Annotated in this window: 49 protein-coding genes, 8 tRNA genes and 1 riboswitch; of the genes, 38 read left to right on the top strand and 19 right to left on the bottom strand. The window is 40.2% G+C overall.

Annotated elements, in window-relative coordinates; translation table 11 throughout:
* The first annotated feature begins 11 nt into the window (after window positions 1–11).
* The 8 genes from ACIQCE_RS11945 (at window position 12) to ACIQCE_RS11910 (ending at window position 718) form a co-directional block, all read left to right on the top strand.
* Window positions 12–88: transfer RNA gene (locus ACIQCE_RS11945), tRNA-Asp, on the top strand.
* 16 nt (window positions 89–104) lie between these two features.
* Window positions 105–177, top strand: a tRNA-Phe gene (locus tag ACIQCE_RS11940).
* A 27-nt stretch (window positions 178–204) separates the two neighbouring features.
* Window positions 205–280 (top strand) — tRNA-His (locus ACIQCE_RS11935).
* Window positions 281–290: 10 nt separating this feature from the next.
* Window positions 291–364: transfer RNA gene (locus tag ACIQCE_RS11930), tRNA-Gly, on the top strand.
* Window positions 365–380: 16 nt separating this feature from the next.
* Window positions 381–457, top strand: a tRNA-Ile gene (locus ACIQCE_RS11925).
* 6 nt (window positions 458–463) lie between these two features.
* Window positions 464–538, top strand: a tRNA-Asn gene (locus tag ACIQCE_RS11920).
* Window positions 539–542: 4 nt separating this feature from the next.
* Window positions 543–633: transfer RNA gene (locus tag ACIQCE_RS11915), tRNA-Ser, on the top strand.
* A gap of 13 nt (window positions 634–646) precedes the next feature.
* Window positions 647–718, top strand: a tRNA-Glu gene (locus tag ACIQCE_RS11910).
* Between the two features lie 74 nt (window positions 719–792).
* On the opposite strand, the gene ACIQCE_RS11905 is transcribed toward ACIQCE_RS11910, so the two are convergent.
* The 3 genes from ACIQCE_RS11905 to ACIQCE_RS11895 all read right to left on the bottom strand — a co-directional run bounded on the left by ACIQCE_RS11905 (window position 793) and on the right by ACIQCE_RS11895 (window position 3,147).
* A complete protein-coding gene (locus ACIQCE_RS11905; RefSeq protein ID WP_353854832.1) occupies window positions 793–1,269 on the bottom strand; it encodes a TspO/MBR family protein in 477 nt (158 codons plus the stop codon).
* A gap of 87 nt (window positions 1,270–1,356) precedes the next feature.
* On the bottom strand, window positions 1,357–2,091 hold the full coding sequence (locus ACIQCE_RS11900) for a TraR/DksA C4-type zinc finger protein (protein ID WP_400495186.1): 735 nt from the start codon (window positions 2,089–2,091) through the stop codon (window positions 1,357–1,359).
* Between the two features lie 117 nt (window positions 2,092–2,208).
* Window positions 2,209–3,147 carry a 1,4-dihydroxy-2-naphthoate polyprenyltransferase gene (locus tag ACIQCE_RS11895; RefSeq protein ID WP_400495180.1) on the bottom strand — a complete coding sequence of 313 codons (939 nt, stop codon included), beginning with the start codon at window positions 3,145–3,147 and terminating at the stop codon, window positions 2,209–2,211.
* Between the two features lie 380 nt (window positions 3,148–3,527).
* On the opposite strand from ACIQCE_RS11895, the gene ACIQCE_RS11890 reads away from it, so the two are divergent.
* The 6 genes from ACIQCE_RS11890 (at window position 3,528) to menC (ending at window position 10,968) form a co-directional block, all read left to right on the top strand.
* On the top strand, window positions 3,528–4,946 hold the full coding sequence (locus ACIQCE_RS11890; protein ID WP_400495179.1) for an isochorismate synthase: 1,419 nt from the start codon (window positions 3,528–3,530) through the stop codon (window positions 4,944–4,946).
* Window positions 4,939–6,681 (top strand): 2-succinyl-5-enolpyruvyl-6-hydroxy-3-cyclohexene-1-carboxylic-acid synthase, encoded by a 1,743-nt coding sequence (gene menD / locus ACIQCE_RS11885; protein ID WP_400495178.1) that lies wholly within the window; start codon window positions 4,939–4,941, stop codon window positions 6,679–6,681. The genes ACIQCE_RS11890 and menD overlap by 8 nt, the downstream gene beginning before the upstream one ends.
* On the top strand, window positions 6,666–7,487 hold the full coding sequence (menH, locus tag ACIQCE_RS11880; protein ID WP_400495177.1) for a 2-succinyl-6-hydroxy-2,4-cyclohexadiene-1-carboxylate synthase: 822 nt from the start codon (window positions 6,666–6,668) through the stop codon (window positions 7,485–7,487). The genes menD and menH overlap by 16 nt, the downstream gene beginning before the upstream one ends.
* Window positions 7,488–7,507: 20 nt before the next feature.
* Entirely contained in the window at window positions 7,508–8,326 is an 819-nt protein-coding gene (gene menB / locus ACIQCE_RS11875; protein WP_400495176.1) for a 1,4-dihydroxy-2-naphthoyl-CoA synthase, read from the top strand.
* A 73-nt stretch (window positions 8,327–8,399) separates the two neighbouring features.
* Entirely contained in the window at window positions 8,400–9,857 is a 1,458-nt protein-coding gene (locus ACIQCE_RS11870) for an o-succinylbenzoate--CoA ligase (RefSeq protein ID WP_400495175.1), read from the top strand.
* Window positions 9,844–10,968, top strand: a complete 1,125-nt coding sequence (menC, locus tag ACIQCE_RS11865; protein ID WP_400495174.1) for an o-succinylbenzoate synthase — start codon at window positions 9,844–9,846, stop codon at window positions 10,966–10,968. Before ACIQCE_RS11870 ends, menC begins: the two co-directional genes overlap by 14 nt.
* 107 nt (window positions 10,969–11,075) lie before the next feature.
* Here menC and ACIQCE_RS11860 read toward each other — a convergent pair whose 3' ends face one another.
* The 4 genes from ACIQCE_RS11860 to ACIQCE_RS11845 form a co-directional block, all read right to left on the bottom strand.
* Window positions 11,076–11,267: a hypothetical protein gene (locus ACIQCE_RS11860; protein WP_400495173.1), complete on the bottom strand. Its 192-nt coding sequence runs from the start codon at window positions 11,265–11,267 to the stop codon at window positions 11,076–11,078.
* 22 nt (window positions 11,268–11,289) lie between these two features.
* The gene (locus ACIQCE_RS11855) at window positions 11,290–11,448 is read right to left on the bottom strand and encodes a DUF1540 domain-containing protein (RefSeq protein WP_353854842.1); all 159 of its coding nucleotides are present in this window, start codon (window positions 11,446–11,448) and stop codon (window positions 11,290–11,292) included.
* Between the two features lie 68 nt (window positions 11,449–11,516).
* Window positions 11,517–12,563 (bottom strand): cytochrome d ubiquinol oxidase subunit II, encoded by a 1,047-nt coding sequence (locus ACIQCE_RS11850; RefSeq protein ID WP_400495185.1) that lies wholly within the window; start codon window positions 12,561–12,563, stop codon window positions 11,517–11,519.
* A 22-nt stretch (window positions 12,564–12,585) separates the two neighbouring features.
* Window positions 12,586–13,917, bottom strand: coding sequence for a cytochrome ubiquinol oxidase subunit I (locus ACIQCE_RS11845; protein WP_400495172.1), 1,332 nt, complete (start codon window positions 13,915–13,917; stop codon window positions 12,586–12,588).
* A 174-nt stretch (window positions 13,918–14,091) separates the two neighbouring features.
* Between ACIQCE_RS11845 and ACIQCE_RS11840 the strand changes: the two genes are divergently transcribed.
* Window positions 14,092–14,334, top strand: coding sequence for a type B 50S ribosomal protein L31 (locus ACIQCE_RS11840; protein WP_353854844.1), 243 nt, complete (start codon window positions 14,092–14,094; stop codon window positions 14,332–14,334).
* A 77-nt stretch (window positions 14,335–14,411) separates the two neighbouring features.
* Here ACIQCE_RS11840 and ACIQCE_RS11835 read toward each other — a convergent pair whose 3' ends face one another.
* Entirely contained in the window at window positions 14,412–15,359 is a 948-nt protein-coding gene (locus ACIQCE_RS11835; RefSeq protein ID WP_400495171.1) for a metal ABC transporter solute-binding protein, Zn/Mn family, read from the bottom strand.
* A 212-nt stretch (window positions 15,360–15,571) separates the two neighbouring features.
* On the opposite strand from ACIQCE_RS11835, the gene ACIQCE_RS11830 reads away from it, so the two are divergent.
* The gene (locus ACIQCE_RS11830; protein WP_353854846.1) at window positions 15,572–16,135 is read left to right on the top strand and encodes a beta-class carbonic anhydrase; all 564 of its coding nucleotides are present in this window, start codon (window positions 15,572–15,574) and stop codon (window positions 16,133–16,135) included.
* A 7-nt stretch (window positions 16,136–16,142) separates the two neighbouring features.
* On the opposite strand, the gene yidD is transcribed toward ACIQCE_RS11830, so the two are convergent.
* Window positions 16,143–16,367 (bottom strand): membrane protein insertion efficiency factor YidD, encoded by a 225-nt coding sequence (gene yidD, locus ACIQCE_RS11825; RefSeq protein ID WP_400495170.1) that lies wholly within the window; start codon window positions 16,365–16,367, stop codon window positions 16,143–16,145.
* Between the two features lie 126 nt (window positions 16,368–16,493).
* Here yidD and ACIQCE_RS11820 point away from each other — a divergent pair, with 126 nt between their 5' ends.
* Together ACIQCE_RS11820 and ACIQCE_RS11815 are read left to right on the top strand one after the other, a co-directional pair.
* Window positions 16,494–16,967 (top strand): S-ribosylhomocysteine lyase, encoded by a 474-nt coding sequence (locus tag ACIQCE_RS11820; protein WP_353854848.1) that lies wholly within the window; start codon window positions 16,494–16,496, stop codon window positions 16,965–16,967.
* A 113-nt stretch (window positions 16,968–17,080) separates the two neighbouring features.
* Window positions 17,081–17,518, top strand: a complete 438-nt coding sequence (locus tag ACIQCE_RS11815) for a FixH family protein (RefSeq protein WP_400495169.1) — start codon at window positions 17,081–17,083, stop codon at window positions 17,516–17,518.
* 8 nt (window positions 17,519–17,526) lie between these two features.
* Here the strand turns inward: ACIQCE_RS11815 and ytzI are convergent, their stop codons facing one another.
* A complete protein-coding gene (ytzI, locus tag ACIQCE_RS11810) occupies window positions 17,527–17,673 on the bottom strand; it encodes a YtzI protein (RefSeq protein WP_400495168.1) in 147 nt (48 codons plus the stop codon).
* 130 nt (window positions 17,674–17,803) lie between these two features.
* On the opposite strand from ytzI, the gene ACIQCE_RS11805 reads away from it, so the two are divergent.
* The 4 genes from ACIQCE_RS11805 to ACIQCE_RS11790 all read left to right on the top strand — a co-directional run bounded on the left by ACIQCE_RS11805 (window position 17,804) and on the right by ACIQCE_RS11790 (window position 19,441).
* Entirely contained in the window at window positions 17,804–18,241 is a 438-nt protein-coding gene (locus ACIQCE_RS11805) for a Dps family protein (protein WP_353854851.1), read from the top strand.
* Window positions 18,242–18,366: 125 nt separating this feature from the next.
* On the top strand, window positions 18,367–18,558 hold the full coding sequence (locus ACIQCE_RS11800) for a hypothetical protein (RefSeq protein ID WP_400495167.1): 192 nt from the start codon (window positions 18,367–18,369) through the stop codon (window positions 18,556–18,558).
* 126 nt (window positions 18,559–18,684) lie between these two features.
* Complete coding sequence (locus ACIQCE_RS11795; protein ID WP_400495166.1) at window positions 18,685–19,089, top strand: phage holin family protein; 405 nt, start codon at window positions 18,685–18,687, stop codon at window positions 19,087–19,089.
* A 43-nt stretch (window positions 19,090–19,132) separates the two neighbouring features.
* On the top strand, window positions 19,133–19,441 hold the full coding sequence (locus tag ACIQCE_RS11790; RefSeq protein WP_353854854.1) for a hydrolase: 309 nt from the start codon (window positions 19,133–19,135) through the stop codon (window positions 19,439–19,441).
* Between the two features lie 168 nt (window positions 19,442–19,609).
* Here ACIQCE_RS11790 and ACIQCE_RS11785 read toward each other — a convergent pair whose 3' ends face one another.
* Window positions 19,610–20,401, bottom strand: coding sequence for an AIM24 family protein (locus tag ACIQCE_RS11785; protein WP_400495184.1), 792 nt, complete (start codon window positions 20,399–20,401; stop codon window positions 19,610–19,612).
* A gap of 461 nt (window positions 20,402–20,862) precedes the next feature.
* Between ACIQCE_RS11785 and ytkD the strand changes: the two genes are divergently transcribed.
* Window positions 20,863–21,339: an RNA deprotection pyrophosphohydrolase gene (gene ytkD / locus ACIQCE_RS11780; RefSeq protein WP_400495165.1), complete on the top strand. Its 477-nt coding sequence runs from the start codon at window positions 20,863–20,865 to the stop codon at window positions 21,337–21,339.
* Window positions 21,340–21,541: 202 nt separating this feature from the next.
* On the opposite strand, the gene ACIQCE_RS11775 is transcribed toward ytkD, so the two are convergent.
* The 3 genes from ACIQCE_RS11775 to ACIQCE_RS11765 are packed head-to-tail and all read right to left on the bottom strand — an operon-like array spanning window position 21,542 to window position 24,111.
* Window positions 21,542–22,288 carry an ABC transporter permease gene (locus ACIQCE_RS11775; RefSeq protein ID WP_400495183.1) on the bottom strand — a complete coding sequence of 249 codons (747 nt, stop codon included), beginning with the start codon at window positions 22,286–22,288 and terminating at the stop codon, window positions 21,542–21,544.
* Window positions 22,289–22,322: 34 nt separating this feature from the next.
* The gene (locus ACIQCE_RS11770; RefSeq protein WP_353854858.1) at window positions 22,323–23,093 is read right to left on the bottom strand and encodes an ABC transporter ATP-binding protein; all 771 of its coding nucleotides are present in this window, start codon (window positions 23,091–23,093) and stop codon (window positions 22,323–22,325) included.
* 16 nt (window positions 23,094–23,109) lie between these two features.
* Entirely contained in the window at window positions 23,110–24,111 is a 1,002-nt protein-coding gene (locus ACIQCE_RS11765; RefSeq protein ID WP_400495164.1) for an ABC transporter substrate-binding protein, read from the bottom strand.
* Between the two features lie 172 nt (window positions 24,112–24,283).
* Between ACIQCE_RS11765 and ACIQCE_RS11760 the strand changes: the two genes are divergently transcribed.
* Genes ACIQCE_RS11760 through ACIQCE_RS11735 form a run of 6 tightly spaced genes read left to right on the top strand, consistent with a single transcriptional unit; the run spans window position 24,284 to window position 29,423 of the window.
* On the top strand, window positions 24,284–25,012 hold the full coding sequence (locus tag ACIQCE_RS11760; protein WP_400495163.1) for a carotenoid biosynthesis protein: 729 nt from the start codon (window positions 24,284–24,286) through the stop codon (window positions 25,010–25,012).
* Complete coding sequence (locus tag ACIQCE_RS11755; protein ID WP_400495162.1) at window positions 24,981–25,727, top strand: lysophospholipid acyltransferase family protein; 747 nt, start codon at window positions 24,981–24,983, stop codon at window positions 25,725–25,727. Before ACIQCE_RS11760 ends, ACIQCE_RS11755 begins: the two co-directional genes overlap by 32 nt.
* Window positions 25,712–26,842, top strand: a complete 1,131-nt coding sequence (locus tag ACIQCE_RS11750; protein WP_400495161.1) for a glycosyltransferase family 2 protein — start codon at window positions 25,712–25,714, stop codon at window positions 26,840–26,842. The genes ACIQCE_RS11755 and ACIQCE_RS11750 overlap by 16 nt, the downstream gene beginning before the upstream one ends.
* On the top strand, window positions 26,839–28,320 hold the full coding sequence (locus tag ACIQCE_RS11745; RefSeq protein ID WP_400495160.1) for a phytoene desaturase family protein: 1,482 nt from the start codon (window positions 26,839–26,841) through the stop codon (window positions 28,318–28,320). The genes ACIQCE_RS11750 and ACIQCE_RS11745 overlap by 4 nt, the downstream gene beginning before the upstream one ends.
* 26 nt (window positions 28,321–28,346) lie before the next feature.
* Window positions 28,347–29,141, top strand: a complete 795-nt coding sequence (locus ACIQCE_RS11740; protein WP_400495159.1) for an alpha/beta hydrolase family protein — start codon at window positions 28,347–28,349, stop codon at window positions 29,139–29,141.
* 39 nt (window positions 29,142–29,180) lie between these two features.
* The gene (locus ACIQCE_RS11735) at window positions 29,181–29,423 is read left to right on the top strand and encodes a DUF2584 domain-containing protein (RefSeq protein ID WP_400495158.1); all 243 of its coding nucleotides are present in this window, start codon (window positions 29,181–29,183) and stop codon (window positions 29,421–29,423) included.
* Between the two features lie 32 nt (window positions 29,424–29,455).
* On the opposite strand, the gene pckA is transcribed toward ACIQCE_RS11735, so the two are convergent.
* Complete coding sequence (pckA, locus tag ACIQCE_RS11730) at window positions 29,456–31,042, bottom strand: phosphoenolpyruvate carboxykinase (ATP) (RefSeq protein ID WP_400495157.1); 1,587 nt, start codon at window positions 31,040–31,042, stop codon at window positions 29,456–29,458.
* Window positions 31,043–31,255: 213 nt separating this feature from the next.
* Window positions 31,256–31,390: riboswitch (SAM riboswitch) on the top strand.
* A gap of 192 nt (window positions 31,391–31,582) precedes the next feature.
* Between pckA and metK the strand changes: the two genes are divergently transcribed.
* Window positions 31,583–32,785, top strand: coding sequence for a methionine adenosyltransferase (gene metK / locus ACIQCE_RS11725; RefSeq protein WP_353854867.1), 1,203 nt, complete (start codon window positions 31,583–31,585; stop codon window positions 32,783–32,785).
* A 147-nt stretch (window positions 32,786–32,932) separates the two neighbouring features.
* On the top strand, window positions 32,933–34,834 hold the full coding sequence (gene asnB / locus ACIQCE_RS11720) for an asparagine synthase (glutamine-hydrolyzing) (RefSeq protein WP_400495156.1): 1,902 nt from the start codon (window positions 32,933–32,935) through the stop codon (window positions 34,832–34,834).
* A gap of 137 nt (window positions 34,835–34,971) precedes the next feature.
* Here asnB and ACIQCE_RS11715 read toward each other — a convergent pair whose 3' ends face one another.
* Window positions 34,972–35,487 (bottom strand): gamma carbonic anhydrase, encoded by a 516-nt coding sequence (locus tag ACIQCE_RS11715; protein ID WP_400495155.1) that lies wholly within the window; start codon window positions 35,485–35,487, stop codon window positions 34,972–34,974.
* Window positions 35,488–35,532: 45 nt separating this feature from the next.
* On the opposite strand from ACIQCE_RS11715, the gene ACIQCE_RS11710 reads away from it, so the two are divergent.
* Both ACIQCE_RS11710 and ACIQCE_RS11705 read left to right on the top strand, forming a co-directional pair.
* Window positions 35,533–36,318 carry an alpha/beta hydrolase gene (locus ACIQCE_RS11710; RefSeq protein ID WP_400495154.1) on the top strand — a complete coding sequence of 262 codons (786 nt, stop codon included), beginning with the start codon at window positions 35,533–35,535 and terminating at the stop codon, window positions 36,316–36,318.
* Window positions 36,319–36,342: 24 nt separating this feature from the next.
* Complete coding sequence (locus ACIQCE_RS11705) at window positions 36,343–37,422, top strand: tetraprenyl-beta-curcumene synthase family protein (protein WP_400495153.1); 1,080 nt, start codon at window positions 36,343–36,345, stop codon at window positions 37,420–37,422.
* A 16-nt stretch (window positions 37,423–37,438) separates the two neighbouring features.
* Here the strand turns inward: ACIQCE_RS11705 and mnmM are convergent, their stop codons facing one another.
* A complete protein-coding gene (mnmM, locus tag ACIQCE_RS11700; protein WP_400495152.1) occupies window positions 37,439–38,014 on the bottom strand; it encodes a tRNA 5-(aminomethyl)-2-thiouridylate-methyltransferase MnmM in 576 nt (191 codons plus the stop codon).
* On the bottom strand, window positions 38,011–38,976 hold the full coding sequence (mnmL, locus tag ACIQCE_RS11695) for a tRNA modification radical SAM protein MnmL/YtqA (protein WP_400495151.1): 966 nt from the start codon (window positions 38,974–38,976) through the stop codon (window positions 38,011–38,013). The genes mnmM and mnmL overlap by 4 nt, the downstream gene beginning before the upstream one ends.
* Before the next feature lie 152 nt (window positions 38,977–39,128).
* On the opposite strand from mnmL, the gene ACIQCE_RS11690 reads away from it, so the two are divergent.
* The 5 genes from ACIQCE_RS11690 (at window position 39,129) to ACIQCE_RS11670 (ending at window position 41,983) form a co-directional block, all read left to right on the top strand.
* Window positions 39,129–39,404 carry a YtzC family protein gene (locus ACIQCE_RS11690; RefSeq protein WP_400495150.1) on the top strand — a complete coding sequence of 92 codons (276 nt, stop codon included), beginning with the start codon at window positions 39,129–39,131 and terminating at the stop codon, window positions 39,402–39,404.
* A gap of 141 nt (window positions 39,405–39,545) precedes the next feature.
* The gene (locus ACIQCE_RS11685) at window positions 39,546–39,725 is read left to right on the top strand and encodes a hypothetical protein (protein ID WP_400495149.1); all 180 of its coding nucleotides are present in this window, start codon (window positions 39,546–39,548) and stop codon (window positions 39,723–39,725) included.
* A gap of 17 nt (window positions 39,726–39,742) precedes the next feature.
* The gene (locus tag ACIQCE_RS11680; RefSeq protein ID WP_400495148.1) at window positions 39,743–40,135 is read left to right on the top strand and encodes a GntR family transcriptional regulator; all 393 of its coding nucleotides are present in this window, start codon (window positions 39,743–39,745) and stop codon (window positions 40,133–40,135) included.
* Window positions 40,128–41,006, top strand: a complete 879-nt coding sequence (locus tag ACIQCE_RS11675) for an ATP-binding cassette domain-containing protein (RefSeq protein ID WP_400495147.1) — start codon at window positions 40,128–40,130, stop codon at window positions 41,004–41,006. The genes ACIQCE_RS11680 and ACIQCE_RS11675 overlap by 8 nt, the downstream gene beginning before the upstream one ends.
* The gene (locus ACIQCE_RS11670) at window positions 41,000–41,983 is read left to right on the top strand and encodes an ABC transporter permease subunit (RefSeq protein WP_400495146.1); all 984 of its coding nucleotides are present in this window, start codon (window positions 41,000–41,002) and stop codon (window positions 41,981–41,983) included. Before ACIQCE_RS11675 ends, ACIQCE_RS11670 begins: the two co-directional genes overlap by 7 nt.
* A 161-nt stretch (window positions 41,984–42,144) precedes the next feature.
* Here the strand turns inward: ACIQCE_RS11670 and ACIQCE_RS11665 are convergent, their stop codons facing one another.
* The gene (locus ACIQCE_RS11665; protein WP_400495145.1) at window positions 42,145–42,849 is read right to left on the bottom strand and encodes a coiled-coil domain-containing protein; all 705 of its coding nucleotides are present in this window, start codon (window positions 42,847–42,849) and stop codon (window positions 42,145–42,147) included.
* Window positions 42,850–43,039 lie beyond the last annotated feature (190 nt).

The raw sequence follows: 43,039 nt of genomic DNA, 5'->3' as shown, positions 1-43,039 counted from the left end.
GATGTTAAAATGGTCCGGTAGTTCAGTTGGTTAGAATGCCTGCCTGTCACGCAGGAGGTCGCGGGTTCGAGTCCCGTCCGGACCGCCATTTTTAAAATGATATTGGCTCGGTAGCTCAGTTGGTAGAGCAACGGACTGAAAATCCGTGTGTCGGCGGTTCGATTCCGTCCCGAGCCACTTTTACAAACAAATAATTGAGGTATGGCGGTTGTGGCGAAGTGGTTAACGCACCAGATTGTGGCTCTGGCATTCGTGGGTTCGATTCCCATCAATCGCCCCATACAATTGATGCGGGTGTAGTTTAGTGGTAAAACCTCAGCCTTCCAAGCTGATGTCGTGGGTTCGATTCCCATCACCCGCTCCATTTGTATATCGTTCATGGGCCTGTAGCTCAGCTGGTTAGAGCGCACGCCTGATAAGCGTGAGGTCGGTGGTTCGAGTCCACTCAGGCCCACCATGATTTTCCGCAGTAGCTCAGTGGTAGAGCTATCGGCTGTTAACCGATCGGTCGTAGGTTCGAATCCTACCTGCGGAGCCATAATGGAGAAGTACTCAAGTGGCTGAAGAGGCGCCCCTGCTAAGGGTGTAGGTCGCGCAAGCGGCGCGAGGGTTCAAATCCCTCCTTCTCCGCCATTGTTTATTGTATGGTCCGTTGGTCAAGTGGTTAAGACACCGCCCTTTCACGGCGGTAACACGGGTTCGAATCCCGTACGGGTCATATTTAAAGAGGTCTAAAAAGATCTCTTTTTTTATTTTCATAAAAACGAAAGGCCGCAATCATAGCGGCCTTTTTTACATATTCATTGAATAGATCGTATAAGACAAGTAAGTCGCAAAGAATCCCCATAAGACGTAAGGAATAAGTAAAATAGGAACCACTTTACTTAGTTTACTTGAGACCACTACAAGTGCGAGTGCTGTAAGTGCAACAAGTAGGCAGTCGATGGTAGCGGCAAACAGATTCTTTTGTGTAAATTGAAAAAAACTAAAGGCTTGATTGAATACGTAGTTTAAAATAAAGAAAATCCAAAATGGCAGCGTGATTTTTTGAAATCCATACTTCCCGTATATGATCGCAGCGGACAAAGAAATGAGTCCGAATAAGACGGCCCAAACGGCGCCAATCACACCTCCTCCAGGTGTCCATTCTGGTTTATTTAATGCGTCATACCATTCTCGGTCAATGGGGAACAAGAAACCTGCAATAGAAAATAGCGCGTATGTAATAAAGAAGACGATAATCGCCCAAATGATACTTTTTCTAGCCATCAAGAATCTCCTCCAATTCAAATTCATTTTTTTAATGATTTCCCAGTTTTTACAGTATATAAACATAAAGCCCCCAATATGAGGGGACTATTTATTTTCTTCTGTATAAGATTCTTTTTCGTATGGTTTTAAATCACCAAAAACCGTCATGACTCCTTCTTCATCTAATGCGTCTTCATAGGCTTCGTGTGCTTTATTCGGATAAATCTTGCTAGCTTTTCCATATATGTCTGCTGCGGCAAAACTTTCATAGTCTTCCACACTAACTTCGTCTTCTGATCGTGTATACACATCATCATAGGTCAGTGGAGGGAATTCCATATCTGACGGTGTTTCGGAGTTACCATAACGTTCTAGGTCTTGATAAGCATCTTCTCCATCGTAGGCAGCGCTTTCTTCACTTTCAAATTGTCCAGAAGGCGGACTTAATAAATTTTCTTCAATGGGACGGTTTTGCGAGACCTCCTGTTCTTTTGAATGTTCCATGCATGTCACAGCGGCTGGAAGGGCTTCTAATCGTTCAGTAGGAATAGGTGATTTGCACACCTTACAAAAACCATATGAGCCATCAGCTATTGCTTGGAGTGCTTCATTGATGTCTGACACATGTTCATGTACCAAGCTGTTTAAAGCCATATCTTTCCCGCGTTCGAACAGTTCTGTACCTTGATCTCCAGGATGGTTGTCATAGGCTGAGAGTTCTCCTACTGCATCGTAAGGAAATGATACTTTCTGTTCATTGTCATGGCTCTTTGCTTCAATTTCCTGCTTTTCATCAAGAAGGCGCTGCTTCCAATGATTTAATTCTTCTTTAGACAACAAAGCGATCATCCTTTCATATCCATCATACTTGTTAGTATGAGCATTTTTTTTTGTAAGACTTGTTCCAAATTGAAGCAATTCATGATAAAAAACGCCTGCGGCTGCAGACGTTTTAAATTACGTGAGATAGTATTGTAAAATCAATGCAATGGTTAACAGGAATCCGAAGAATGTGTTTGTTTGAGCTGTTGATTTCATTGCATTCATAAGTTCTATTGGCTTTTCTTTTTGTTTAAATTCTTTAATGGCAGTGTAAGCTTTTGGCACGCTCAGTAAAACAAGAAGACTCCAAAGCCCGACTAAATCCGTGAAGATATAAACAAATATTAAAACATATGATACCGAAAACATAGTAAGTAAGATGTTCACAGCGTTTTTTCGTCCAGCAAGTATGGCAAGAGTTCTTCGCCCATTTTTTTTATCACCATCTAAATCACGAATATTGTTAGACAGTAAAATGGCACTAACTAAAATGGAGATGGGCAAAGAAATGAGTACTGCTTTTGAAGTTAGTGTACCTGTTTGGATATAGAAGCTAATGAGAATAATCCCTAATCCCATAAAAACACCTGAAACGAGCTCTCCAAATGGTGTGTAAGCAATTGGTACAGGTCCGCCGGTATAAAAATAGCCTGCTGCCATACAGATAAGTCCTATTAGTGCAATCCACCAGCTAGACATCATACAAATATAAACCCCAAGTAATAAAGAAACAGCAAATAGTGCATAAGCGAGTCCGAGTACGGTTTTTGGTTTGACGCCATTTCTGACAATGGCTCCGCCAATGCCGACGGATTTTTCATTGTCTAACCCGCGAACATAGTCAAAGTACTCATTAAACATGTTGGTTGCAATTTGAATAAACATAGAAGCAAAAAGCATAGCTAAGAACAACCAAACATGGATATGACCACTCGGAAGGGCTAGTACAGTCCCTAGAGTGACGGGTATAAAAGCCGCTGTTAATGTATGCGGTCGTAGTAAATTCCACCAAATCCGCCAGTTCTTATCAGGCTTGATAGGTGAAAGTTGATCTGATATCGATTGATACTGCATAAAATAGACTCCTTTAAATAAAAAAATACGTACACGTCCAAATTCCAGTTTAGCAAAGTTCAAAAAGGTGTCAATATATTGATACGATGAAAACCTGAAAAAGATGCTAGACAATCGTTACCATATGGATAGAAGCCTTGAATTCAGAAGGCTTGCCTTTGCATTATCCTTTAGATGTTCTTGTTTCAACAAGCAAGAGCGAAAAAATCTCGAAAGCGTGATATAATAAGGATTCGAGGTTTAAACGCTTTTTTTTACTAAGTTCATTTGTTAAGGTTTATAATAGAAAAGCAGGTCATTCGACATATTCGAATGTTCATGTATTTTTTTACATCAAGGATTAGTTTTACGTTATTTCATGGATTTTGGAGGAATGTATCATGGTGACAACAGTGCAAAGTACTTTCCGGCAGGAAGCGCTTGCGACATTAGAAGAAGCGAATAACGTCAACCATGCTGTTTTGATAAGCTACTCCAGAAGAGTTGACGATCTGGATCCTCTTGTCTTTTTCCAAAGTGGGGAAGCTGATTTCTTAGGCGAGCGGTTTTTTTGGTCTGATCCAGAAAGCGAAATGATTTTTTCTGGACTTGGCAGAGCGGCCGTCATTAAATCATCTGAGCAAGGAAAAGAACGATTCGATACAGTCCATCATGAATGGGAACAATTGAAGCAGCACATGTTCCATATTCATGATGAGAAAGAGTTAAAGCAAGCGGCTGTCGGTCCGCTTCTATTTGGTGGCTTTTCATTTGATCCGTATGAAGAAAAAGCGCGTCACTGGGAAGCATTTGGCGAGGCTCATTTTTTTGTGCCATCCATGATGCTGACTGTTTCAAAAGAAGGGACGTTTCTTACAATCAATGAGTGGAAGCAGGTAAATGGGAACGTCCATCAGCTCCTTCAAGATTTAGAGGAGAAATTGTCCCGTTTTGACGCATTGCCAACACCACCTCTTGGACAAGCTGCTCTAGTTCATATGGAGGAGCTTGATGTCAAGGAATGGATGAAGGCAATCAATGATGCGACAGCGCGCATCCGTGCAAATGAATATGAAAAGGTTGTTTTAGCAAGAGAGGTCTTGCTTCATTATAAAGATCAAATTGAACTTGCACCATTATTAGCAGAATTATTAAAGCATCAAACAACTAGTTACGTATTTGCCATTGAGCAAGGAAGACAAGCATTTGTCGGTGCGACACCAGAACGTTTGGTGAAAAAAAACGGGGGAGAAGTGCTTTCTTCCTGTCTAGCGGGTTCAATTGTTCGAGGAAAAAATGAATTAGAAGATCAAGCATTAGGTTATGAGCTGCTTCACGATGAGAAAAATTTAATTGAACACCAAATCGTCGTGAATATGATTGAACAGGCATTTGAAACTAACTGTCATCAGGTGCACAAGCCAAATCAGCCAAGCCTGTATAAAACAAAAAACATTCAGCATTTATTTACGCCGATTGTTGGTGAAATCAAAAGTAGTTGTTCCCTCTTTTCCTTAATAGAGCAACTTCATCCAACGCCTGCATTAGGCGGATATCCGAAGGAGAAAGCCGTTGAAGTGATTCGTGAAATTGAGCCACTTAAACGTGGGTGGTATGCGGCACCGGTTGGCTGGATTGATTCTCAAGATAATGGTGAATTTGCTGTTGCCATTCGATCGGGTCTGATTGAAGAAGATCACGTGCGTTTATTTGCGGGATGCGGGATTGTAGAGGACTCACTTGCAGAGCAGGAGTACGAAGAGACACAAGTGAAATTAAGACCAATGTTATCTGCTCTTGGAGGTCGTTCTATTGAATAATCAGATTATGACAAAATATATTGGCAGACTGATGGATGAATTTGTACAAGGCGGCATTAGTGAGGCGGTAATCTGTCCTGGTTCACGGTCTACGCCTCTTGCTATGCTGGCTCTTGCACATCCAGAGATCAACCCCCACGTGTTAGTAGATGAAAGATCTGCTGCATTTTATGCGCTTGGGCTTGCGAAAGCGAAACAAAAACCTGTCCTGCTTATTTGTACTTCAGGAACGGCAGCTGCTAACTTTTATCCAGCAGTTGTAGAGGCACATTATTCACGTGTACCACTAATTGTGTTAACTGCTGATCGACCGCACGAATTGAGGGATGTTGGTGCACCTCAAGCGATTGATCAGCAATTCTTATTCGGCAAGTTTGTTAAATGGTTCACAGACTTAGCACTGCCTGAAGGAAGTCATACGATGCTGAGGTATGTTCAGACAGTTGCTGCTAGAGCGGCATATACGGCGGTGCAGGAACCAAAAGGACCTGTTCAAGTTAATGTGCCGTTAAGAGAACCTTTGCTTCCAGATATGTCAATCGACCCTTTTTATAGAGAAAAGACAGAGACAAAAAAAGTATTAGCAGCAGGTCAAGCTCTACCAAACGATCAGGTGATGACAGAGTTAAAAGCGTTAATTGATCAATCCACAAGAGGGCTTATCGTTTGTGGTGAACTCCATGAACAGGAAGATCAAGAGGCTGTGTTAAGTCTTGCTAGAGCATTCCATTATCCGATTCTAGCTGATCCGCTTTCTAACTTACGAAATGGGGCGGCACATCAGGCGTATATCATTGATGCCTATGACTCTTTGCTAAAAGATGAAGAATTGCAAAAACACCTTTTGCCAGATATTGTGATTCGTTTTGGACCTATGCCTGTTTCAAAGCCACTTTTCAAATGGTTAGAAAAGCATGATGAGGTGAAGCAAATTGTTGTGGATGCAGCTGGAGGTTTTCGAGATCCGAGTTTAACTGCAACATATATCATTCAAAGTCATGTTTCCTATTTTGTAGACAACGTGCGGAATGGAGCGGGTAAGCATGAGGATACAACCTATTTAAACAGTTGGCAGTTTGTCAATTCTTCTTTTCGAGCTCATTTGGCTCATTATTCTGATGAAGATCTAACATTTGAAGGAAATGTGTATCGTCAACTTCAGCATCTTGTGCCAAAAGACAGTGTCCTTTTTATCGGAAATAGTATGCCGATTCGTGATGTTGATACTTTTTTTGAGGCGCAGACTAAGCCTTTTCGTTTGATGGCAAACCGAGGGGCAAATGGAATTGATGGCGTGGTGTCAACGGCACTTGGAACGTATGCGGCTCTTAAACAGCCCATCACATTGGTGATTGGAGATTTGTCCTTTTATCATGATCTCAATGGACTTTTGGCAGCTAAGCTGATGAATATCCCGCTGACCGTTGTCTTATTAAATAACGATGGCGGAGGAATTTTTTCCTTCTTGCCTCAGGCTTCTAATGAACCTTATTATGAAAAACTCTTCGGAACACCGACAGGGTTGAATTTTGAGTATGCATCTAAGTTATATGGGGGAACCTATTCGAAGCCAACGACTAAGCAGGAATTTCACGATCTGTACTTGGCACATATAAAAGAGCCAGGACTTCATTTGATTGAGATTGAAACAGACAGACATTCACGTGTAGTCAAGCACCGTCAGATGATGGATGATATTATAGGAGAAGTGAAAAAAGAATGGCTTCACTCATAATACGGATGCATGATGGTGTAGAGTATGAGGTACTGGATCAGAATCAATCGGTTAAGGATGTCACGTTATGTTTACATGGCTTCACAGGAAGTGCAGCATCTTGGGGCTTCATTGATTCCTATATGAAGAATACAAGATTGGTTAAGGTGAGTTTACTGGGACATGGCCATACTGATTCACCTCAAAATGTAAAAAGATATGCGATGTCACAGCAATTAGCTGACCTTGCTGACATTTTAGATCATTTAAAGATTCACAAAGTGAACATTCTCGGATATTCTATGGGAGGGCGTATTGCTTTATCCTTTGCTTACCATTATCCAGAACGTGTTGATAAATTAATCCTTGAGAGTACATCTCCAGGGCTTCATTCTTTCAAAGAGCGAATGGCAAGACTAAAGCACGATCATCAGCTTGCTAAGAAGATAAGAAATGAAGGTTTAACTGCGTTTGTGGACTTTTGGGAGAATATTCCGCTGTTTGCATCGCAAAAATCTTTGCCTGCTGACAAACTGGCTCAACTAAGGGAAGGAAGGCTAAAAGCTAATCCACTCGGGTTAGCTCGCAGTCTTGAAGGTATTGGGACAGGTTCACAGCCGTCAATGTGGCGAGCAATGAAGGATATCAGCAAGCCTGTCCTGTTGATTTGCGGAACGCTTGATCAGAAGTTTTGTCAAATAGCAAAACGTATGCATCAAGCGCTTGAATTTAGTCAAGTCGTAATGGTAGAACATGCTGGGCATACGGTTCATGTGGAACAACCACATTTTTTTGGTAGAATAGTAAGTGAGTTTATTTTTCAATAAGATTATAGGAGGAAATATTGATGGCTATTGAATGGCAAACAGAGCGTCAGTATGACGAAATTTTATACGAAACGTATAATGGGATTGCAAAGATCACCATTAATCGTCCACATGTACATAACGCTTTTACACCAAAAACAGTCACTGAGTTAATTGATGCATTTTCACGTGCTCGTGACAATTCAGACATCGGCGTTATCGTACTAACAGGTGCTGGAGAAAAAGCCTTCTGTTCTGGTGGAGACCAAAAAGTACGTGGGCATGGTGGTTATGTAGGAGACGACCAAATTCCACGTTTGAATGTTCTGGACTTACAGCGTTTAATTCGTGTCATTCCGAAACCTGTTATTGCAATGGTCGCAGGATATGCAATTGGTGGCGGACATGTCCTTCATGTCGTTTGTGACCTCACAATTGCGGCAGACAATGCGATTTTTGGACAAACAGGTCCGAAAGTCGGCAGCTTTGATGCTGGTTATGGTTCAGGCTATCTTGCACGTATTGTTGGTCATAAGAAAGCGAGAGAAATTTGGTACTTATGTCGTCAATACAATGCACAAGAAGCGCTTGATATGGGACTTGTCAACACAGTTGTACCATTAGATCAGCTAGAAGAAGAAACTGTTAAATGGTGTGAGGAAATGCTAGAAAAAAGCCCAACTGCTTTACGTTTCTTGAAGGCTGCATTTAATGCAGATACTGATGGATTAGCTGGTATTCAGCAATTTGCAGGGGATGCGACACTTCTTTATTATACAACAGATGAGGCAAAAGAAGGACGCGATTCCTTTAAGGAAAAACGGAAGCCAGACTTCGGTCAATTCCCGCGTTTCCCTTGATTCAATGATATAAAAGAAAACAGCTTAGTGCATCAAACTGAGCTGTTTTCTTTTATGAAAAGGAGGTGTCATAATGAAGCAACCGAACTGGCTGTTGCAGCGTGCATATTTAACGCCGGACCGGATCGCATTGATTTATCAAGACAAAAAGTGGACGTTTCGTGAATTAGCCTTTGAAGTAGAGCAACTTTCAAGTAGGCTAGCGAGTGTACCACTCAAAAAAGGGGATACTGTTGCCCTTTTAATGAACAATCATCCGCAAATGGTCATGCTGGTTCATGCCTGTTTTTTATTAGGGTTAAAAATCGTGCTATTGAACAATAAATTGACGAAAGCGGAAAGGCAATATCAGCTTGAAAATGCACAGGCAGCCGTCTTATTAACAGAAACTGTTTTTGCGAAGACACATGAGGGTGATTTACCTGTTTATACACTCGATTCTTTACCAGAAACCAATTCAGATCATGTCGATCAAATGGTCAAAACCTTTGATTTAGAAGAAACAGCAACGATTATGTATACGTCTGGAACGACAGGAAGACCTAAAGGGGTAGAGCAAACGTTTGGTAATCATTTTCATAGTGCTGTATCCTCTGCGCTTAATTTAGGTCTCAGAGAAGATGATCGCTGGCTAATCGCTTTACCACTTTTTCATATTAGTGGACTATCTGCTTTGTTTAAATCCGTCATATACGGCATGACCGTCATTTTGCATAAGAAATTTGATGTGGATGAAATAAAGGATTCAATTGCACAGCATCGTGTGACAATGATTTCAGTCGTTCAAACGATGTTATCACGTTTATTAAGTACAACAGATGAGTGTCCGTCTTCTTTGCGTTGTCTTTTGTTAGGTGGAGGACCTGCGCCTTTACCGGTGCTGCAAGAGAGCAAAAAGAAGGGATTTCCTGTGTTTCAATCATACGGTATGACGGAAACCTGTTCGCAAATAGTGACACTAGCTCCCGAATTTAGTGTAGAAAAACTTGGTTCAGCGGGAAAACCTCTTTTTGGCTGTGAGCTAAAAATTCAAAATGGTGAGCGTCCTTGTCGTCCTTTTGAACATGGTGAGATTATGGTCAAAGGGGCAAATGTGATGAAGGGGTATCTTCATCGAAAAGAAGCAACGGATGCGTCCTTTGAACAAGGATGGCTCAAAACAGGTGATATTGGGTATGTGGATGATGAAGGGTTTCTATTTGTCCTTGACCGCCGTTCAGATTTAATCATCTCTGGTGGAGAAAATATTTATCCTGCTGAAATCGAAGCCGTTCTTTTAACACATCCGCATGTAAAGGAAGCCGGAGTGACAGGTATAGATGATGAAAAATGGGGAGAGGTACCTGCGGCCTTTCTTGTGACAGATCAGGAGATTCCTACTGACGAGCTCTATGCTTTATGTCAATCGCAACTAGCAAAGTATAAATGGCCAACAGTTTTTCACTTTGTGGACGAGCTGCCAAGAAATGCGTCGAATAAATTGCAAAGGCACAGACTCAAGTCAAAGGGGTTTTTAGATGATTCAAATTGAACGAGTGATCTTATATCATGTCAAGATGAAGCTCAAGCAGCCATTTAAAACAAGTTTAGGGACAATAAAAGAACGTGAATTTATTATTGTTGAGGTAAAGGATCAAACGGGTTTAACTGGATGGGGAGAGGTGTCTGCGTTTTCTTCGCCTTGGTACACGGAAGAAACGATTGAGACATGCTATCACATGTTGAGGGCTTTCTTTATCCCAAACGTACTAACACGATCATTTACGCATCCTTCAGAGATCCCAGACAGCTTATATCATTTTAAGGGCAATAAAATGGCAAAAGCCGGTATTGAAGCGGCTGTATGGGATATTTATGCAAAGCGTGAGAAAAAGTCCTTACGTGAGGTATTAGGCGGCACAAGAAAGAAAATTCCATCTGGCGTTGTGGTCAGTTTAGGACCGATTGACGATATGCTCGCACAAATTCAGCAATATGTAGAAGAAGGATACCAGCGTGTAAAAGTAAAGATTAAGCCGGGACAGGATATCGGACTTCTTCAAAAAATAAGAGAGCGTTTTCCAGATCTCCCATTAATGGCAGATGCGAACTCTGCTTATGAGCTTAAGGATATTAGCAAACTTAAGCAGCTTGATGACTTTCGTTTATTAATGATAGAACAGCCATTATCTGCAGATGATATTGTGGATCATCGTCATTTACAAAAACATTTGAAAACAGCCATTTGTTTGGATGAAAGTATTTGTTCATTAGACGATGCCCGAAAAGCCATCGAACTAGGTAGCTGTAAAGTGATTAATGTGAAGCCTTCACGAGTTGGGGGGCTTACAGAAGCCCTAAAGATTCATACCTTTTGCAAAGAACTTCAGATTCCTTTATGGTGTGGTGGAATGATTGAATCGGGGATATCACGTGCGCAGAATGTGGCACTCGCTTCGCTTCCGCAATTCACTATCCCAGGTGACATATCGGCTTCATCTAAATATTGGGAACAGGATATCATTTTTCCTGAAATCAAAGTTGAAAATGGCTTTATCGAGGTGCCGACTACACCTGGAATGGGCGTTGAAGTTGATTACAAGGCGCTTCGTTCTTTTTCAGATAAAATAGATGTTTTTACAAAAAATGATTTTATGAAATAATAAATAAAAATTGCCCTTTTGCATCAAAAATAAAAAATATGTATAGTGATGATAAGTTTTTCCTTCCCGTAAGATCAAAAAAAGAAAGAGCGGATATCCGCCCTTTCTTACTCTTCTATCAGCTCGCTGTCATATGCAAGCTGTCCGATATACTGATGCATCTCATTTGGCATGTCAGTAACATGACCATATTCGTAAGCCCATAGATTTAAAAAGGAGTGAGCGGCCTGATAAAATGTTCCTTCGTCAGCGTCATGAATTTCATCAAAAAAAGTATGAAGTATCCGTTCTTTGTTCAAGTGAAGCGCCTCCTTTAATATCTTAAAGGTCTTGAGGTTTAAACGTTTTGCAGTCAGTTTCTTCACTTTTCTCAGCCGTATTACCTGTGTGGCTAACGACATAGATTGCATCTGCACCACAGCGATTTCCATCATTCCAATAGGTACAGTTGTTTACTTCACAAAGAATTTTTTGACTCATACAGATGACCTCCTTCTGAGTATGACTTGCATGTTTAATGTAACCAAAATGTGCTGAGATCATTCTTGTTAATCTTCCTGGCGAATATAGCGTTTGTCCTTCATAAACAATTTCCAGAAGTAATAGAAACCAGGAAATAAAATGATAAAACCTACGATATACGTAATAAATAGGGCTCTAAACGTAACAGGATCCGTAAATCCAGACATAATGGTGATATCTGGGTATGTCATATAAGGCAAATGAGCACGTCCATATACATAACTTGCTAGGAAATATTGGATGGTTATTGCGACGACAGCCAAACGTGGTTTTCCTCTTCGATGCTTAAACCGAGAATTTGGTAAAAAAAGTGCCAAGCCTGCAAGCAAAAACATGAGTAGAGAAACAAGCAAGGTTGGTAAGTGATGCATCATTTTTGTGAAAAGCCAATTGGCTTCACTTCGTAGTGTCAGCATGATGAAAAAGGCCATCATGAGAGATAGAGGACCGGTAAAGAGAGCACCTCTCCTGTAAATGCTATAGGCTTCATCTTCATCAGCGACATTAGAGAAATCAGCTAAGAGCAATGAAGAAAGAAAAAGCGTGCTGAAAATTGCAAAACCTATAAAAGAATAAACATTCGCACTTGTAAATACCCGTCCGAGATCTAATGAGTAAACTTGATTTTCCTTAAAGATAAATCCACCATGTGTAATAGGAAGAACCATAATTAAAATGGACGGAATGATAAAGCCGCTAATTCCCGAAATATACGTTACCGCTTTGCGATATTTTTTAGGAAGCGAATGAGAAAAAACGAGAAACCCACTTCTTAGCGCAAGAAGCAATAAAATGATGCTGCCTGGTATTAATAAAACGGTGCCAAGCACAAAAGTGGCGCCTGGAAAAAGGCTAAACAATGCCACTACAATTGCCACAATAAAGACATTTGTCACTTCCCATGTTGGAGAGAGATACTTATTGGCGATATTTGCTGCCTTTGTTTGTTCTCTATTCATATAAATCATCGACCAAAAACCTGCACCAAAATCCATTGATGCCATCACTGCATAGATAAATACGAATCCCCATAAGATGGTGATTGCAATGAGCGCATCAGTTGTTACATACATTTGCATCAAGATCGCTCCCTTTTTAAGATTCTGTTAGTCGTAGATCTTCTTCAACCGAATGTTTTCGAAAGTAGTACGTAAGCACAATAACGGTTGCTATGCCTAAGATGAGGTACACAATGGTAAACAAGATAAATAGTGTGCCTATAGAACCGGAGGATGTGACAACCTCTGAGGTTTTGAGCATACGGTAAATCACCCAAGGCTGACGGCCCGTACATGCAAATATCCAGCCAAATTCAATGGCTAAGAGACTAAGTGGGCCACCAAACAAGTAAAGAAAAAGCAGCCATTTCGGATAATGTTCACGTTTTAACATTTTACGGTAAAACAAGGCTAACACGGCAAAAAGAATAAGCACTGCTCCAATGATGACCATTCCGTTAAATAATGTGTGAATAAACAAAGGAGGCCATTCGTCCCTAGGAAAATCATTCAATCCTTTTACCACAGTATCAAAACTGTTTCCTGCTAAGAAACTGAGTGCCCATGGAATTTCTATCGCTCCTTTAATTTCCTGCGTATTGGCATCTGTAAACCCGCCAATTGCAAGAGGCGCATGTGATTGTGTTTCAAATAAACCTTCTGCACCTGCTAATTTTTCAGGCTGATATTCATACAGGAGCTGAGCGGATTCGTGACCGTTTAGAGCTGTTAGAAAAGAGAAGAGACCACCCACGATTAGCCCGAGAAAAAGGGCTTTCCGATGAAAGGTATAAAGCTTCTCGTTTTTTCTTGTTTTTAGCATTTTAAAAGCAGCCACTGAAGCAATGACAAAAGCACCCGTCGTAAAAGCAGATAGCACGACGTGTGTAGCGGTCACAACAAAACTTGGATTGAAAAATGCCTTCCAAGGTTCTATATCAGTGATTTCTCCATTGATCATCTTGAACCCAGCAGGTGTTCCTTCAAAGGCATGTACGTTCGTAATGAGAATCGCTGAAGCAGCAGCTCCAATCACAACAAAAATGACAGTGATAATCCGCATGGCTGGTGATAAACGATCGGCTGCGTACACATAAATAGACATAAATAACGCTTCAATAAAAAAAGCATAAATTTCTATTTGAAATGGGAGGGACATAACTTTTCCAATGACCTCCATAAAGCCCGGCCATAGAAGGGCGAGCTGAGTACCGGCAATTGTACCGGTTGGGATAGCTACCCCTAAAAGAACAGCCTGTGCTTTTGTCCAACGTTTTGCCATGATGGAATAATGAGGATCTTTTGTTTTTTGAAAAATGAGTTCAGCTAACAAAATCATTAACGGGATGCCGACGCCAAGGGAGGCATAAACAATATGAAAGCCCATTGTTGTTCCAAAAAGGCTTCTAGCTAAAACGAGATCAGTCAATATCTTCTCCGCCTTTCTTATTACATCTCTTTTTCATGTGCTTATTATTCTCCACCAGATTTAGATTATTCTTCCTGAATCAGAAAGCTTGTTTTTTGACATGTTATTAAAAAGGGAGTAAAATTACTACATAAAACGTAATTATTACGTTTTAAAAAGAAAGGAGATTTCATATTGAAAAGAAATATTCATCCAACATCACATGAAGTTGTATTTATGGACGTAAATAGCGGCTACCGCTTCTTAAGCAGATCCACCAAGACGTCAAATGAGACGGTAGAGTGGGAAGACGGAAAGACATATCCTGTCATTAAAGTGGAAACAAGTTCTGATACGCACCCTTTTTATACAGGGCGCCAGAAGTTTGGAGAAAAAGGCGGTAGAGCCGAACAGTTTAAGAAAAAATATCAGATGTAAGAAAAGAAGCGCACCACAAGTTCGGTGTGCTTCTTTATTAGATGAAAAGACCCCCGCTGTGCGCAGAAGTTTAAAATTTAATCGTTTAATGCTGTTTTTAAAGTGTTTAAATTTTGTTTCATTAAGCTGATGTAGCTTTCACCATTTTTCGCATCGTCTTCGGTAATGGATTCAAGGTTTTTGAGTGTGAGGCTTTTTGCGCCAATTTCACTACGAATCGTATCTGAGACTTTACTGCTGACGTTATTTTCGAAAATCACATATTTAATGTGATGCTTTTCCGCTTGCTTTACAATGTTTTCGAGCTGTTTTTGGGAAGGCTCTTCAGAAGCTGATAGACCTAGTACACTGATTTGCTCAATACCATAGCGCTTTTCCCAATAACCGTAAGCAGCATGAGAGACAAGAATTTCTTTATGTTTGGCTTTTGACAAAGTGGTTTTGAATTCTTGATCTAATGCTTGTAATTCTTTTTTTAGTTTTTCATAGTTTTTTGTGTATTCGTCTTTATGATCTGGGTCTAACGAAACGAGTGTGTTTTTAATATTTTTAGCCATTTGCTCGGCATGTACTGGATCTAACCATGCATGCGGATCTTTATCGCCGTGATCATGATCTTCGTCATCATCATGTGCATGTTCTTCTTTTGTAGATAATAGTTTGATTCCTTCAGCAGCTTTGACGGTTTTCACGCCTTGATCTTTTAACGTAGCGGCTGTTTTGTCAGCGAATGCTTCAGCGCCTGTGCCGCTATAAATAAAGGCATCTCCTTCAGCCATTTCGACCATCGTTTTAGAGCTCGGTTCAAAGCTGTGTGCATCTGCATTGGCAGGGTAAACGCTTTGAGCATGGACGTGAGAGCCACCAATTTTTTCAGTAAAATCTTGAATTGGAAAGATGGTTGTGTAAATGTTTAATGTCCCGTCTGCTTTTCCTTTGGAAGCGTGAGTCCCCGCACTGCTTGAGCAAGCGGTTAGGCCGATCATTAAAAGTACAGTTGTTAAAATAAAAAAGATTTTTTTCATGTTGAAAATGTCTCCTCTCAATCTATCAGATAGAAATGATTACGATTTAATGTCCGGAGTTATTGTATCGTAATAATTACGATTTGAAAAGAGGAAAATAAAAATTTCTCATTAAGCAGAGGTTTTTTCTAAAAAAAATCGCAAAACGTGACGAAATTTCAAACATTGTGCTATATTTATTTTTAAAAAAAGCAAAAGGAATGAATCAACTTATGAAACTTTTAGATGAAATCCTGGAATATAATCAACAATTTATTGAAGAGAAGAAATACGAGGAGTTCACGACAACGAAGTTTCCTCAGAAAAAAGCCGTCATTCTATCATGCATGGATACGCGACTTGTTGAACTATTGCCACGTGCAATGAATATGAAAAATGGAGATATCAAAATTGTTAAAAGTGCTGGTGCTCTTGTATCTCACCCATTTGGCAGTATTATGCGAAGCATTTTAGTGGCAGTCTATGAACTAAATGCTGACGAAGTATATGTTATCGGGCATCACGATTGCGGGATGAGTAAAATTGATAGCAAAACGCTTTTAGATAAAGCCATTGAGCGCGGTATTCCAGAAAAACGAATTGAAGTGTTAGAGTACTCAGGAATTGATTTTAAACAGTGGCTCAAAAGCTTTAGCTCAGTAGAAGAGAGTGTCAAGGACAGTGTGTCCGTTGTAAAAAATCACCCGCTTCTTCCAACTGATGTGCCTGTTCATGGGCTAGTGATTGATCCTGGCACAGGCAAGCTTGACTTAGTTGTAAACGGATATGAAGAATGAAACTAATTTATTTTTTCTTTTTAGGCGGAACAGGGTCTACTCCGCCGGGATGGAGTGGATGGCATTTTAAGATCCGTTTCATTGTGAGCCAGCCGCCCTTTAAAGCGCCATGAGTTTTAATGGCCTCCAGACCATAGTTTGAGCAGGTTGGATAAAACCGGCAGCTAGGCGGTGTTATCGGAGAAATAAACTTTTGATAAAAACGGATGATGCCGATAAAAATTTGTTTCATGCTGGTTCCTCCTTGTCTGTTCTTCACAGTATAAGAAAAAATGACAAGGAAGGAAAGTTTATAAACTAACCTCCTTGGAGAAATATGTTATAATATAGAAAATCGCAATTATAGGAGTGGTGATTAATGCCTTCAGTAGAAAGCTTTGAACTTGACCATAATGCAGTAAAAGCTCCATACGTTCGTCATTGCGGCGTTCATAAGGTTGGGTCAGATGGTGAAGTGAATAAATTTGATATTCGTTTCTGTCAGCCGAATAAGCAAGCCATGAAACCTGATACCATTCATACATTAGAGCATTTACTTGCTTTTAACATTAGAACACATGCAGCGAAGTATGATCATTTTGATATTATTGATATTTCTCCTATGGGTTGTCAAACAGGCTATTACTTAGTGGTGAGCGGCGCTCCAACACCAAAAGAGATTGTTGAACTACTTGATGCAACATTCAAGGAAGCTGTTGAAGTAACAGAAATTCCTGCTGCAAACGAAGAGCAATGTGGTCAGGCAAAGCTTCATGACCTTGAAGGTGCAAAACGGATGATGCGTTTCTGGCTTTCTCAGGATCAAGAAGAGCTATTAAAAGTATTCGGATAACATGAGTGAACCGGACATTGTCCGGTTTTTTTTATGGGAATAGAACATATGGTGCCGAAATAGGGGATATTTGTTAAAATGGACATGTGAGTCAAAAAAAGGAGGGAACACGGATGCGAAAAATGGTGGGAATCATCCTTATGCTATTGTTGCTTAATGCATGTGGAAACTCCGCAGTGAGCAATGACAAAGGGGAAGTACCTAAAATGTTAGAAGTAAAACTAACGGGACCAGAGCAGGTTGAGAAAAATGAAAGCGTTACAGTAAAAGCAACTGTCACATATGGTAATACGCCTGTTGACGATGCAGATGATGTTCAGTTTGAAGTGTGGAGAGATGGCGACAAGGAAAAAAGCCAGATGATTCATCCGAAGAAAGAGAGTCATGGTGTGTATAAATTACATACAAGCTTCAAACAAGAAGGTCTTTATATGATACAAGTCCACGTGACAGCTAAACAGCAACATCATATGCCGAAAACAAAAATCAATGTAGGTCAGGTTGAAAAAAACAGTCCATCTACTGAAGATGAGACAACTTCACATCATTGAAAGTGATTTTATTTTGGGTGAGGACGATGGTTTGGTTCGGTCTCTTGAGGTGAATCGATTTTATGCTTATATTCATAAGCTTTCGATGTTGTCCACAGTGATAAAAATAAAACAATTGAGATAATGATAAAGCTGATAATCCCAAGTAACAGCATCTAACTCCCTCCTTATTTCCATATTAACATATATTTCATACAGTCAAAATAATATTTAACGGTAGGTTTCAGTATAATAAAAAACGGGTATTCTCATACTAATCGTTCAACTACATAAGGAGGAATCAACATGTCAGAGAAATTATTAAACGTCGTCAACAAACAAGTAGCAGATTGGACTGTGCTTTATGTGAAGTTACATAACTATCATTGGTATGTCAAAGGAAAAGAATTCTTTACACTCCATGAAAAATTCGAGGAATTATATACTGAAGCGGCAACATATATTGATGATTTGGCGGAGCGTATGCTTGCGTTAAATGGAAAACCTGTTGCTACAATGAAAGCGTGCTTAGAAATTTCTAGCATTCAAGAAGCTGAAGGTAACGAATCACCTGAGCAAATGGTGAAAAATCTATATAATGACTTCTCAAATGTTGCAGAGGAGTTAAAGCAAGGGATGGAGTTAGCCGCAGAGGTTGGTGATGATACAACTGGTGATATGTTTCTCGCGATTCATCAATCCATTGAAAAGCATAACTGGATGTTAAAAGCATATTTAGGATAGGCAACATATGCAAAGAATGTCGATCACAAAAAGATCGGCGTTCTTTTTTTATTGTATTTGTGACAGACAGCCCATTGAAATCACGTGGCTTTGAGCCGAAGAGATAAGAGAAGGGAGGGGAGAAAATGTCCTCAATTTCAGGGATGATGAGTCAGCAAGTGGCCAGCATTCAAAAAACGCTCAACATGAGTTTGCTTAATTCACAGCTTGCTACAAACACTGCGCAAGCAATGGTGATGCTGGATCAAGTGCAGCAGCAACCACATGCTGTCCAACCTAAAAACTCAGATGCTACATTGATTGATGTCAGGATTTAACGAAGAAAAAGTCACCTTTCACGAGGTGGCTTTTTTGCCTTTATTTTGAGTCGTCCAAGCTATTTAAAAGAAGTGGCATATACTATTTACGTAAAGAGTTCCACTATGAAAGGATGTTGATGCCAAGTGAACAAGGATTCGGACATCTTTTCGTTGTTTACAGTCAGTTTGTCAGCAATGGGCTTTCTGTTTGGTGGAGCAGGATATTTACTTATGATGCTAGTGACACTTATGGGTATTGAATTAATTTGTTCAAGCCTAAGAGAGTTTGTGATGGGTCAGCTAACAATGAAACGGCTTTTCACGCGGCTTGTTCGAAAGATCGTGACGCTCTCTTTAATTTCAATGGCACATTTCTTTGATGTCATGTTACAGACAAGCGGGACAATCAAAGATTTAGCGATTATTTTTTATATCACTTATGAATCTTATCAAATTGTATCGACAGCATGTGCACTAGGAATTCCAATTCCACAGTTATTTATGGATGTTTTAGAAATGATTAAAAATAAATTGCGCAAAAAGCCGTAATTTGTTCAAATCTGGTCATACTAAAGGAAAAAGGATGAATCAGATGGCTAGACATACGTACTATGTATCCGTTCAAGACGGGTCCATATCACAGCACAGAGATGCGGCTGCTTGGCAGTTTCAAATACAAGCAGATGATGATCAAATTTTGCAGTTGAGAGAATATTTTGAAGAACAATATATGTCAGATTGGAAAGGCTTCTTTCGGGCGCATGTTCCATTTCTTGAGTATCATTATGACAGTCCAAATGATGAGATGGACAGAAAAAGAAAAGAGATCTATTCCATGATCTATGAGCTTGGCAATGAAGAGACAAAGAATTTTATTGAAACAAATGGTTTAATGAATTGAAAAAAGCGTGTACCCTCGCATTTGGTTGTCAGGTCTTGAATGTTGGTGCTCACTTTCCTAGACTTCAATGGGATTTTTTGAACACTAAAAAGAAGACAAAGGGCTGAAATCATGTTTATTTTAGCCCTTTGTCAACAATTTGGGGTATGTGGATTTTCCTACATGCTTTTATTTACGTTGTTGTAAGAAGCCGCCGATAAGGTCTGAGATGCCGCCCCTGTTCTCTTGTTGCGTCTGAATTGAATTGCTCATTTCATGTGATGAGCTTTGGGGTTGAGGTTGGTAGTGATGATCATCAATTCCAACCCGTACACCGGATTTTCTCTCAAATGGCTGAATCATGACAATTTGACCCGGCTCTTGAAATTCAAATAAATACGACTCGCCAGAAGTTTGTCCAATGAAGGTTTTCCAGTTCACATCTAATTTGACTTTCGGTGCTTTGCCTGTCCATGCAACAATGGCATCAGGGTCTACTCGGCATGGTGCTTTTATAATAAGCGGATTCCCAGTGGTTTTAATCGCTACTTGTGCCCCATAGTCCTGATAGGAGAGCTTTGAGGTGAACAGTCCTTTTTGAGATAAAATACCGACCCCTACTGGCGTCACTCCATAGTGGCATTGCTCAGTAAATGCAAGCAAATCCTCACTTTCCACACAGACATATTGCCAAGGACCGCTGGGCTCGAGATTGATCACTGTTACGTGCTCACTTGAATCAGCCAAATAGCAAGTACCTTGTCCACTTACTTCCATCATTTCAAGGTTTTCGCCTGTTAATTTCCTGCTTATATGGTTAACTACTTGACTGACCATATTACCTTTGTTGGTTCCCAGTAATCGTTTGCGATATTGGAAGGTTCCTTGGTCTGCAATCATAGCCCCTTTTTTGGCAAAAAAGATGCCGCTGCCTTCTGCTTGTAAGGTCAGTTCCTCTATTGTATTGAAATGAAATCCCATATGTGCCTGCTCCTTTTCTGCTTCAAAATGTGAATCCATACAAGTGGCATAAATCCTTTCAATTCTTTGTTGTCCCTTGTCCAATGGCGGTGACTCTCCATTCATGAAGATCTCGTGGCAAATGATGGACGTGCAATAAGAATAATTCTCTGTTACTGATGTGATCATTGAGTTGAAATGCGTACATATGCATTTTACTTCATGAGAGACAGCTTCTTTTTTAGATGATCTTGATTTTTTCTTGTTTTGACCTATTTGTTCCTTATGCAGCTTCCTAAAGTTCTACGATTAAAAATGGATAGATATGGAGATGATAAAGACGTTTTAACAAGATACCTAATTGAAGATACAGACGAAATTGCCCCGCTCGTTTGTTTCACTTTTGATAAAAATTCTTCAGAGAAATGTGATCTATGGTATGATGTTTTACAAGAACAAAGGCAGGATATGAGGGATTTGACATGCATGTATTTAAAGACTATTACCATAATACGGTCAAGCTCTCTTTTGAAGAGAGGCCTTTTTCAAGTCATCCTAAGCATGTATGGGCCATTTGCCGTTACCAAGGGAAATGGTTGCTGACTGAACATGAGGATCGAGGCTTTGAGTTTCCAGGAGGTAAAGTGGAGCCGAATGAAGAAGCTGACGAAGCCGCTATACGGGAGATTCATGAAGAGACGGGTGCTGTTGTTCGTGAATTAACGTATATTGGTCAATATCAAGTGCTTGGCAAAGAGAAGGTCATTGTCAAGAATATATATTTCGCTGATATTGAAAGGCTGGAGCAGCAAGACACGTATTATGAAACGAAAGGACCCGTTCTTTTCACTGACTTACCAAGATCAATCGCAAAAAATAAAAATTTCAGCTTTATTATGAAGGATGATGTATTGAAGAAGAGTCTGGAATATTTAGAACATAACGGTTTTATTCCTTAAAAAATCCCGTTTTTGAGACAGGGATTAAAATACCTTTATGAAACAGCCAGTTGTCGAAACTCTTTCGGTGACTGGTTGTTTCATTTGAACAGCCTCTTCTTTTATGCTTGCATCTTCATACAAAAAACACCTTCAAATTGTATTCAGGTATTCTATACCCGATTTTCAACTTAAAGGTGTTTTTTTATTGCTTCAGATTGTTTTATTTTTGAAGAAAGCGGCGCTCGAGCCATTCGACCAGTTGGTACATAATGGTGGCAAATATGGCGATGATGAAAAGACTTAAAAACACAAGTGTAAAGTTAAAGACTTGGAATCCGTAAATGATCATGTAACCTAGACCTTTAGAGGAAACTAAAAATTCTCCCACGATCACACCGACCCATGAAAGTCCAACATTGACTTTAATGGCGGAGATCATCGTTGGAATACTTGCAGGCAACATAACCTCCTGAAAGACCACTCTTTTATTCGCACCAAATGTTTTCATGACTTTCAAATAATTTTCATCCACTTCTTGAAAGGCTGTGTAAATGACGATGGTTGTAATAATGACACTGATGATCGCTCCCATTGCCACAATGCTGATCATGCCAGGACCAAGTGCAACAATTAAGATAGGAGCGAGAGCGACTTTTGGCATGGCGTTTAAAATGACTAAATAAGGATCAAGGACATTAGCCAGTCGGGTTGACCACCATAAAGCGGCAGCAAGAAGAATACCGCAAAAAGTGCCAAGAAGAAATCCTAGGACTGTTTCAAACAAAGTAATACTCATGTGATTGATTAATGATCCATCTGATATTTTTTGTAAAAACAACTGGCAGACGGAAGATGGTGAACTAAAGATCAGCGGATCAATGAGCCTTACACGGCTGGCAAGCTCCCAAAGTGAAAAGAAGCTAACAAAAATGATGAGCTGATATAGGCGTGTGATTCGTTTATCCATGCGATGCTTTTTTCGATACGCTTCATGTAAAAGGTCACTGTGCTTCAACTGATTTCAGCTCCTTCCAAATGGTTTGAAAGAGCTTTTGAAAGTTTGAAGACTGTCTGGCTTCAAACGGAGAGAGGGCTCTCAGGTCTTCAGGAACTGTGAAAATCCGCTGGATAGAGCCGGGGTGCTTTGAAAATAAGTATATCCGATCACTCATGGCAATGGCTTCTCCAATATCATGGGTGACGAGTACCGCGGTTTTTTGATAGTTTTTTAATGTGTGAAAAACGAGGTCTTCTAAAGTCAGTTTGGTTTGATAGTCTAGTGCTGAGAATGGCTCATCTAGTAAGAGGAGTCCGGGATCAACTGCAAGCGTTCGTGCAAGTGCTGCACGTTGTCTCATTCCTCCTGACAGCTCCTTTGGGTATTTCGACTCCACATGATGCAGTCCAAGTTTTGGCAATAAACTAAGTGCTGTCTCGATGGCTTCATGTGAATCTTGTTTGGCAATTTTTAAACCGAGAATGACGTTTTCTTTGATGGTTTTCCAAGGGAATAAATAATCTTGCTGGAGCATATAGCCGATTTGGTGCTCCTTTTGATTGGGTTCCTTCCCTTCGATCAAAATTCGGCCTTCAGAGGGGGGAGTAATCCCTGCGATAATAGACAGCAACGTTGTTTTTCCACAGCCGCTAGGGCCGATAAATGAGATGAATTCACCTTGTGCGATGTCCATATTGATGTGCTGAATGGCCGTTGTTTTTTCTTTTAAAGAGTAATACGTATGGGTCACATGGTCAATTTGAAGGAAAGACATGTGCTACCTCCTTATATTATTTGTTGTCTGTGACCTTCTTCGCAATGGATGGATCTACAAGCTGTTTGTATGGAATATATTGTGGCAATTCGCCGCTCGCCTTCATGATTTCTTGTAATTTGTTCCACTCTTTTTCATTCAAAAGGGGATTTGTGGCATATGACTGTTGCTGCTTGTAGCGTTTGATGGCTGTCGTTAAAATATCAAGTTCCGTATCAGGGAAATGGGATTGAATTGTCTTGGCAATTTCTTCAGGACTCTTTGTTTCTACCCATTGTTGGGCTTTGTAAATGGCACGAGTAAAGGCTTCTGCCGTCTCTTTGTTTTCTTCTAAGTAACTCTTTTTAGCCATGAAGGTGGTATACGGTACTTTGCCAGAAGCTTCTCCAAAGGAGGCGATAATGTAGCCTTTGCCCTCTTTTTCAATTAAGGAGGCAGCCGGCTCAAATAACTGAACAAAGTCACCAGTTCCAGAGGAAAAGGCACCGGAAATATTTGCGAAGTCAATATTTTGAATCATGCGTACATCCTTTTTTGTATCAATGCCTTCCTTTTTTAGGACATATTCACCGACCATTTGTGGCATGCCGCCTTTCCGTTGTCCTAGAAATTCTTTCCCTTTCAACATATCCCAAGAGAAGTGAGTGACTTTTTCTTTTGAGACAAGAAATGTGCCATCTGTTTGTGTGAGCTGTGCAAAGTTGATGACAGAGTCTTTTGATCCTTGTGACTCAACATAAATTGAGGACTCAGATCCGGTTAGGGCAATATTGGCGCCTCCAGATAAGAGTGCGGTCATGGTTTTGTCGCCACCCCATGTGGTTTTAACCACAACATCGAGCTGTTCTTCCTGAAAGAATTCTTTTGATAATGCCACGTAAAGGGGTGCATAAAACACTGAATGAGTGACCTCGGCTACTTGTACGGTTTGCTCTTGTTCTTTTTGACAGGCGACAAATGGAATAAAGAGCAGGACTATGAATATGAATGCGAGTCTCACTTTGATGGAACGATTCAAGAGTAATTCGCCTCCTTTTTTCTAGATCACTAATTAAAGTATGTCAAAAAGGAGTTTTGGTGAGTGCCTAGATGAAGAAGGAAGCGCATTTAATATTTATAGAACGTGTCTTTTTTTCTATACTGGAAGCATGATTGCTTTTCTTGCATTTGGTAGAAAAAGGAGCGGTTTGGTGTATAGAGTTAGTTGGATGTTTGTCGGCTGGTATATTATTGGTCTTTTATTAATGGTGTTTTTTGAAGTCCCTGCATGGCTCCAGTTTGCCAACGGTATATTTCTTGTTTTGTACGCATGTTGCGTCATGGAGATAGGCCGGAACATTTATGGGCGTTGGAGAATTGTCGTAAAAAAAGCAGCCATTGTTGGGCTTCTGACGTTTACGGTTGAATGGGTAGGGGTCAAAACAGGATTTCCGTTTGGTGCCTATGATTACTATCCGACCTTAGGTTTTCTTGTAGCAGGGGTTCCATTAACGATTGCCTTTGCATGGGTAGGGGTTTTTCTTAATAGTCTTTTTTTATCTAGACAAGATGCGAAATGGAAACGAGCCATTGAAACGGGCATTTGGATTGTGCTACTTGATCTCATATTAGACCCAGTTGCCGCTGAGCGGAAATTTTGGATTTGGTATGATGGTGGCGGTTTTTTTGGTATTCCTTTTGAGAATTTTGTTAGCTGGGGTATGATTGGGGCAAGTCTCTCTTTTATTTTTCCGCTTGTATCTATTGATCGAAAGGCACTGCACTGGACGAGTCGCATTTATCAGGCGATGGTGCTTTTTTTCGGTCTTCTAGCATTAAAGAGCGACTTAGATGTGATTTTTTATCTAGCGCTTGTCATTGTCATTTTGTGTGAAGGAAGGGTTCAATTTGAAAGAAAGCGACAAAAGCCGTTCGTTTAGACGAGTCTTTTATATATATATCAAACGATACTTACTAAACAAGCATTTCCGCTGTCTGATGTTGAAAGGAAGGATTGATCCGAAGGAGAAGCTTCCTGTTCTTTATATTGCAAATCACAGCTCGTGGTGGGATGGACTGATCATTTTTCTTTTAACGGAAAAAGTTTCTAATCTAGATCATTATATGATGATGGAGGAGAAGCAGTTAAAGCAGTATCAATTTTTCCGTAAACTTGGTGCGTTTCCAGTTCATAAGGAGGAGCTTAAAAGTGTCAAACAAGCATTGATGACGGCAAAAGACAAAATGGAGACTGGTGCTGCTGTATGGCTTTTTCCACAAGGAAAAATCATGCATCAAGATGCGAGACCGCTTGAACTGGAAGGCGGGGCTTCTTTTTTAGTGAGACAATTTGATAAGGTCGTGGTAAAGCCTGTGACCTTGCATTATACGTTTAATCAATTTCAAAAACCGACGGTATCAGTCGTGTTCGGAGAAGATGCAATTTTATCTGGAGAGTCACTTCGGAAAAAGGAAGTGACTCATATGTTGTCAAATTTGCTTGAAAACCAGTTAAATACGCATCAAGCACATGTCATTGCTGATCCGGACTTTTCATCGAACAAAGAATTTGTGCAGATGACGAGAACAAGTCTTTCAACAAGTGATGTGTTTGATTCCTTTAAAAAGTGGGTGAAAACATGGCGATCTTCTTAATCGTGATTTGTGTTTTTCTTCTCTGTCAATTCATCTTCACGATATGGAATGTAAAGCAGTTTCCTACCTTGGAGCCAGTTTCTTCTCCTTCTTCTGATGAGAATATACCATTGTCGATTCTCATCCCAGCAAGAAACGAGGAAAAACGGATTGAAGCCTGTCTTCAATCTATCGTTAATCAGCGTGTTTTGCCGAAGGAGCTCATTGTGCTTGATGATCATTCAACGGATCAGACAAGAGCCATCGTAGAACGTTACGCAAAAACGTATCCATGGATTTATGTGAAATCGGGTAAAACATTACCGCAGGGGTGGCTTGGTAAATCATATGCGTGTTTTCAGTTAGCTGAGGAGGCGTCGTCTAATTGGTTGCTATTTTTAGATGCAGATGTGAGGTTAAAGACGGGAGCAGTTGAGGCAGTATACAAGCAGTTGTGCATTCAAAAAACGGGGATGCTTTCAGGCTTCCCAGAGCAAAAAACAGGCACTTTTCTTGAGCATCTGGTGGTCCCAATGATGATGTTTACGATTGGTTGTCATCTACCGGTTAAGTGGGTAAGCACATCCAACAATCCTCATTTTGCAGCAGCTCATGGCGGTTTTATTGCTATTGAAAAGGACTGTTATCTTGCAGTTGGCGGTCATGAAGCGATTAAAGATTCGCTTGTAGATGATATGGCACTTGCAAGACGCGTGAAGCAAATGGGGTATCCGTTTACGCTTGCCAGTATCCATCCATTTGTTTATATGAGAATGTATGAAAATGGACAGGAAGTATGGGAAGGCTACCGCAAAAACATATTTCCTGGTGTGAATCGGAATATTGCTTTATTAAGTGGTGTCTTTTGCTTATACACCATACTTTATTTGGCTCCAGTCATTTGTCTGCTGATCGCACTGGTCCAAGTGGATTTTACGAACATCTGTTTAGCCATTCTTTGCTACGGACTAGGTGTATCAATAAAAGCTACGATTGATATAGAGAATGGCAGGACGTCCGCTATGGCTTTTTTATTACCACTTAGCATTCTGACATTGATCGCCATTGGCATTGCCTCTATAAAGATCGGGCTGAAAAAAGAAGGATATGTATGGAAGGGAAGAAGATATGAATGAAAAAAGTCATCATCATTGGTGGAGGTCTAGGCGGATTATCGGCTGCAATTCGCCTGCAGTCAAGTGGGTTTCAAGTCACCATTCTTGAAAAAGAAGCAGCTCTTGGCGGGAAGTTACAGCGCCACAAAGGAGAAGGATACTCTTTTGATTTGGGGCCAAGTACCATCACGATGAAGGCGTATTTTGAAGAGGTATTCACAGCCTGTCATAGACGAATGGAAGATTATGTGACATTTTATCCCATTTACCCGCTTGCAAAAAACTTTTTTTCAGATGGTCATACTGTCGAGCTTACGCCGCATATAGAGCAGATGGAAACACAAATTGCCCAATTTAGTCCAGAGGATGCAAAGCAATATCGCGCATTTTTACGTGAATCAAAGAGGTTGTTTCAATTAGCAGAGGATCAGTTTTTAAATCGTTTGTTATTGACATGGAAGGATAAGACGGATATGAAGTTGATGAAAGCATTTCTTGCTGTTAAACCTTTTACATCCGTTCAGCGGCTGCTGCGTCAATATTTTCGTCATCCCCATACACTGGCTATGTTTGGGCGTTATGCAACATATATTGGTTCATCACCATATGAAGCACCAGCGATTTTTAATATGATGGCGTATTTAGAAGGGGAAAAGGGCATTTATGGGGTGAAGGGCGGTACATATCGATTAGTTGAAGCTTTTGAAACATTGGCGAAGGAATTAGGTGTACAGATTCATGTAAACGAGCAAGTGAAAACAATTCATGTAACAGATCGGCGTATCCAGGGAGTTGAGACGGGGCAAAAAATGTATGAAGCAGATCAAGTCATTGCGGGAGCAGATGCGCTCACCGTATACCGGCAGCTAATCGCTGAAAAAGATCGTCCGAGTTATCTTAATCAAAAACTGTCGAAAATAGAGCCATCTTTATCTGGCTTTGTCCTCTTACTTGGTGTGCCTAGAGTATATGAACAGCTTTCTCATCATAATGTGTTCTTCCCTGAGAATTATGAGCAGGAATTCAAGGATATCTTCCAGCGAAAGCAATTGCCGAGTGATCCGACGCTTTACATTTGCTATTCAGGCCATTCTGAACCGGATTTGAGCGGGGGAACAGATAGAAGTAACTTTTTTGTATTGGCAAATGCGCCTTATGTGACAAAAGAGCAAGATTGGGACATGCTAAAGGAGACATATCGTCAGCATATCAAAACAAAATTAAAGGAAAAAGGTTTTTTTGATATTGAAGAGCTTGTAGAGTATGAGGCTGTTCAAACGCCGCTTGACTTGCAGCAGAAAACCGGCGCTTATCAAGGAGCCATTTACGGCATGTCCTCAAATTCTTTTAAGCAAGCGTTCTTTCGAATCAATAATAAATCAAAGGATATTGAAGGGCTTTGGTTTGTAGGAGGGACAAGTCATCCTGGAGGCGGGACCCCGATTGTTACAAAATCAGGACAGCTAGTCGCAGAAGCGATTACGAGACAATACGAGTAACGAAGAATGAAAAGGAGAGACAACGAGTGATTGTGGCAAAAAGAAGGTTTCCTTCACCCCATCCGAATATTCACTTATACTCAGTGACGTATAAGGCAGATGGACTCCGGATAAAAGGGCTACTCGCAGAACCAACAGAAGATGGCACTTATGATGGCTTTCTCTATTTAAGAGGCGGCATTAAAAATGTCGGGATGGTCAGGCCAGGGAGAATCGTGCAATTTGCAGCGCAAGGCTTTGTTGTGTTTGCTCCTTTTTATCGCGGAAATCAGGGGGGCGAAGGCAACGAAGATTTTGCAGGAGAGGACAGGCAAGATGCTTTTGCTGCATTTCAGCTTTTGAAGCATCATCCTAAGGTGAAAAAAGACCGTATCCATATTTTTGGCTTTTCTCGTGGCGGTATGATGGGGATTTGGACGGCTGTTGAAATGAAGGAGAAGGCCGCATCCTTTGTTTCATGGGGAGGCGTGAGTGATATGAAGCTCACTTATGAAGAACGTGTTGATATGAGAAGAATGATGAAGCGTGTGATTGGCGGTCCGCCTCATAAAGTACCAGAGGAATACGAGGTGAGAACCCCCCTGAATGTCGTGGATCAAATCGAAGCACCTGTTTTAATTATTCATGGAGAACAGGATCAGAATGTTTCGATTGAGCATGCGTATTTATTGGAGGAAGCATTACGTAAGCATGGAAAGTCTGTGGAGACATGGTATTTCCATGGATACAATCATTATTTCCCCCCGCAACATAATCGAGAGATTGTCAGACGGCTGTCAACATGGATGCACAGCCGAAAAAGCGGAAATATGGTAAAATAAATGCTAGAAAGAAATATAGAAAGTAGGGGGATTTTCGTTATGGGAATGCCTATTGAATTTAATACAATGATTGTCACAAAAGGAAAAGAGACAAGAATTGAAGAGAATGTGTTTGAGCTCATGAAGGAAGGGTACCGCATTTATCCGTTAAACATTCCGCTTGAGGTGCGGAAAACGAAAGCCGGAGAAAAAACAGGAACAGCTCATGTTGAAAAACTAGAACTGACAGATAATGTAACAAAGGTGACTTACCGCCTTATTTCATTACATTCAACGAATTAAAAAAGCTGAGGATTCCCTCAGCTTTCGTCTGTTTAAACGAGTGGTCCGCCTTTTGCTTCAATATCACTTGTTGCATGGCTGAATTTTTTGAAGTTCTTTTTAAATTCATTGGCAAGGAAACGTGCTTTTTCTTGATATGCTTCAGGGTCTGCCCATGTTTTGGCTGGTTGAAGTACTTCATCTGGCACGCCAGGAATATGAAGCGGAATGTGCAATCCAAAAATGTCATCAGTGACCATTTCTGCATGGTCAAGGTCGCCTTCAATGGCTGCTTGAACCATCGCTCTTGTGTGTGCAAGGTTCATTCGTTTGCCCGACCCATAGCCGCCACCAGTCCAACCTGTATTCACAAGGAATACTTTTGCACCATGCTCATCAATTTTTTTGCCGAGCATTTCTGCATATACGTGAGCTGGAAGTGGTAAAAATGGTGAACCGAAGCAAGTTGAGAACGTTGTTTCTGGTGAAGTCACACCACGTTCCGTTCCTGCTAGTTTACTAGTATAACCGCTTAAGAAATGATACATTGCTTGTTCTTTTGTTAGCCGGCTGATTGGAGGCAAGACGCCAAATGCATCAGCCGTTAAAAAGACAATAGCGGATGGATGACCTGCGATACTTGGTTTGACGATATTATCAATCATTTCGATTGGATAAGCAGCACGTGTATTTTCAGTAAAGAACGTGTTATCATAATCAGCTTCGCGCGTTTCTTCATCGAGCACAACATTTTCAAGGACTGAACCGAAGCGGATTGCCTTGTGAATTTGTGGTTCTTTTTCTTCACTTAAGTTCACACATTTTGCATAACACCCGCCTTCGATATTAAAGACACCTGTTCCAGACCAGCCATGCTCATCGTCACCGATCAACTTGCGGCTTGCACTTGCGGAAAGGGTGGTTTTCCCAGTACCAGAAAGACCAAAGAATAATGCAACATCACCTTCTTGACCAACGTTTGCTGAGCAGTGCATGGAAAGAATATCTTGTTCAGGAAGCAGATAGTTCATCACAGAGAAAATCGATTTCTTCATTTCACCCGCATATTCAGTTCCACCAATTAGAATCGTCCGTTTTTCAAAAGAGACGATAATAAAGGTTTCAGAGTTTGTTCCATCTCTTTCAGGGTCTGCTTTAAAGTGAGGTGCAGATAAGATGGTAAAAGGCTTCTCATTTGATGATGGTGTAGAACCGTCCGGTCTGATAAAAAGTTGTTTTGCAAATAGGTTATGCCATGCAAATTCGTTTACAACTGTAATCGGCATGCGGTATCGTTTGTCAGCGCCGGCAAACCCTTCAAATACAAATAGTTCATCACGTTCTCTTAAGTATGACACAACCTTTGTATATAAACGATCAAATGCGTCCTTGGAGATAGGCTGGTTCACATGACCCCAATCGATTTTATGCTCAGAGCTTTCTTCTTTTACGATAAATTTATCTTTAGGAGAACGTCCAGTATACGCACCTGTTGTGGCTCGGACAGCTCCTGTTGATGTTAAAACGCCTTCATTGCGTGCCAAAATCTTTTCAACAAGCTTCGGAACAGATAAATTTTGATGCGTATTTTCTAATGAGAGCAATGACTGCAAATCTTCTTTTAAATCCACTGAGTTCATAAAAAACCCTTCCTTTACCGTTGAATTTGTTTGTTTTGATTAGTATAACACATTGATAATAATAGTCTATACTATTTAGATATTTTTGTGTGTGTTTTTTCATTTCTGCCATGAAAATATGCTTTTTGGTCAAGCTAATAAAGAGGAGAGATAATTCTTTAGAAGCATTGACAGCATAGAAGGGTTAAGATAAGATATTTTATTGAACGGATACTCTTATCCCGAGTTGGTGGAGGGACAGGCCCGATGAAGCCCAGCAACCGGTTTCTTATAACAAAGGCATGAACATGCTGAGAAACCAAGGTGCTAACCTGATGCAAGGTACAAGAACACCTTGAGCGATAAGAGTGAAAGGCATGCAGATATCAGACCCTTTCCTCGCATTGAAGGAAATGGTTTTTTTATTTTTGGGATATCATATGTACAAATTGCCAATAACATCTCTAATATAAACGTTTTTCTATAAGAGGGAACGAGTTCCGTATCATATGAAGGCCCCATCTTGGGAGGATGTGGTCTTGTACAGGAGGAATTGCCATTATGAGTCAAAATCGTCGTTTATTTACTTCAGAATCAGTAACAGAAGGACATCCAGATAAAATCTGTGATCAAATTTCAGACAGCATTTTAGATGAAATTTTAAAGAAAGATCCAAATGCACGTGTTGCTTGTGAAACTTCTGTCACAACCGGTCTCGTATTAGTAAGCGGTGAGATTACAACATCTACCTATGTTGATATTCCAAAGACAGTACGTGACACCATTAAGGAAATTGGCTACACACGTGCGAAATATGGTTTTGATGCGGAAACATGTGCGGTTCTTACATCAATTGATGAACAGTCAGCTGACATTGCACAAGGCGTAGACAAAGCGCTTGAAGCACGTGAAGGAACAATGACTGAAGAAGAAATTGATGCGATCGGTGCAGGTGACCAAGGGCTAATGTTTGGTTTTGCAAACAATGAAACAGAAGAGCTGATGCCGCTACCAATTTCACTAGCACATAAATTATCTCGCCGCTTAACTGAAGTGCGCAAGGATGGAACGCTTTCATACCTTCGTCCTGACGGAAAAACACAAGTAACAGTTGAATATGATGAACAAAACAAACCAGCTCGCATTGACACAGTCGTCATCTCTACACAGCATGCACCAGAAGTGACGCTTGAACAAATTCAAAGCGACTTGAAAGAGCATGTCATCCGCCCTGTGGTTCCAAGTGAATTGATGGATGAAAATACGAAATACTTTATTAATCCAACAGGTCGTTTCGTTATCGGCGGACCTCAAGGTGATGCTGGTTTAACTGGACGGAAAATCATCGTGGATACGTATGGCGGTTACGCTCGTCATGGCGGCGGCGCTTTCTCAGGTAAAGATGCAACGAAGGTTGACCGTTCTGCAGCATACGCTGCTCGTTATGTAGCGAAAAACATTGTAGCAGCTGGACTTGCAGAATCTTGTGAAGTGCAACTTGCCTATGCCATTGGTGTAGCTCAGCCTGTGTCCATTTCTATTGATACGTTCGGAACAGGAAAAGCTTCTGAAGAGAAGTTAATTGAAGTGGTTCGTGCAAACTTTGATCTGCGTCCGGCTGGCATTATCAAAATGCTTGATCTGCGCCGTCCTATTTATAAACAAACGGCTGCATACGGACATTTTGGCCGACACGATTTAGATCTACCATGGGAAAAAACAGATAAGGCCGACACGCTTCGCAAGGAAGCATTAGGACTATAACAACATATTAAACCGCTTATTTTAAGCGGTTTTCCTTTTGGTGAAAAAAATTCAACAAAAAGTTTGAAAATGTGAAACGAAATGAGTCAAAAGACTGTCTAATTATAGGTCTACTATTAAGAAATAACATAATGTGGAGGCAATAATATGTGTGGGTTTGTTGGTGTATTGAATCACCGTCCATTGTCCGAAACGACAGAACAGGAAGAGTTAATTCAACAAATGAATCGCCTCATCGTTCATCGTGGTCCGGATGATGAGGGATACTATCATGATGAGCATGTAGGATTTGGATTTAGACGTTTAAGTATTATAGATGTGGAACATGGAAAGCAGCCGCTTTCTTATGAAGATGAGAAGTATTGGATTATTTTTAACGGAGAGATTTACAATTATGTGGAGTTAAAGGAAGAGCTTGTGAAAATGGGCTATACATTCAGTACAGATTCTGATACTGAAGTGCTTCTTGCTACATATCGTCATTATAAAGAAGAAGCGGCTTCTAAGCTTCGTGGAATGTTTGCGTTTCTCATTTGGGATAAAGAAGCGCAGCTACTATATGGCGCAAGAGATCCTTTTGGAATTAAACCACTTTATTTTACACAAATGGATGATCGAGTGTACTTTGCTTCTGAACGCAAAAGCCTTATGGCTGTAAATGAGAACATTTTATTTGATGAGACAGCCTTGCAGCAATATATGTCTTTCCAATTTGTTCCTGAGCCAAATACACTTGATCAAAAAGTGCAAAAAGTAGAGCCGGGTCATCAGTTTACATTGCGTCCTGGTCAAGAAATTCAATTTAAAACATACTGGAAAGTCCAATTCAAGCCTGAACAAACACAAGAGCAAAAATTAATAGAAGAAGTAAGAGATGCCATCTATGATTCTGTGAAAGTGCATATGAGAAGTGATGTACCTGTTGGTTCATTCCTATCAGGCGGTATCGATTCTTCTTTCATTGTGTCTGTTGCAAAGGAATTTCACCCTGAGCTGAAAACGTTCTCTGTTGGCTTCCAGCAAGATGGTTTCAGTGAGGTTGATGTGGCAAAGGAAACAGCCGATAAGCTCGGTTTGCAAAATTTTAGTGCAGTCATTTCCCCAGAGGAATATATGAACGAGCTTCCAAAGATTGTTTGGCACTTGGATGATCCTTTAGCTGATCCAGCGGCGATTCCGCTTTATTTCGTTGCAAAAGAAGCGAAAAAACAAGTGACAGTTGTTCTATCTGGTGAGGGAGCAGACGAGCTATTCGGTGGATACAATATTTACCGCGAGCCGCTTTCCTTAAAACCATTTGAATCTGTTCCATCTATGCTGAAAAAGCTACTTCTTCGTTTGGCGCGTTTGATGCCAGAAGGAATGAAAGGAAAAAGCTTCATCATCCGTGGTTGTACACCATTAGAAGAGCGTTATATCGGAAATGCGAAAATCTTTGAAGAGCCAGTGAAGAAAAACCTGTTAAAACAATATGATCCAAACGTAACGTATCGTGATGTCACAAAGACATACTTCGAGGAAAGTGCGGGATACAGTGATATTAACAAAATGCAATATGTTGATATCCATACTTGGATGCGCGGTGACATATTGCTAAAAGCAGATAAGATGACCATGGCCAATTCTCTTGAGCTTCGTGTTCCGTTTCTGGATAAGGTTGTATTTGAAGCGGCTTCTAAAATTCCTGAAGAGCTCAAAACGAAAGATGGCACAACTAAATACTTGTTGCGTAAAGCAGCAGAGGGTATTGTACCAGATCATGTGTTAAATCGTAAAAAACTAGGATTCCCTGTACCAATTCGTCATTGGCTGAAAAATGAAATGAATGCTTGGGCGAAAGATATCATTCAAAATAGTCAAACAGATGAGTATATTAACAAAGAATATGTACTTGATCTATTAAATGAACATTGTGCTGGTAAAGCAGATCATAGCCGTAAGATTTGGACGGTCTTAATCTTTATGATCTGGTACAGCATATATGTAGAGCGCAGTATTGACCCTGAACAGTTGAATCATCAACCAAAAGAAGTCATTTTTAGTTCATGAAAAAGGTTTTCAGCTATGTGCTGAAAACCTTTTTTGTCATGATAGAAAGTTTAAATCAGGGTAAAATAACAAGCGGTACATAGTTATTGCTTAATATCCTGAAAAAAACATGATAAAGTGAAGATAACAGCATTGTCTTAGCGGGATAAAAGGGAACGATAATATTGTCCTTTTTCTACATATTCTCTACGGATACGATCCATATCCTGAATGTCTTCGTCTGTTAATGTGCGAACGACTTTGGCTGGACGACCAAAAGCGAGTGTACCGTTTGGGATGACCTTTCCTTGCGGGACAAGACTGCCTGCACCGATAAAGGCTCCTTCACCAATTTCCGCTCCATCGAGAATGATCGATCCCATACCAATGAGGGCATTTTTTCGAATGATTGAGCTATGTAATGTGACTTGGTGTCCAATTGTAGCACCATCTTCAATAAGAAGTGGTTTTCCAGGGCTTTGATGCAGACAGGACAAGTCTTGAATATTGACGTTTTTTCCGATTCTCACAGGAGCGACATCGCCTCTGATGACAGTTTGGAACCAAATGCTTGAATATTCTCCGATTGTGACATCGCCAGTAATAATGGTGTTATCTGCTACAAAGACCGATTCATGAATCTCAGGTGTAAATTGATGATATGGATAAATCACTTTTTCGACTTCCTTTCTTAATACAACTTTTGTGAGGTGTTTACTTTGTGGACTTGGCATGCTGAAAGACCAGTTGGTACAATTGTGATTGTACATGGTGCAAGTGAATATCATGGCCGCTATAAATGGTTAATTGAAATGTGGCGGAATGCGGGCTATCATGTCGTGATGGGTGACCTGCCTGGGCAAGGGACAACTACAAGGGCCAGAGGCCATATTCGCTCATTTCAAGAATACATTGACACAGTAGATGAGTGGATGGAACATGCGAAGTCATTCAGACTTCCAACTTTTTTACTTGGTCATAGCATGGGTGGACTCATTTCGATTGAGTGGGTCAAGCAGTATACCCATACGAAGATTGATGGACTTATTTTATCATCACCTTGTTTAGGTCTGCAATTTAAACCAAAGAAACTGATGGATTTAGCTTCAAAAGGATTAAATGTGCTGGCACCGTCTTTTAAGGTGGAGTCTGGGCTATCCATAGAGCTTGCGACGCGTAATCAGGCAGTGATTGAAGCAGATTCTAATGACTCTCTTTATGTCACAAAAGTCTCTGTTAGATGGTATCGGGAACTTGTGAAAAACATTGATGCTGCCATGCAACCGACGAATGCCTTCCGGTCTATTCCGCTGCTTTTAATGCAGGCGGGTGATGACAAGATTGTTGATAAGACAAGGGTCATTAAATGGTTTAATGGCATTGAATCATTGAATAAATCATACCGTGAATGGGAAGGGCTGTATCACGAAATTTTTAATGAGCCTGAACGAGAAGATGTGTTTAAAGCGGCAAGAGCCTTTACAGATCAATATATTTCATTGTGAGCTTTAAGTTGGGGGTGGATTGATTTGTCAGTACCAGAGCGTCCTTTTGCACTGATGACAAAGGTTTATAAGGATATTTTTCCGCTCGTTCATCAGGAGCTTAAAAAGTGGCGAGCTCATGCAGAAACGATTGAAAACGAAGAACTAAGAACTCAGGCACTAGCGAGCATTGCGAGTAAAACATTTCACTGTGAAGGAGGAGGTATTCTATCTCTTTTAGCAGGTGAAGAAAAAGAGACGTGTGTTAAATTCATTGTGGCGTATCAAACCATTAGTGACTATTTAGATAACTTGTGTGACCGCAGTACTTCCCTTGATCCTGCTGATTTTCATATGCTGCATCAAGCGATGAGAGATGCGCTTGATATCCATGCAGAGCTGAAACCGTATTATCAATATCGAAATGATCAAGAGGATCATGATTATTTACATTCCCTTGTCCGTACATGTCAAGATGTGCTGTCACGACTTGATCATTATCAGATCATTCAGCCATATTTGCAAACACTTTGCGATTATTATAGTAATTTACAAGTACATAAGCATGTGGTGCCTCATGAGCGTGTGCCGCGATTAGAATCGTGGTTTCGTCAATATGAAAAAGATTTGCCTAAAATGGAGTGGTATGAGTTTTCAGCGTGTGCAGGGTCGACATTAGGTATTTTCTGCCTTGTGGCTTATGCACTTCAACCTGATTTTACAGAGAAGCAGGCAAAACAAATTTACGAGAGTTATTTCCCATATATACAAGGTCTTCATATATTACTGGATTATTTAATTGATCAAGAAGAGGATAGGCTTGGGGGCGACCTGAATTTCTGCTCATATTACAATTCGCATCATGAGATGATGGACAGGCTTCAGCATTTTATAGAGAAGGCGGATGAGCAGCTTAAAGGAATTCCGCATGAGAATTTTCACAAACTGATCAACAGAGGATTACTTGCAGTCTATTTGTCTGATGAGAAAGTGACAGCACAAAAAGACATAAATAAGCTGGCGAAACGGTTGATCAAATCGAGTGGGAAAACATCGTTCTTCTTCTATATCAATGGAAGAGCCTACCGAACGTATCAAAAAATGCCATGGATGAAATCTTCATAAAAAAAGCTCAAATCCACTATGATTTGAGCTTTTTTTCAATTGCCACCACAAAAGGGGGATCATTATGAATATTCATGTACTGGTAAGACAAGACTTGTACTTTTTCATGACTGAGTGATTGGCAATAGTTGATCAGTGCATCTTTTTCTGTCTTTCCTTCAGGGTGTCCGTGATAGATGACAAGGACAATGAGACCTCCTGGCCTTAACCACTCAATTAGCTGTTTGATCGCTTCAATGGTGGTGTGAGCTTGCGTTGTGACTGCTTTATTCCCTCCAGGTAAATAGCCAAGATTAAACATCGCACCTGAAATCTGTCCGTGAACATCGTCTGGAAGATAATCAGCCATCTTTTCATGTCCGTCATGAATGAGATGAACATGAGGATATTGATCACCGAGCCTTTTACTTGTCTCGTTTAAGGCTTCCTTCTGAATATCGAATGCAAAGACTTGACCATCTTTCCCCACAAGATTGGCTAAATAGAGCGTGTCGTGACCATTCCCCATTGTTGCATCAATGACGATATCGCCTTTTTGGCAGGCGCGTTCTAATAGTTCTTTGCTAAAAGGGAGCATGCGCTTTAAAATCATTTGGCCGCTTCTTCCAATCTGACGAAACGTTTACCTTGATAGCTGTTACGCCTTTCAAGTTCAGCATTAATGGCATTCAGCACTTCCCACTTGTTCACACTCCACATGGGCCCTACCATTAATTCGATTGGTCCATCACCTGTAATACGATGAATAATCATTTCAGGCGGCAAGATTTCAAGTTGATCACAAACAAGCTGAACATATTCTTCTTGGCTTAAAAATTCAAGCTTTCCTTTTTCATATTGCTTCACCATCGGTGTCCCTTTCAGCAAATGAAGCAAATGAATTTTAATTCCTTGTACATCTAATTCAGCCACAGCTTTTGCGGTTTCCATCATCATATCGCGGTTTTCAAGAGGTAAGCCGTTGATGATATGAGAGCAGACACGAATGCCGTGTTTTCTTAGCTTTTCTACACCTTTTACATAGCAGTCATAATCATGAGCCCGATTGATGAGCATAGCAGTTCGTTCGTGTACGGTTTGCAAACCAAGCTCTACCCATAAATACGTTCGCTCATTTAATTCAGCTAAATATTCCACAACGTCATCTGGCAGACAGTCTGGTCTTGTAGCGATGGATAAACCAACAACTCCTTCAAGGTTCATGACCGTTTCATATTTTTCTTTTAATACAGGGAGCGGCGCATGTGTATTGGTGTACGCTTGGAAATACGCCATGTATTTTCCGTCTTTCCATTTTGTGTGCATCCGATCTTTAATTTCATGAAATTGCGTGATGAGATCATCCGCTCGATTCCCAGCAAAATCACCAGACCCGGCAGCACTGCAAAATGTACAGCCTCCATAAGCAACCGTACCATCACGGTTTGGGCAATCAAAGCCGCCGTCTAGTGCGACTTTAAACACTTTATGACCAAAGTGCTCCCGCAGGTGATAATTCCATGTGTGATAACGTTTATCACTGTTTGAATATAAAAAAGGGTTATGCTGATCCAAGTCAGTAACCTCCTTGCATTATAATAGGCATCCTAAAAGTTTAACAAAAATTATGATTTAGGACAAATGAATGTCTCCAACATTTTCTTTATTGAAACATCTTCATCTGGGCAAAATAGGCAGGAGTCGATCATTAGTTGGGGGGAATAAAGATGGCAACGAGAAATTCGATAGATGAATTTATGCAAAAAAGTATGGAAACACTTGAATTTGCAAATAAACAATTTGATTTAAGCTCACGTCAAGAACATGATAATGAAGAAGATTTTTCGAAAGCACAGCTCATGCTTGAAGAAACGTTGAGTGAATTAGAAAAATTAAAAGATGTCGCCAATGACCAGCAAAGAGAGCGTCTTGACAGGGCACGTGTTCAAATTCAAAGCCTGCAAAATCAAATGATTTTAGGGATTCCATACGATACCGAATAACTAGCAGATCCTTCTTTTTAGGGTCTGTTTTTTATTTTTAGGTAAGATATTGACTTTTAAATCAAGCGTCTTTAATGTGTTAAGTGTACTATATCAACTAATACACTGCAGACACTTAAAAGTGAAGAAAGGTGCTTAACCATGAAAAAAGAAAAAAAGCCAATCAATATCAAGTGGATGGTGCTAGCGATTATCTTAGCATGTACATTTTTTTTCGTTCTCGTTTTCATTGGTTTTGAAGTTCAGAAAGATTATATTCCCAATTCGGTCCCTTTAATGCAAGGACATGATCAAGCAATAGGGCGACAAAAGCATGAATGAGAAAAGAGGGAGCCATCATGATTCAAATTAATCCAAGAAGTGCTGCGCCAATATATGAACAAATCATTGAGCAGTTAAAAATTTTATGTCTGAAGGGTGTCATGAAACCTGGTGACAAATTGCCTTCTGTAAGAGAGCTGGCAACTGTTATCATTGCAAACCCAAACACAGTTAGTAAAGCGTATAAAGAGCTTGAACGGGAAGGCATTATTGAGACGCTGAGAGGCCGGGGAACGTATGTGACAGAAAGTGCACAATTAAAGCTTAATGAAGGGAAGGTGCTCGAGATGAAGGAGCAATTAAGACAACTCATGATAGAAGCTCATTATGCCGGCATTGATATGCAACAACTAAAGGAATGGCTAGAAGAGATCGGCTCAAGTCTAAAAGGAGGAAATAAAGTTGATTGAGGTCAAAAATGTATCAAAGAAAATAAATGGACGCAATGTACTCCGTGACGTTTCCTTCAAGATAGGCGAAGGTGAAATCTTCGGTTTGCTTGGTAGAAATGGTTCTGGCAAAACAACGCTTCTCAGATTAATACAGCAAATTCTCCTTCCAGATCAAGGTGAGATTTATTTTAAGGACGTATTGATTAAAGACCACCCCTTAGTGAAGCAAAATATTGTGTATATGCCTGTTGTGAATCCATATTTTGACCGGTATCATTATCACCAGCTCTTGCAGCTATTGAAGAAAATCTATCCGAAGTTTGATGTGACCTATGCAAATGAGCTTGTGAACCGATACGAAATTCCCGAAAAAGTGAAATACCGCGATCTATCGACAGGGTTAAAGAAACAACTGTCATTAATTTTAAGTTTTGCAATCAAACCTGCTGTCATTTTATTAGATGAGCCGACAGATGGCATTGATGCGGTCACAAGAAATGATGTACTTCAATTGATGATTGACGAGGTAGCAGAACGAGAGACATCTATTCTCATCACCTCACACCGGCTAGAGGATATTGAACGCATATGCAATCGAATCGGGTTTCTTGAAGAAAATAAGCTCACAAGTGTCATGGATTTAGATCAATTAAAGAATGATTATGTTAAAATACAAATGGCATTTGAAGAAGATATGAACTTAAATATTAGAAAAAAAGGCATTGCGGTCTTAGATCAAGCGGGTATCTTTTATACAGTGCTCGTGTCAAAATCAGATGCAGAGGTAAAAGACTATTTAAAATCTTTACAGCCTAAAGTATGGAATGAACTGCCTGTGAATTTAGAAGAAGTGTTTATTGCGAAGTTTGGAGGGAAACGCAGATGGTAAAGCAACCATTATTGTATAAGGAATGGAAGCAATCAGAGCTGACATTTATTTTAGTTATGCTCGTTGCGACTCTTGCGACACCCTTTTCATTCTTAATGGAGTATTCATCCTTTCAATCGTGTTTAAAAGATGCAACATGTATGCCAATAGGTAATCAATTTACTTATAGCTTTCATTCAGATCCCTTTCTATCTCTTTCATGGATGATTGGTTTGTTTTTTGCATTGATACAGCTTGGTTTTGAAAAAAATAAAGGGCTAATGGATTTTACATTATCGCTCCCTTTTAGTAGAAGTGCTATTTACAATTCGAAATTTATGCTAGGCGCTGGTATGATCATTTTCATTCATGCAGTATCCTATGGTATGACGGCTTTATTCATTTTAGTCATGAAACCGTCTGAAATCACTGAATTTAACAGCGAATATCTCTCCGCACTTATTGCTGCTTTGATGATGTATAGTCTGTTTTTGGCAGCAGGTACTTTAACCGGAAGTACAATTGCACAAGCGATTGTAGCATTCAGTACAGCCATTTTACCTATCTTGGTGATTGGTTTACCGCTTGTACACTTAGAATTTATTTTGCAAACATCTAATCATTTGATCGACTACCATTTTTATCGTCTAATGATGCTAATATCTCCAATTATGTACATAACAACTGACCCAAGCCTTGGAGATCCTTATTTGTTCACCGGTGAAAAGATTGTAATACCACTCATCATGCTCTTGCTATTTTATGTCATTGGCTTGTTTTGTTTTCAAAAACACCCGATTGAGCGAAACGACCATTTCTTCCTATTTTCAAAAATGGATAGACCGATTCAAATCATGGTTATTGTCTTTGGGGTCCTAGGGTTTGGCTGGGTTGGATTCTCTTCAGACAATTCGTTATTTGGTTATTTCGTTGGAATGGTACTAGGCGGAGTTGTTGGTGTACTGACGAGTTATTTCTTAATCTATCGAAAAAGATAAACAGATAAGAGAGGAGTATCTTTCAAATCCTGTGCGCAACATCATCAACCGAACGATTAAAACAGGGAATTGTTTTAACAGCGAAGAAGAGAAATATAAAAAAGAACCTCCTGTGTCCCCAAATGGAACCGACAGGAGGTTCTTTTTTATAGCAGGTCTGGCTATTGCTTTGGCGCCCTGTATCCTGCACGTTCCGCCTCTGCTACCGAGCAAAACATTTTCGTCACGTTTTTGGTACGTGAGTAATATCTGCTGCTTGGTGTGTGATAAATGCCATTGACGCTTCCTTTAATGTTACAGGCGCCTGATTCTTTTTTCGTATTTTTTTGTGATTCATGACCGCCTGTATATGATCCATTATCTTTAGGAGCTGAACGTTGGACTGTCGAAGACTGCGCATCTTTTTTTAAATTCGTATTTTCTTTTTTCAGTGATTTGTTGTTTGTTGTGAGCTTGTCTATTTTCTCTTGAAGCTCTTGTATTGTTTGCTTCTGCTGTTTTACTGTTTCTTTTTCTGAAGTGATGTTTTCTAACTGTTTTGATAATATTTCCTTCTCTTTTGTTACATCTTCTAACGATGAAGAAAGCTTTTCTTTGTCTGTTTTCAAACGAGATAGTTCAGATGTTAATTGTTTTTGCTCCTTTAAAAGCTGTTCTGAAGATGGATCTGCTTGTGCTTTAGGAGATTCTGAGACAAGGAACGGTACAGACATGATGGAGAAAATCAGACCTGTGATCAAAAAGGGATAAAAGAGTACCTTTGAAAAAACTATTTGTCTATTTTGCTTTTTTTGTAATAGAAAAAAAGCAGCATATCCAATGGCGAAACAAAAGCATAAAAGACCAATGACCAACAAAGCTGTCATGCAGCAACCCCCCTGAAAATTCCTATTTACCTCCATCATACCCTATTTTTCCATTTAGTGGAACAAGCAAAATGAAAAAATCATTACACATGATTTTCAGCTAATGGGAGCCCTTTGTTTGTTTCTTTTAAATTCAATGATTGCAAACGGTTTGTTATATTTGTCATCATAGTTTGTCCTCCATTAGAAT

This window comes from Bacillus sp. NPDC093026 (genome assembly GCF_044754665.1).
GTDB lineage: Bacteria > Bacillota > Bacilli > Bacillales > Bacillaceae > Bacillus > Bacillus maqinnsis.
The sequence above is the reverse complement of the archived record's forward strand: the minus strand, read 5'-3'. Positions and strand labels throughout refer to the sequence as shown.

Excerpts from the sequence above, each read along its gene's own strand:
- ACIQCE_RS11905 (WP_353854832.1), bottom strand. The coding sequence starts at position 1,269 with ATGGCTAGAAAAAGTATCATTTGGGCGATTATCGTCTTCTTTATTACA.
- ACIQCE_RS11895 (WP_400495180.1), bottom strand. The coding sequence starts at position 3,147 with ATGCAGTATCAATCGATATCAGATCAACTTTCACCTATCAAGCCTGAT.
- ACIQCE_RS11890 (WP_400495179.1), top strand. The coding sequence starts at position 3,528 with ATGGTGACAACAGTGCAAAGTACTTTCCGGCAGGAAGCGCTTGCGACA.
- menH (WP_400495177.1), top strand. The coding sequence starts at position 6,666 with ATGGCTTCACTCATAATACGGATGCATGATGGTGTAGAGTATGAGGTA.
- menB (WP_400495176.1), top strand. The coding sequence starts at position 7,508 with ATGGCTATTGAATGGCAAACAGAGCGTCAGTATGACGAAATTTTATAC.
- ACIQCE_RS11870 (WP_400495175.1), top strand. The coding sequence starts at position 8,400 with ATGAAGCAACCGAACTGGCTGTTGCAGCGTGCATATTTAACGCCGGAC.
- menC (WP_400495174.1), top strand. The coding sequence starts at position 9,844 with ATGATTCAAATTGAACGAGTGATCTTATATCATGTCAAGATGAAGCTC.
- ACIQCE_RS11855 (WP_353854842.1), bottom strand. The coding sequence starts at position 11,448 with ATGAGTCAAAAAATTCTTTGTGAAGTAAACAACTGTACCTATTGGAAT.
- ACIQCE_RS11850 (WP_400495185.1), bottom strand. The coding sequence starts at position 12,563 with ATGTATGTAACAACTGATGCGCTCATTGCAATCACCATCTTATGGGGA.
- ACIQCE_RS11835 (WP_400495171.1), bottom strand. The coding sequence starts at position 15,359 with ATGAAAAAAATCTTTTTTATTTTAACAACTGTACTTTTAATGATCGGC.
- ACIQCE_RS11830 (WP_353854846.1), top strand. The coding sequence starts at position 15,572 with ATGAAACTTTTAGATGAAATCCTGGAATATAATCAACAATTTATTGAA.
- yidD (WP_400495170.1), bottom strand. The coding sequence starts at position 16,367 with ATGAAACAAATTTTTATCGGCATCATCCGTTTTTATCAAAAGTTTATT.
- ACIQCE_RS11820 (WP_353854848.1), top strand. The coding sequence starts at position 16,494 with ATGCCTTCAGTAGAAAGCTTTGAACTTGACCATAATGCAGTAAAAGCT.
- ACIQCE_RS11815 (WP_400495169.1), top strand. The coding sequence starts at position 17,081 with ATGCGAAAAATGGTGGGAATCATCCTTATGCTATTGTTGCTTAATGCA.
- ytzI (WP_400495168.1), bottom strand. The coding sequence starts at position 17,673 with ATGCTGTTACTTGGGATTATCAGCTTTATCATTATCTCAATTGTTTTA.
- ACIQCE_RS11805 (WP_353854851.1), top strand. The coding sequence starts at position 17,804 with ATGTCAGAGAAATTATTAAACGTCGTCAACAAACAAGTAGCAGATTGG.
- ACIQCE_RS11800 (WP_400495167.1), top strand. The coding sequence starts at position 18,367 with ATGTCCTCAATTTCAGGGATGATGAGTCAGCAAGTGGCCAGCATTCAA.
- ACIQCE_RS11790 (WP_353854854.1), top strand. The coding sequence starts at position 19,133 with ATGGCTAGACATACGTACTATGTATCCGTTCAAGACGGGTCCATATCA.
- ACIQCE_RS11785 (WP_400495184.1), bottom strand. The coding sequence starts at position 20,401 with ATGGGATTTCATTTCAATACAATAGAGGAACTGACCTTACAAGCAGAA.
- ytkD (WP_400495165.1), top strand. The coding sequence starts at position 20,863 with ATGCATGTATTTAAAGACTATTACCATAATACGGTCAAGCTCTCTTTT.
- ACIQCE_RS11775 (WP_400495183.1), bottom strand. The coding sequence starts at position 22,288 with ATGGATAAACGAATCACACGCCTATATCAGCTCATCATTTTTGTTAGC.
- ACIQCE_RS11770 (WP_353854858.1), bottom strand. The coding sequence starts at position 23,093 with ATGTCTTTCCTTCAAATTGACCATGTGACCCATACGTATTACTCTTTA.
- ACIQCE_RS11750 (WP_400495161.1), top strand. The coding sequence starts at position 25,712 with ATGGCGATCTTCTTAATCGTGATTTGTGTTTTTCTTCTCTGTCAATTC.
- ACIQCE_RS11745 (WP_400495160.1), top strand. The coding sequence starts at position 26,839 with ATGAAAAAAGTCATCATCATTGGTGGAGGTCTAGGCGGATTATCGGCT.
- ACIQCE_RS11735 (WP_400495158.1), top strand. The coding sequence starts at position 29,181 with ATGGGAATGCCTATTGAATTTAATACAATGATTGTCACAAAAGGAAAA.
- pckA (WP_400495157.1), bottom strand. The coding sequence starts at position 31,042 with ATGAACTCAGTGGATTTAAAAGAAGATTTGCAGTCATTGCTCTCATTA.
- metK (WP_353854867.1), top strand. The coding sequence starts at position 31,583 with ATGAGTCAAAATCGTCGTTTATTTACTTCAGAATCAGTAACAGAAGGA.
- asnB (WP_400495156.1), top strand. The coding sequence starts at position 32,933 with ATGTGTGGGTTTGTTGGTGTATTGAATCACCGTCCATTGTCCGAAACG.
- mnmM (WP_400495152.1), bottom strand. The coding sequence starts at position 38,014 with ATGATTTTAAAGCGCATGCTCCCTTTTAGCAAAGAACTATTAGAACGC.
- ACIQCE_RS11690 (WP_400495150.1), top strand. The coding sequence starts at position 39,129 with ATGGCAACGAGAAATTCGATAGATGAATTTATGCAAAAAAGTATGGAA.
- ACIQCE_RS11685 (WP_400495149.1), top strand. The coding sequence starts at position 39,546 with ATGAAAAAAGAAAAAAAGCCAATCAATATCAAGTGGATGGTGCTAGCG.
- ACIQCE_RS11680 (WP_400495148.1), top strand. The coding sequence starts at position 39,743 with ATGATTCAAATTAATCCAAGAAGTGCTGCGCCAATATATGAACAAATC.
- ACIQCE_RS11670 (WP_400495146.1), top strand. The coding sequence starts at position 41,000 with ATGGTAAAGCAACCATTATTGTATAAGGAATGGAAGCAATCAGAGCTG.
- ACIQCE_RS11665 (WP_400495145.1), bottom strand. The coding sequence starts at position 42,849 with ATGACAGCTTTGTTGGTCATTGGTCTTTTATGCTTTTGTTTCGCCATT.